Origin of the sequence: Corynebacterium senegalense, assembly GCF_900411315.1 — a bacterium.
In the GTDB taxonomy this organism is placed as follows: domain Bacteria; phylum Actinomycetota; class Actinomycetes; order Mycobacteriales; family Mycobacteriaceae; genus Corynebacterium; species Corynebacterium senegalense.
This window is the reverse complement of the sequence record NZ_LS990887.1, coordinates 1740647-1796407: the sequence shown is the minus strand read 5'-3', so window position 1 is coordinate 1796407 and position 55761 is coordinate 1740647. Positions and strand designations below refer to the sequence as shown.

Annotated in this window: 53 protein-coding genes, 1 tRNA gene and 2 pseudogenes (1 of these 56 running past the window's edge); 23 read left to right on the top strand and 33 right to left on the bottom strand. The window is 70.3% G+C overall.

Annotated features, from left to right (window positions below):
- Together DYZ02_RS08670 and galE are read left to right on the top strand one after the other, a co-directional pair.
- Positions 1 to 122: the 3' portion of a glycosyltransferase family 2 protein gene (locus DYZ02_RS08670; RefSeq protein WP_115685885.1), read on the top strand. The gene continues 1741 nt to the left of window position 1, outside the view; the window shows 122 of its 1863 coding nt (coding positions 1742–1863); its start codon lies off the left edge, out of view; its stop codon occupies positions 120 to 122.
- Positions 110 to 1117 (top strand): UDP-glucose 4-epimerase GalE, encoded by a 1008-nt coding sequence (galE, locus tag DYZ02_RS08665; protein WP_115685884.1) that lies wholly within the window; start codon positions 110 to 112, stop codon positions 1115 to 1117. Before DYZ02_RS08670 ends, galE begins: the two co-directional genes overlap by 13 nt.
- Here the strand turns inward: galE and DYZ02_RS08660 are convergent.
- Genes DYZ02_RS08660 through purS form a run of 5 tightly spaced genes read right to left on the bottom strand, consistent with a single transcriptional unit; the run spans position 1107 to position 6973 of the window.
- Positions 1107 to 2660: a right-handed parallel beta-helix repeat-containing protein gene (locus DYZ02_RS08660; protein ID WP_115685883.1), complete on the bottom strand. Its 1554-nt coding sequence runs from the start codon at positions 2658 to 2660 to the stop codon at positions 1107 to 1109. The two genes, galE and DYZ02_RS08660, sit on opposite strands and share 11 nt — an antisense overlap.
- A 15-nt stretch (positions 2661 to 2675) precedes the next feature.
- Entirely contained in the window at positions 2676 to 3710 is a 1035-nt protein-coding gene (locus tag DYZ02_RS08655) for a right-handed parallel beta-helix repeat-containing protein (RefSeq protein WP_115685882.1), read from the bottom strand.
- A gap of 59 nt (positions 3711 to 3769) precedes the next feature.
- Positions 3770 to 6046, bottom strand: a complete 2277-nt coding sequence (gene purL / locus DYZ02_RS08650) for a phosphoribosylformylglycinamidine synthase subunit PurL (protein WP_115686442.1) — start codon at positions 6044 to 6046, stop codon at positions 3770 to 3772.
- 16 nt (positions 6047 to 6062) lie between these two features.
- Positions 6063 to 6734: a phosphoribosylformylglycinamidine synthase subunit PurQ gene (gene purQ, locus DYZ02_RS08645; RefSeq protein ID WP_115685881.1), complete on the bottom strand. Its 672-nt coding sequence runs from the start codon at positions 6732 to 6734 to the stop codon at positions 6063 to 6065.
- Positions 6731 to 6973 carry a phosphoribosylformylglycinamidine synthase subunit PurS gene (gene purS / locus DYZ02_RS08640; RefSeq protein WP_115685880.1) on the bottom strand — a complete coding sequence of 81 codons (243 nt, stop codon included), beginning with the start codon at positions 6971 to 6973 and terminating at the stop codon, positions 6731 to 6733. Before purS ends, purQ begins: the two co-directional genes overlap by 4 nt.
- Before the next feature lie 264 nt (positions 6974 to 7237).
- On the opposite strand from purS, the gene DYZ02_RS08635 reads away from it, so the two are divergent.
- Positions 7238 to 9898: an ExeM/NucH family extracellular endonuclease gene (locus DYZ02_RS08635; protein WP_115685879.1), complete on the top strand. Its 2661-nt coding sequence runs from the start codon at positions 7238 to 7240 to the stop codon at positions 9896 to 9898.
- A gap of 22 nt (positions 9899 to 9920) precedes the next feature.
- Here DYZ02_RS08635 and DYZ02_RS08630 read toward each other — a convergent pair whose 3' ends face one another.
- The 5 genes from DYZ02_RS08630 to DYZ02_RS08610 form a co-directional block, all read right to left on the bottom strand.
- Positions 9921 to 10421: a glutathione peroxidase gene (locus tag DYZ02_RS08630; RefSeq protein WP_115685878.1), complete on the bottom strand. Its 501-nt coding sequence runs from the start codon at positions 10419 to 10421 to the stop codon at positions 9921 to 9923.
- 30 nt (positions 10422 to 10451) lie between these two features.
- Entirely contained in the window at positions 10452 to 11138 is a 687-nt protein-coding gene (locus DYZ02_RS08625) for a DUF2334 domain-containing protein (protein ID WP_115685877.1), read from the bottom strand.
- An 8-nt stretch (positions 11139 to 11146) separates the two neighbouring features.
- Positions 11147 to 12631, bottom strand: coding sequence for a cation:dicarboxylate symporter family transporter (locus DYZ02_RS08620; protein WP_115685876.1), 1485 nt, complete (start codon positions 12629 to 12631; stop codon positions 11147 to 11149).
- 105 nt (positions 12632 to 12736) lie between these two features.
- The gene (locus DYZ02_RS08615) at positions 12737 to 14869 is read right to left on the bottom strand and encodes a S9 family peptidase (RefSeq protein WP_115685875.1); all 2133 of its coding nucleotides are present in this window, start codon (positions 14867 to 14869) and stop codon (positions 12737 to 12739) included.
- Positions 14870 to 14895: 26 nt separating this feature from the next.
- A complete protein-coding gene (locus tag DYZ02_RS08610) occupies positions 14896 to 15792 on the bottom strand; it encodes a phosphoribosylaminoimidazolesuccinocarboxamide synthase (RefSeq protein WP_115686441.1) in 897 nt (298 codons plus the stop codon).
- 80 nt (positions 15793 to 15872) lie between these two features.
- Here DYZ02_RS08610 and DYZ02_RS08605 point away from each other — a divergent pair, with 80 nt between their 5' ends.
- Positions 15873 to 16568, top strand: a complete 696-nt coding sequence (locus DYZ02_RS08605; protein ID WP_115685874.1) for a hypothetical protein — start codon at positions 15873 to 15875, stop codon at positions 16566 to 16568.
- Here DYZ02_RS08605 and purB read toward each other — a convergent pair.
- On the bottom strand, positions 16565 to 18004 hold the full coding sequence (gene purB, locus DYZ02_RS08600) for an adenylosuccinate lyase (protein ID WP_425451014.1): 1440 nt from the start codon (positions 18002 to 18004) through the stop codon (positions 16565 to 16567). The two genes, DYZ02_RS08605 and purB, sit on opposite strands and share 4 nt — an antisense overlap.
- Positions 18005 to 18032: 28 nt before the next feature.
- A complete protein-coding gene (gene purD, locus DYZ02_RS08595; RefSeq protein ID WP_115685872.1) occupies positions 18033 to 19286 on the bottom strand; it encodes a phosphoribosylamine--glycine ligase in 1254 nt (417 codons plus the stop codon).
- A gap of 31 nt (positions 19287 to 19317) precedes the next feature.
- On the opposite strand from purD, the gene DYZ02_RS08590 reads away from it, so the two are divergent.
- Positions 19318 to 19740, top strand: a complete 423-nt coding sequence (locus DYZ02_RS08590; RefSeq protein ID WP_115685871.1) for an HIT family protein — start codon at positions 19318 to 19320, stop codon at positions 19738 to 19740.
- On the opposite strand, the gene DYZ02_RS08585 is transcribed toward DYZ02_RS08590, so the two are convergent.
- From DYZ02_RS08585 to DYZ02_RS08570, 4 genes are all read right to left on the bottom strand, one after another.
- Positions 19737 to 20480: a MerR family transcriptional regulator gene (locus tag DYZ02_RS08585; protein WP_115685870.1), complete on the bottom strand. Its 744-nt coding sequence runs from the start codon at positions 20478 to 20480 to the stop codon at positions 19737 to 19739. The two genes, DYZ02_RS08590 and DYZ02_RS08585, sit on opposite strands and share 4 nt — an antisense overlap.
- A gap of 34 nt (positions 20481 to 20514) precedes the next feature.
- Positions 20515 to 21915, bottom strand: coding sequence for a sensor histidine kinase (locus DYZ02_RS08580; protein ID WP_115685869.1), 1401 nt, complete (start codon positions 21913 to 21915; stop codon positions 20515 to 20517).
- Between the two features lie 20 nt (positions 21916 to 21935).
- On the bottom strand, positions 21936 to 22643 hold the full coding sequence (locus tag DYZ02_RS08575; protein ID WP_115685868.1) for a response regulator transcription factor: 708 nt from the start codon (positions 22641 to 22643) through the stop codon (positions 21936 to 21938).
- Positions 22644 to 22838: 195 nt separating this feature from the next.
- Positions 22839 to 22914 (bottom strand) — tRNA-Thr (locus DYZ02_RS08570).
- 80 nt (positions 22915 to 22994) lie between these two features.
- On the opposite strand from DYZ02_RS08570, the gene thrE reads away from it, so the two are divergent.
- From thrE to otsB, 5 genes are all read left to right on the top strand, one after another.
- Positions 22995 to 24482: a threonine/serine exporter ThrE gene (gene thrE / locus DYZ02_RS08565; protein WP_115685867.1), complete on the top strand. Its 1488-nt coding sequence runs from the start codon at positions 22995 to 22997 to the stop codon at positions 24480 to 24482.
- Positions 24483 to 24566: 84 nt separating this feature from the next.
- Positions 24567 to 24938 carry a histone gene (locus tag DYZ02_RS08560; RefSeq protein ID WP_115685866.1) on the top strand — a complete coding sequence of 124 codons (372 nt, stop codon included), beginning with the start codon at positions 24567 to 24569 and terminating at the stop codon, positions 24936 to 24938.
- Between the two features lie 11 nt (positions 24939 to 24949).
- Positions 24950 to 26254, top strand: coding sequence for an alpha,alpha-trehalose-phosphate synthase (UDP-forming) (locus DYZ02_RS08555; RefSeq protein WP_115685865.1), 1305 nt, complete (start codon positions 24950 to 24952; stop codon positions 26252 to 26254).
- Complete coding sequence (locus DYZ02_RS08550) at positions 26251 to 26712, top strand: hypothetical protein (RefSeq protein ID WP_245945737.1); 462 nt, start codon at positions 26251 to 26253, stop codon at positions 26710 to 26712. Before DYZ02_RS08555 ends, DYZ02_RS08550 begins: the two co-directional genes overlap by 4 nt.
- Positions 26709 to 27473, top strand: a complete 765-nt coding sequence (gene otsB / locus DYZ02_RS08545) for a trehalose-phosphatase (RefSeq protein ID WP_115685864.1) — start codon at positions 26709 to 26711, stop codon at positions 27471 to 27473. Before DYZ02_RS08550 ends, otsB begins: the two co-directional genes overlap by 4 nt.
- On the opposite strand, the gene DYZ02_RS08540 is transcribed toward otsB, so the two are convergent.
- Positions 27421 to 28494 carry a LacI family DNA-binding transcriptional regulator gene (locus tag DYZ02_RS08540; RefSeq protein ID WP_115685863.1) on the bottom strand — a complete coding sequence of 358 codons (1074 nt, stop codon included), beginning with the start codon at positions 28492 to 28494 and terminating at the stop codon, positions 27421 to 27423. The two genes, otsB and DYZ02_RS08540, sit on opposite strands and share 53 nt — an antisense overlap.
- A 94-nt stretch (positions 28495 to 28588) precedes the next feature.
- Here DYZ02_RS08540 and DYZ02_RS08535 point away from each other — a divergent pair, with 94 nt between their 5' ends.
- Genes DYZ02_RS08535 through DYZ02_RS08515 form a run of 5 tightly spaced genes read left to right on the top strand, consistent with a single transcriptional unit; the run spans position 28589 to position 33288 of the window.
- Entirely contained in the window at positions 28589 to 29464 is an 876-nt protein-coding gene (locus tag DYZ02_RS08535; RefSeq protein WP_115685862.1) for a metal ABC transporter solute-binding protein, Zn/Mn family, read from the top strand.
- Positions 29461 to 30150: a metal ABC transporter ATP-binding protein gene (locus tag DYZ02_RS08530; protein WP_115685861.1), complete on the top strand. Its 690-nt coding sequence runs from the start codon at positions 29461 to 29463 to the stop codon at positions 30148 to 30150. The genes DYZ02_RS08535 and DYZ02_RS08530 overlap by 4 nt, the downstream gene beginning before the upstream one ends.
- Positions 30150 to 31001, top strand: coding sequence for a metal ABC transporter permease (locus DYZ02_RS08525; protein ID WP_115686439.1), 852 nt, complete (start codon positions 30150 to 30152; stop codon positions 30999 to 31001). Before DYZ02_RS08530 ends, DYZ02_RS08525 begins: the two co-directional genes overlap by 1 nt.
- Before the next feature lie 3 nt (positions 31002 to 31004).
- Entirely contained in the window at positions 31005 to 31826 is an 822-nt protein-coding gene (locus tag DYZ02_RS08520; protein ID WP_115685860.1) for a CE1 family esterase, read from the top strand.
- A 37-nt stretch (positions 31827 to 31863) separates the two neighbouring features.
- The gene (locus DYZ02_RS08515) at positions 31864 to 33288 is read left to right on the top strand and encodes an HNH endonuclease signature motif containing protein (RefSeq protein WP_115685859.1); all 1425 of its coding nucleotides are present in this window, start codon (positions 31864 to 31866) and stop codon (positions 33286 to 33288) included.
- On the opposite strand, the gene rlmB is transcribed toward DYZ02_RS08515, so the two are convergent.
- The 5 genes from rlmB to DYZ02_RS08490 are packed head-to-tail and all read right to left on the bottom strand — an operon-like array spanning position 33285 to position 37473.
- Positions 33285 to 34229, bottom strand: coding sequence for a 23S rRNA (guanosine(2251)-2'-O)-methyltransferase RlmB (gene rlmB, locus DYZ02_RS08510; protein ID WP_115685858.1), 945 nt, complete (start codon positions 34227 to 34229; stop codon positions 33285 to 33287). The genes DYZ02_RS08515 and rlmB overlap by 4 nt on opposite strands.
- A gap of 15 nt (positions 34230 to 34244) precedes the next feature.
- The gene (gene cysS / locus DYZ02_RS08505; RefSeq protein ID WP_245945736.1) at positions 34245 to 35660 is read right to left on the bottom strand and encodes a cysteine--tRNA ligase; all 1416 of its coding nucleotides are present in this window, start codon (positions 35658 to 35660) and stop codon (positions 34245 to 34247) included.
- 5 nt (positions 35661 to 35665) lie between these two features.
- Positions 35666 to 36139: a 2-C-methyl-D-erythritol 2,4-cyclodiphosphate synthase gene (gene ispF, locus DYZ02_RS08500; RefSeq protein WP_115685856.1), complete on the bottom strand. Its 474-nt coding sequence runs from the start codon at positions 36137 to 36139 to the stop codon at positions 35666 to 35668.
- Between the two features lie 35 nt (positions 36140 to 36174).
- Positions 36175 to 36858: a 2-C-methyl-D-erythritol 4-phosphate cytidylyltransferase gene (gene ispD, locus DYZ02_RS08495; protein ID WP_115685855.1), complete on the bottom strand. Its 684-nt coding sequence runs from the start codon at positions 36856 to 36858 to the stop codon at positions 36175 to 36177.
- Positions 36859 to 36867: 9 nt separating this feature from the next.
- Positions 36868 to 37473 carry a CarD family transcriptional regulator gene (locus DYZ02_RS08490; protein WP_115685854.1) on the bottom strand — a complete coding sequence of 202 codons (606 nt, stop codon included), beginning with the start codon at positions 37471 to 37473 and terminating at the stop codon, positions 36868 to 36870.
- Between the two features lie 210 nt (positions 37474 to 37683).
- Between DYZ02_RS08490 and DYZ02_RS08485 the strand changes: the two genes are divergently transcribed.
- The 3 genes from DYZ02_RS08485 (at position 37684) to disA (ending at position 40822) form a co-directional block, all read left to right on the top strand.
- Positions 37684 to 38253, top strand: a complete 570-nt coding sequence (locus tag DYZ02_RS08485; RefSeq protein WP_115685853.1) for a hypothetical protein — start codon at positions 37684 to 37686, stop codon at positions 38251 to 38253.
- 122 nt (positions 38254 to 38375) lie between these two features.
- Complete coding sequence (gene radA / locus DYZ02_RS08480) at positions 38376 to 39752, top strand: DNA repair protein RadA (RefSeq protein ID WP_115685852.1); 1377 nt, start codon at positions 38376 to 38378, stop codon at positions 39750 to 39752.
- Between the two features lie 11 nt (positions 39753 to 39763).
- Positions 39764 to 40822, top strand: coding sequence for a DNA integrity scanning diadenylate cyclase DisA (gene disA / locus DYZ02_RS08475; RefSeq protein ID WP_115685851.1), 1059 nt, complete (start codon positions 39764 to 39766; stop codon positions 40820 to 40822).
- 12 nt (positions 40823 to 40834) lie between these two features.
- Here the strand turns inward: disA and DYZ02_RS11410 are convergent, their stop codons facing one another.
- Together DYZ02_RS11410 and DYZ02_RS08465 are read right to left on the bottom strand one after the other, a co-directional pair.
- Complete coding sequence (locus tag DYZ02_RS11410) at positions 40835 to 41557, bottom strand: hypothetical protein (protein WP_245945729.1); 723 nt, start codon at positions 41555 to 41557, stop codon at positions 40835 to 40837.
- Between the two features lie 10 nt (positions 41558 to 41567).
- Positions 41568 to 42182, bottom strand: a complete 615-nt coding sequence (locus DYZ02_RS08465) for a carbonic anhydrase (protein WP_115685850.1) — start codon at positions 42180 to 42182, stop codon at positions 41568 to 41570.
- Between DYZ02_RS08465 and DYZ02_RS08460 the strand changes: the two genes are divergently transcribed.
- Positions 42181 to 43068 carry an HhH-GPD family protein gene (locus DYZ02_RS08460; protein WP_115685849.1) on the top strand — a complete coding sequence of 296 codons (888 nt, stop codon included), beginning with the start codon at positions 42181 to 42183 and terminating at the stop codon, positions 43066 to 43068. The two genes, DYZ02_RS08465 and DYZ02_RS08460, sit on opposite strands and share 2 nt — an antisense overlap.
- Here the strand turns inward: DYZ02_RS08460 and DYZ02_RS08455 are convergent.
- A complete protein-coding gene (locus DYZ02_RS08455; protein ID WP_115686438.1) occupies positions 43047 to 43217 on the bottom strand; it encodes a DUF4236 domain-containing protein in 171 nt (56 codons plus the stop codon). The two genes, DYZ02_RS08460 and DYZ02_RS08455, sit on opposite strands and share 22 nt — an antisense overlap.
- Before the next feature lie 42 nt (positions 43218 to 43259).
- Between DYZ02_RS08455 and zupT the strand changes: the two genes are divergently transcribed.
- Together zupT and DYZ02_RS08445 are read left to right on the top strand one after the other, a co-directional pair.
- The gene (gene zupT / locus DYZ02_RS08450; RefSeq protein ID WP_115685848.1) at positions 43260 to 44039 is read left to right on the top strand and encodes a zinc transporter ZupT; all 780 of its coding nucleotides are present in this window, start codon (positions 43260 to 43262) and stop codon (positions 44037 to 44039) included.
- A 71-nt stretch (positions 44040 to 44110) separates the two neighbouring features.
- Complete coding sequence (locus tag DYZ02_RS08445; protein ID WP_115685847.1) at positions 44111 to 45442, top strand: lipase family protein; 1332 nt, start codon at positions 44111 to 44113, stop codon at positions 45440 to 45442.
- An 81-nt stretch (positions 45443 to 45523) separates the two neighbouring features.
- Here the strand turns inward: DYZ02_RS08445 and DYZ02_RS08440 are convergent, their stop codons facing one another.
- The 4 genes from DYZ02_RS08440 to lysS all read right to left on the bottom strand — a co-directional run bounded on the left by DYZ02_RS08440 (position 45524) and on the right by lysS (position 51865).
- Positions 45524 to 48274 (bottom strand): AAA family ATPase, encoded by a 2751-nt coding sequence (locus DYZ02_RS08440; RefSeq protein ID WP_115685846.1) that lies wholly within the window; start codon positions 48272 to 48274, stop codon positions 45524 to 45526.
- Positions 48275 to 48368: 94 nt separating this feature from the next.
- A complete protein-coding gene (locus tag DYZ02_RS08435) occupies positions 48369 to 49622 on the bottom strand; it encodes a glycosyltransferase family 87 protein (protein WP_181896939.1) in 1254 nt (417 codons plus the stop codon).
- Between the two features lie 233 nt (positions 49623 to 49855).
- Entirely contained in the window at positions 49856 to 50218 is a 363-nt protein-coding gene (locus DYZ02_RS08430) for an NINE protein (RefSeq protein WP_181896938.1), read from the bottom strand.
- A gap of 87 nt (positions 50219 to 50305) precedes the next feature.
- Positions 50306 to 51865: a lysine--tRNA ligase gene (gene lysS, locus DYZ02_RS08425; RefSeq protein ID WP_115685843.1), complete on the bottom strand. Its 1560-nt coding sequence runs from the start codon at positions 51863 to 51865 to the stop codon at positions 50306 to 50308.
- Positions 51866 to 51941: 76 nt separating this feature from the next.
- Here lysS and DYZ02_RS08420 point away from each other — a divergent pair, with 76 nt between their 5' ends.
- Both DYZ02_RS08420 and DYZ02_RS08415 read left to right on the top strand, forming a co-directional pair.
- A complete protein-coding gene (locus DYZ02_RS08420) occupies positions 51942 to 52136 on the top strand; it encodes a hypothetical protein (RefSeq protein WP_115685842.1) in 195 nt (64 codons plus the stop codon).
- A gap of 18 nt (positions 52137 to 52154) precedes the next feature.
- Positions 52155 to 52385: pseudogene (locus DYZ02_RS08415) on the top strand (CAP domain-containing protein); the annotation flags it as partial.
- An 8-nt stretch (positions 52386 to 52393) separates the two neighbouring features.
- Here the strand turns inward: DYZ02_RS08415 and DYZ02_RS08410 are convergent.
- The 4 genes and pseudogenes from DYZ02_RS08410 to DYZ02_RS11600 form a co-directional block, all read right to left on the bottom strand.
- Positions 52394 to 53608: a hypothetical protein gene (locus DYZ02_RS08410; protein WP_115685840.1), complete on the bottom strand. Its 1215-nt coding sequence runs from the start codon at positions 53606 to 53608 to the stop codon at positions 52394 to 52396.
- Positions 53609 to 53724: 116 nt separating this feature from the next.
- Positions 53725 to 54516: a pantoate--beta-alanine ligase gene (locus DYZ02_RS08405; protein WP_115685839.1), complete on the bottom strand. Its 792-nt coding sequence runs from the start codon at positions 54514 to 54516 to the stop codon at positions 53725 to 53727.
- A 3-nt stretch (positions 54517 to 54519) separates the two neighbouring features.
- The gene (locus DYZ02_RS08400; RefSeq protein ID WP_115685838.1) at positions 54520 to 55224 is read right to left on the bottom strand and encodes a 6PGD fold domain-containing protein; all 705 of its coding nucleotides are present in this window, start codon (positions 55222 to 55224) and stop codon (positions 54520 to 54522) included.
- A pseudogene (locus DYZ02_RS11600) lies at positions 55225 to 55761 on the bottom strand (hypothetical protein); the annotation flags it as partial. It abuts the gene before it with no gap.

Here is a 55761-nt window from a genome sequence, read left to right as displayed (position 1 = left end):
GCGCACGCTGGGCCGCGGTCGGGGGGCCGCTGCTCGTCGGTGTGCTCATGCTCGTGCTGTCGCTCGCGGCGAGCGCACTGTTCACCCTCGTCTTCTTCGGAGGTTACACATGGACCTTCTGACCCGCCCTGTGCTGGTCACGGGAGGAACCGGGTACATCGGTTCCCACACCGTCGTCGAGCTGCTGCGCCGCGGCACCCCGGTCGTCATCGTCGACGACCTGTCCAACAGCAGCGCGGACGTCCTGCCGGCCGTCACCGAACTCGGCGGTGCCACACCGATCCTCGAGATCGGTGACATCCGGGACCGCGCGTTTCTCGACGCCGTTCTCGCCCGGCATCAGCCGGGTGCGGCCATCCACTTCGCGGCGAAGAAGGCGGTCGGTGAGTCCGTCGAAATTCCCGCCACCTACCTCGACATCAACATCGGCGGCACCACCACACTGCTCGCCGCGCTGCACGACGCCGGGATCCATCACCTGGTGTTCTCCTCCTCCTGTTCCGTCCACGGGGAGAGCGACCCCACCCCGCTGCACGAGGAATCCCCCGTCGCCCCGGCCAACCCCTACGCCTTCACCAAGCTCACCGGCGAGCACATGCTCGAGCGTCTGGTCACCGCCGACCCGTCGTGGGCGACGGTGGCCCTGCGCTACTTCAACCCCATCGGCGCGCACCCGAGCGGTCTCCTCGGCGAGGCCGGGAAAGGCCGGCCGCGCAACATCATGCCCTGGCTTGTCGACGTCGCCGCCGGGCGTCAGCCCGACCTGGAGATCTTCGGCGACGACTGGCCCACCCCGGACGGCACATGCATCCGCGATTACCTCCACGTCGTCGACGTGGCCCGGGTGCACGTCCTCGCGCTGGAGCATCTGCGGGCCGGGGCCGCGCAGGTGTTCAACATCGGCACCGGGGTGGGAACCAGCGTCCGCGAGCTGCTGCGCGCCATGGAGGTGGCCTCCGGTCGGGAGATCCCCCACCGTATCGTCGGACGGCGGGAGGGGGACGTGTCCTCCCTGGTGGCGGACACCGCCCGGGTGCGGGCGGCCTGGGGGTGGGAGCCGGAGTTCACCGTGGCCGACATGTGCGCCGACACCTGGCGCTTCGACCTCACCCGCTGACGGCGCCGATCACCTCATTACCGGCGTCGACCGCGGTGCCCAGCAGATCCTGTTCCCCGCCGGCCCCCTCCACCGCCGGAGCGGTCTGCGGGTCGATGACGCGCAGCCCCCGCGGCAGGTCACCGGGGTCCACGAACTCCGACCATGCGGTGACGTTGCCGGCACTCTCCCGGAAGACCTCCCCCAGAGCGGTCTCCTCGAACACCACCTTCCCGTCCAGCTCGAGCAACCCGCCGGTGGACAGGAGCTGGTTCCTCCGGAACTCGGAGGTGCCCTGCATGTCGACAGACATGACGCGCAGGACCGGGGTGTCGACGGCGCGGGCGTCGAGGAGGTTGTGGTGGATGCGGGCGTCCACCACCGTCCCCATGAGCAGCAGCGCCGTCGTCCCCGGCTGGCCGGCGGTGATGACGGTGTTGTGGTGGACATGCACGTCGTGGACCCGCACCCCCGGATCGGCGGTGTCGAGGCCCCCGAGGATGGCGAAGGAGGCGGGGAAATGCGCCTGCCGGACATCGTGGACGGAGGCGTTGTAGCGGAATGTCACCCGCCCGGAGGGCAGCGCACCCGCGCGGGTGTAGAGGAGGTAACCGGCACCGTCGTTGTCGTGGGAGAGGTTGCGTTCCACGAGGACGTCTGTGCTGGAGATGTCCACCCCGAAACCACCGCCGTCGGTCCAACGGGTGCGGTTGTTGTGGGCGATGTTGTCGCGGATGGTGACGTCGCGGGAATCGTGGGTCCAGATGCCGATGGGCCCCTCGGGAGCGTCGGATTCCGCGCCGTTGTGGGCCGCGGTGTTGCCCTCCAGCAGGGCCCCCTCGACGGAGCCGGCGATGATACCACTGCCTGTGTTCGTCTCCTCCTCGGTCAGCCCGCGGGTGCCGGTCACCACCGAATCCAGGATGCGCAGGTCACGCAGCCCGACGTCGGGTGCCGCGGGACCGTATGTGAGGATTCCGTTGCGCACCGCGCCGGTGACGTGCACCTGGTCGATCGTCACGTCGGAGATGGTGCCCCCCGCCTCCGCGGTACCGACGGCGATGCCCTGGTAGGTGTCGTCGATACGCAGTTCGCGCAGGGTGATCCCCGCCTGCGCGCCACCACCCGGGCTGACGGTGACAAGCACACCATTCGTCCCGGCCATCGGGTCCGCGGCGGTGATGCGCACGCCGCTGACCTCGACGCCGGAGGTGTCGACGATGTCCACCCCGGCCTGCCCCTCGCCGATGATGCCGGGGAAGGACTCCTCGGCGGTGATGCGGACGGGGGACTCCGGGGCGCCGGCATCGTCGCTGGTGATGCGCAGGCTGCCCGTCAGCGGCCGCTCCCCGCCGAGCACCACCGTCTCTCCGGGGGCAAGGTCGTGGTCGGTGACCCGCGCGAGGCTGGCCCAGGCCTCGTCCGGGCTGCGACCGGAGGCGGTGTCGTCCCCGTCCGCAGAGACGTAGTAGGTGGCCGGGCCGGGGTCCGCGGGCGTGCTGCACCCCGCTGTGGCGAAGGCCAGCAGGAGGACGGCACTCGCGGCGGGACGGCAACGGGTCATCGGCAGGCCTTCCGGTCAGGGGTGGGCGTGCATCCGGACGTGATACACCGCATCCGAAGGCTGTTCACTGATGAGATTATCAACCACGCTCAGCCCCGACATCCCCCTTCCGGCGACAATCCCCTCCTGCCCCGGGGCCGGGTGCAGCCGATTGCCACGCACCACGACCTCGCCTATCGACGGCGCCACGGTGATCTCCCCGTGCCACCGCGTGCGCCGGGCATTGTCTGCCAGGTGGTTGCCGCGCACCTCCGCCCGTCCGCTGCGCAGGCCGGGCAGGTTCCACAGCAGGATGCCGGCACCGTCGTTGCCGGTGGCGGTGCAGTCCTCGATGAGGCAGTCGGCGCACCGCAGGTCGATACCCAGTCCACCGCCGTCGGCGGGACCGCCCGTCCGGTTGTCGCTGGCCACGCAGCGGCGGATGGCGACGTGGGTGCAGTCGTGGAGGAAGATCCCCTCCGGTCCTTCGCTGGCCCGGCACCCGGCACCGTTGCCACGGGCCAGGCAGTCGGCAACCTCCCCGCCGAGCACCGAGCCGAGGACAATGCCGGAGCCGGAGTGGTGGTCGGTCAGCGTCGGGTCACCGCGGGTGCCCTCCACCTGACAGTGGTGGACGCGGACGTCGGCCAGCCCGTGGTCGGGGGCGTCGGGCCCATAGGTGAGTATCCCCTGGAGCAGGCACCCGGTGACCAGGCAGTGGCTGATCTCCACGTTGCGGATCCCGCCCGGGACCTCGGAACCGACGGCGATGCCGTTGCGCGCACCGTGCACACTCAGCCCGTGCAGGCGCACACCCCGGCACCCGGTTTCCGTCACCCACACGAGCACCCCCTCGCCGGCGTCGGTGGCGGAAATATCGAGGTCGCGGACCTCCACGTGCCGCGGGTTTCGCAGCACGAGGACGGTGCCCTCCCCGCGCAGTGCGGCCCGGTCGACGACGGGCCGGATGACGGCGGGCTCCTCGGGGGTACCGCGGGCGTCGATAAGCATCGGACCGGCCTGCTCGCCGATCTCGAGCACCTCACCCGGGCCCAGGTGATGATGGGTCATGGGCCCAGCCTACACGCGCGACAGCCCCCGCCGGGGCGGGGGCTGTCGCGGGAGGCGGGCTACTCGACGACGGAGTTGGCACCCACAGCGTGACCGAAGAGGTCCGGCAGGGTGGCCTTCCAGGCGTCCTTGAGCTCGTCGATGTTGACGGTGGTGTCGCCGAAGGTCAGCTCGCGGCCCTCGGTGGTCTCACCGATGCGGACGGCCGGGACACCGAACTCCGCGGCACGCTCGAGCACCCCGTCGACGCGGTCGGCGGTGGTGGCCACCAGCACGCGGGATGCGGACTCGGAGAACAGCGCCACGAACTCGTCCTCGTGGACACCGGCGAGGTCGAGGGAGACGCCGCCGTCGTAACGGAACGCCATCTCGGCGACAGCCTGTGCCAGGCCACCCTCGGAGAGGTCGTGCGCGGCGGTGACCAGGTTGTTGCCCACGAAGAAGTCCGCCAGGCGCTCCTCGTCGGCGAGGTCGACCTGCGGGGGCAGGCCGCTGAGGCCGCCGCCGGTGATCTGCTGCCAGATGGAGCCGCCGAACTCGTCACGGGTCTCGCCCAGGAGGACGAGCACCTCCGGCTCGGAGACGGAGCCGAGGTCGTGGCCGATGGCGTCGTGGACGTCCTCGACGACGCCGAGGACACCGACGACCGGGGTCGGCAGGATCGGGGTGTCGCCGGTCTGGTTGTAGAAGGAGACGTTGCCGCCGGAGACCGGGATACCCAGCTCCTTGGCACCGTCGGCCAGGCCGTGGACGGCCTCACGGAACTGCCACATGACGTCCGGGTTCTCCGGGGAACCGAAGTTGAGGCAGTTGGTCACGGCCACCGGGCGGGCGCCGGTGACGGCGACGTTGCGGTAGGCCTCGGCCAGGGCCAGGCGGGCACCGGTGCGCGGGTCCAGCTTGGTGTAGCGGCCGGAGGCGTCGGCTGAGATGGCGACGCCGCGGTTATTCTCCTCGTTGATGCGCAGGACACCGGCGTCGGAGTACTTCGCCTTGACGGTGTTACCGCGGACGTAGCGGTCGTACTGCTCGGTGATGAAGTCACGGGAGCACAGCGCCGGGGAGGACACCATGTCGAACAGGGCCTGCTTCAGGTCCGCCGGCCGCTCGACCGGAGTTTCCTGCTGCAGCTCGTCCTGCCACTCCGGGCGGGCGAAGGGGCGCTCGTAGACGGGGCCCTCGTCGATGCTGGAGGGCGGCGCGTCGAGGACGAGCTCGCCGTTGTGGTAGACGACGTAGCGGTCCTTCTCGTCGGTGACCTCGCCGATCACGGCGGCGTTGACGTCCCACTTGGCGCAGATCTCCATGAAGCGGTCCACGTTGTCCGGGGTGACCACGGCGCACATGCGCTCCTGGGACTCGGAGGCGAGGATCTCCGCCGCGGACATGTTCTCCGCGCGCAGGGGCACGGCGTCGAGGTCGACGCGCATACCGCCGTCGCCGGCGGCCGCGAGCTCGGAGGTGGCGCAGGCCAGCCCGCCGCCGCCGAGGTCCTGGATGCCCACGACCACGCCCGCGGCGTAGAGCTCGAGGCAGCACTCGATGAGGACCTTCTCAGCGAAGGGGTCGCCGACCTGGACGGCGGGGAGCTTGCGCTCCTCGCCCTCCTCGAAGGTGGCCGAGCCGAGCACGGAGACACCGCCGATGCCGTCGAGGCCCGTGCGGGAGCCGAACAGGACGACCTTGTTGCCGGTGCCGGAGGCGAAGGCGAGCTTCAGGTCCTCCACCTTGAGGGTGCCCACGCACAGGGCATTGACCAGCGGGTTGCCCGCGTAGGCGGCGTCGAAGACCGTCTCGCCGCCGATGTTGGGCAGGCCGAGGGAGTTGCCGTAGCCGCCGATGCCGTGCACCACGCCGGGCAGGACGCGCTTGGTGTCCTCGGCGTCGGCCGGGCCGAAGCGCAGCTGGTCCATCACCGCGATCGGGCGGGCGCCCATCGCCATGATGTCCCGGACGATGCCGCCGACACCGGTGGCCGCGCCCTGGTAGGGCTCGACGAAGGAGGGGTGGTTGTGGCTTTCCACGCGGAAGGTCACGGCGTCGCCGCCCCCGATGTCCACCACGCCCGCGTTTTCGCCGATGCCGGCGAGGATCTTGGAGGCCATCTCCTCGGTCATCGTCTCGCCGAAGTAGCGCAGGTGCACCTTGGAGGACTTGTAGGAGCAGTGCTCGGACCACATGACGGAGTACACGGTCAGCTCCGCGTCCGTCGGGCGGCGCCCGAGGATGTCCCTGATCTTCTGGTACTCGTCGTCCTTCAGGCCGAGCTCGGCGTAGGGCTGCGCCTGGTCCGGGGTGGCCTTGGCGTTGTCAACGGTGTCGTTGTGCACAGTCACTTTTTCGGACACGTCTCTAGGCTCCGATCGAAGAGATGGCGGACAGGAACAGGCCGAGCCCGTCGGTGGACGGGCCGGTGAGCACCTCGATGGCGTGCTCGGGGTGCGGCATGAGGCCGACGACGCGGCCGGTCTCGTTGGTCACGCCCGCGATGGCGTTGACTGAGCCATTGAAGTTGTCGGTGTAGCGGAAGACGACCCGGCCTTCCTTCTCCAGCTCCTCGATGGTTTCCGGGGCGGCCTGGAAGCGGCCCTCACCGTGCTTGGCGGGAACGAGGATGCGCGAGCCTTCCTCGAACTGGTTTGTCCAGGCGGTCTCGGCGTTGGCCACCTCGAGGTAGGTGTCCACGCAGTGGAAGTTCAGGCCCTGGTTGCGGGTGAGCGCCCCGGGCAGCAGGCCGGCCTCGGTGAGGATCTGGAAGCCGTTGCAGATGCCCAGCACGGGCATACCGCGGCCGGCGGCCTCGACGACGGCCTTCGTCATGCGTGCCTGGGCCGCGATGGCCCCGGAGCGCAGGTAGTCGCCGTAGGAGAAGCCGCCGGGGACGACGACGGCGTCGACGCCGGTCAGGTCGTCGTCAGCGTGCCAGAGCTGCTTCGGCTGCGCGCCCGCGAGGCGGACGGCGCGTAAGGCGTCGACGTCGTCAAGCGTGCCCGGGAAGGTGATTACTCCGATGGTTGCGGTCATCGAATGACCTCTCGAACCACCTCGTAGTCCTCGATGACGGTGTTGGCGAGCAGCGTCGCGGCGACGCGCTCGAGCTCCTCGTCGGTGACGGTGTCGTCGACCTCGATCTCGAATCGTTTGCCCTGGCGGACGTCCTCGACGCCGCTCACGCCGATGCGGCCGAGGGCGCGCTGCACCGCCTGGCCTTGGGGGTCGAGGATTTCTGCCTTGGGCATGACATTTACAACGACACGTGCCATGAGAGTCCTTCTCTGGTTAGGCTCTGGTTAGGAGTCAAAGGGGGTCAAAGACAGCGCTCAGTATATAGGAGGGGCAGGTACTCCCCTATTTTCTTCCGGTTCAACCCCCCGCTCGGCGGCCCCCGGCGCGCCGCGTCGTGGCAGGGTGAACCGGACGTGAATTCTTTGCAACGAAGCGGGCACGCCCGCCTCCCCCGATCTAGCGTGTCCCGGGGAGCTCGGGCTCCCCTGTCACCCGTCCATGTTTCCGCCGAAGGGTTCCCCATGCCACGCACACCCCGCTGCCCACGCGCCTTCCGTCCCTCCGTGCCCGCCGCGCTCGCCATCGCGCTCGCCGCCGGCACCGTCACCGTCGTCACCGGCCCTGCCTCCGCCGCACCCGACGGTTCGCAGATCGTCGTCTCCGAGGTCTACGGCGGAGGCGGCAACTCCGGCTCCGTGTACTCCAACGACTTCGTCGAGCTCTACAACCCGACCTCCGCGGATGTCGACGTCACCGGGTGGCGCCTGGAGCAGCGCTCGGCCAACGACGGTCTGGGCAGGGCCGTCACGCTCTCCGGCGTGGTGCCGGCCGGATCCCACTTCCTCATCGCGGGCAAGGCGGGCGCCACCCCGAGCGCCGCGCTGCCCACGCCGGACCAGTCTGCCGACTTCGACTTCGGCGCCAAGGCGGCCATCGCCGCGCTTTTCGACGCCTCGGGCGCCCCCGTCGACCTCGTCGGGTGGGGCACCGCCGTGCGCTCCGAGACCGCCCCCGCCCCGGGCACCTCCAACGCCACCTCGATCCAGCGCGACGCCTCCGGCGCCGACACGGACAACAACGCCACCGACTTCGCCCCGGCGGCCCCGACCCCCGAGGCTTCCTCCGGCTCCGAAACGCCGGGTGATCCGGGTGGTCCCGAGCTTCCGGGTGAAACGGCCGTGACCCCGATCGCCGAGATCCAGGGCACCGGCGCGGCCTCGCCCCTGGTGGACACGACCGTCACTGCCGAGGGCGTGGTCACCGCCGTGTACGACGAGGGCGGCAAGAACGGCTTCTTCCTGCAGACAGCGGGCAGCGGCAAGCAGGCGGGCGCGGCCTCTGACGCCATCTTCGTCTACATGGGGTCCCGCACGGACTATCCGCAGCGCGGCGCGTCGGTGCGCGTCACCGGCACTGTCGGCGAGTACTACAACCAGACCCAGATCGCCGCGGCGGGCGTGACCGAGCTGGACGCCCCGCTGGAGACGCCCGTCGCGCTGGAGATCGAGGCCCTGCCCGCCGGCGGCGAGGCCCGCGAGCCCTACGAGGGCATGCTCGTGCGCCCCACCGGCGCCTACACGGTGACCGACAACTACTCGCTGAACACCACCGGCGACCTCGGCCTCGCCCCCGGCCCCCTCGCCCACCGCACCCCGACCGACGTCGTCGCGCCCGGCGCGGAGGCGCAGGCGCTCGCCGCGAAGAACGACGCGGAGGTGGTCTACCTCGACGACGGCCGCACCCGCAACTACTTCCGCACCGACAAGTCGACCCCGCTGCCGTACCTGCTCACCTCGGACCAGGGGGTCAAGGCGATCCGCACGGGCGACGCCGTCGACTTCCAGACCGACGTTGTCGTGGACTACTCCTTCGACCGCTGGCGCTTCCAGCCCCTCGAGCCGATCACCGGCAAGAACACGGCCGCGGAGCTGCCGATCACGTGGGAGGACTCCCGCGCGGCCAGCCTGGACGTGCCCGCGGGCGTGGCCGGCGACTACTCCATCGGCTTCTTCAACGTGCTCAACTACTTCACCTCGCTTGGCGAGGAGGAGGCCGGCTGCAAGGCCTTCACCGACATGAACGGCGCGCCGGTGGGCACCGACGACTGCACGGTGCGCGGCGCCTACTCGAAAGAGGCGTTGGCGGACCAGCAGGCGAAGATCGTCACCGCAATCAACCGCCTCGACACCGACGTGCTCGGCCTGTCCGAGATCGAGAACACGGCGACGGTGACGGGGGACGTGGCCAAGCGCGACGAGGCCCTGAGCTCGCTTGTCGACGCCCTCAACGCCGCAGCTGGCGAACAGCGCTGGGCCTACGTCGCCTCCCCCGCGACGCTGCCGGGCAGCGAGGACGTGATCCGCGTGGCCTTCATCTACAACCCGGCCACGGTCACGCCGGTGGGCGAGTCCCGCATCTTCGACGACGGCGCCTACACCGGCACCGCCCGCCAGCCGCTGGCCCAGGCCTTCGAGCCGACCGCCGGCGGCGACGACTTCGTCGCGGTGGTCAACCACTTCAAGTCCAAGGGCTCGGTGGCCCTCGGCGACGCCGACACGGGCGACGGCCAGGGCAACAACGCGAACCTGCGCGTCGCGCAGGCGAAGGCGCTGCTCACCCACCTCGGCGAGCAGTCCGACTGGGCGCAGCTGCCCACCTTCCTCGTCGGCGACTTCAACTCCTACACCCGCGAGGACTCCATGGCCGCGCTGGAGCAGGGCGGCTTCGGCATCGTCCACACCGAGAAGGATTTCGACCAGGCCTCCTACCAGTTCGGCGGCGAGCTCGGCTCCCTCGACCACGTCCTGGCCAACGCCGCCGCCCGGGGGATGGTGCGAGACTCCGCGGTGTGGAACATCAACGGCGACGAGTCCGCCGCCTTCGAGTACTCGCGCCGCAACTACAACGCCCACGACTTCTTCGGCGACGGCGCGGACCCGCTCTACGGCTACGGCAACCCGTTCCGCTCCTCGGACCACGACCCGGTCAAGGTCGGCTTCGACCTGAAGAAGGCCGACAACCCCGGCGGCACGGTCACGCCCGGGGGCTCCTCCGGCTCGTCCGTCTCGCCCCTCGGGATCCTCGCCGCGCTCCTCGCCGTCATCGCCGGCGTCGTGGCCGCCGCCTCGAGCGCCTTCCCCGGCATCGCCGGAGCGCTCCAGGGCCTGCTGAGCCGCGGCTAGGGCCGCGGGCGGCGCCCGCGGCTCAGGAGGTGGCGAGGGTGGCGTCGATAGCCGCTGTGACCTCGGGCTCCTGCGGCTCCGTCCGCGGGCGGATGCGGGCGGCCACCGCGCCGGAGGGGGTGATGAGGAACTTCTCGAAGTTCCACGCGACGTCCCCGGCCTCCCCGGCGGAGTCGGCGACCTTGGTCAGCTCCTTGTACAGCGGGTGCGCGCCGGGGCCGTTGACCTCCAGCTTGGACAGCAGGGGGAAGGTCGCGTTGAAGCGGGTGCAGACGAAGTCGCGGATCTCCTCGTCGGAGCCCGGTTCCTGGCCCTTGAACTGGTTGCACGGCGCCCCCACCACGGTCAGCCCGCGCTGGCCGTAGGTGTCCTGCAGGTTCTGCAGCCCCTCGTACTGCGGGGTCAGTCCGCACTGCGAGGCCGTGTTGACCAGAAGGACGGCGTTGTCGCCGGCGATCTCGTTGAGGGTGGTCTCGGTGCCGTCGTTGAGCGTGAGCGGGATGTTCCTGATGTTGTCCGTCATGGCGCCCAGCGTAGCGCCGCCGGGCGCGCTCTACCGGCCCGGAAGGAAGGCGCGGTAGTCGGCGGGCTGCGCGCCCTGCTCCGCGGCGCCGACCGCGGCGTCCAGGAAGTCGCGGCGCACCTTCTTCTGTCCCAGCTCGCGGCCGGAGACGGACAGTCGGATGGTGTTGCCCTTCGCCGCACCGCGCTCGGCGGCGCGGATGATGTTGCGGCGCCACCACTTCGCCGCGCCGAAGCCCTCGCCGACGGAGAGGTTGCGGCACCGGTGGAACTCGCCCGTTTCGACCAGATGCAGCCCCTTCGTGGAGGCGACCAGCTCGAACCCGAAGTCGCCCACGACGTCGAGGGTGCCCTCGGAGAGCTGCCAGCGGGGCGGGGCGAAGATGTCGAACTCGTAGCCGAGCGACTTCATCTGGCGCGTGGCCCCCTTCAGGCGCAGCCGCGCCTCGTGGGCGCCGAGGGTGGCGAACTCGGAGCGGCGCCCCTGGGCGGGCTGGTCGAAGCCGTTGAGGATGAGCGCGCGCCCGGCCTTTCGCTGCTCGTCGAGCCAGCGGCGCGTCTCCTTGTCCTTCGCGAGGTGCCACTTCTTGTCGATGTGCGGGGCGACGAGTAGGGAGACGGGGATGCCGTTGCGGTCGAGGTCGGAAACCAAAACGGCCACGTCATCGCGGGTGGCGTCGAAAATGGAGGACACCGAGACGAGGACGTGGCCGGGCATACGGGGGATTATCGCACAGTCGAGCCGGAGCCGCCCGGCGAAGACGGGTTGCGCCCGTCAGTGCCCTGGTAGGCGGACAGATCGACCTGCGGGGTGGGCTGCAGGTGGTCCGTTGCGGGGTTGTCCACCGAGGGGTTGGACATGTCCACGTGCGAGTCGATCTCGGTCGCCACGTAGGGGTCCTCGCCCGAGAGCACGCGGTTGACCTGCTGCTTGTCGACGGTCCCCGTCCACGTGCCGACGACCAGGGTCGCGATGGAGTTGCCGGCGAAGTTGGTCAGGGCGCGCGCCTCGGACATGAAACGGTCGATGCCGACGATGACGCCGACGCCGGAGAGCAGGTCGGGGCGGAATGCCTGGAGGCCGGCGGCGAGCGTCGCCAAGCCTGCCCCCGTGACCCCGGCGGCACCCTTGGAGGCGATGATCATGAACACGAGCAACGAGATCTGCTCGTTCATGCTCATCGGCATGCCCATGGAATCGGCGATGAAGATCGAGGCCATGGTGAGGTAGATCGCGGTGCCGTCGAGGTTGAAGGAGTAGCCGGTGGGCACGACGATGCCGACGGTGGACTTGTCCACGCCCAGGTGCTCCATCTTGCGCATGAGGTTCGGCAGCGCCGACTCGGAGGAGGAGGTGGCGAGGATGAGGAGGAACTCCCGGCCGAGGTACTTGAACAGGGAGAAGACGTTGACGCGCGCGACGGCGAAGAGGATGAGCCCGAGGATGCCGAAGACGAAGATGAAGCAGGTGAGGTAGAACGCGCCCATGAGCACGATCATCTGCACGACGGCCTGGATACCCGTCTTGCCCACCACGGCGGCGATGGCGCAAAACGCGCCGATGGGGGCGAGCCAGAGGATCCACCCGAGGATCTTGAAAGCGAGCTTCTGCAGGTGCGCGACGAACGTGAGGATCGGTTCGCCCTGCTTGCCCATCGACTGCACCGCGAAACCGACCAGGAGGCCGATGAGCAGCACCTGGAGGACGGAGCCCGAGGTGAAGGCGGAGAAGAAGGTGTCCGGGATGATGCTCTGCAGGAAGCCCACGATGCCCTGCGGCGCTTCGGCGGCCTGCTGCGCATACTTCTGACCGGCGTCCGTGCTCGCCCCGACGTCCAGGCCGCTGCCCGGCTTGATGAGGTTGCCCACCAGCAGGCCCACGGCGAGCGCCAGGGTGGACATTACGACGAAGTAGATCAGGGCCAGGCCGCCGGTCTTGCCCACGGTCGCCGCCGAGCGCACCGAGCCCACGCCGAGGACGATCGTGCAGAAGATCACCGCGGGGATGATCATCTTGATCAGAGAGACGAAGCTGTCACCGATCGGCTTGAGCTTCACGGCGAAACCGGGGGCGAGAAGGCCGAGCGCGACGCCGGCGACGACGGCGATGATGACGGCGATGTAGAGCCAGTGGGTGTTGTCGCGGCGGCGCTTCGGCTCCGCGATCATCGGGGTTTGGGCCGCTCCCGCGTAGGAGATCGGGTTGGACATGGGTACCTCGCTTGAGAAAGGGGGCGTAAAACTAGACAAGTTTTACGCCCCCTTGACGCAATCCAGATGCCTTTTACAGCAATTGGTGCCGCAACGTGTCCAACGTCACTCTTGGGCGGCCCCGCTATGTACTAGCACCCAGGCGTACTCGAAGGCGGTCTGCTTCCACCGGGCGTAGCGGCCCGACACCCCGCCGTGCCCGGCCTGCATTTCCGTCTTGAGCAGGATCTCGCCCCCCGTCGCCTTCTCGCGCAGCTTGGCCACCCACTTGGCGGGCTCGACGTAGAGCACGCGCGTGTCGTTCAGGCTGGTTACGGCCAGGATGTCGGGGTACGCCTTGGCCTCGACGTTCTCGTAGGGCGCGTAGCACGCTATGTAGTCGTAGACCTCGGGGTCGTGGTAGGGGTCGCCCCATTCCTCCCACTCGGTCACGGTCAGGGGCAGCTCGGGCATGAGGATGCTTGTCAGCGGGTCGACGAACGGCACGATCGCCTGGATACCCGCGAACTTCTCGGGCGCCAGGTTGGCCACCGCGCCCATGAGCAGGCCGCCGGCGGAGCCGCCCTCGGCGACGAGCTGGCCGTGGGTGGTGATGCCCTCGGCCACGAGCGCGTCGGCGCAGGCGATGAAGTCTGTGAAGGTGTTGACCTTCTCCAGACCCTTGCCGTGGTCGTACCACGCGCGGCCCATCTCCCCGCCGCCGCGCACGTGGGCGCACACCCACACCATCCCGCGGTCGAGCAGGGACAGCCGGGCGACCGAGAAGCCCGGGTCCATCGACGCCTCGTAGGAGCCGTAACCGTAGAGCAGCGCCGGGTGCGGGGTGCTCAGGTCCAGATCGGCCCGGCGCACCACGGACATGGGCACGCGGGTGCCGTCGGCGGCGGTGGCCCACATGCGGGTGGCCACGTAGTCGCCCGGCTCGTAGCCCCCGAGGACCTCCTGCTCCTTGAGCAGGGTGAGTTCCCGGGTGGCCACGGTGTAGTCGAACAGCTGCGTCGGCTGCGTGTAGGAGGAGTAGCTCAGGCGCACCACCGGCGCGTCCCACTCCGGGTTGCCGCCGAGGCCGACGGTGTAGAGCTCCTCGTCGAACTCCAGCTCCCGGAAATCTGAGACGCCGCCGTCGCCCACCTCGGCCACCGCGACCCTGCTGATCCCGCCGGAGCGGTAGGCGCAGAACCAGAAGTCGCGGTAGGTGTCCACGCCCTCGATGCGCACGGTGTCGTCGTGGGCCTTGAGTACCTCGAGCTCGCGCAGGGACACGCGCCCGCCCTCGCCCACACCGCACATGCCCACCTCGAAGTTCGGGCCGGTCGCGTTGTGCGTGACCACCCACACGCCGCGGCCGCCGACCTCCGCGAAGTCGACGTCGTACTCCACGCCCTGCTCGCGGGGCCAGAGGAGCTCGAACTCCGCCTCTGGGGTCTCCAGCGGCAGCACCCGCCACTCGCTGGTCAGCTTCGAGCCGGAGACGATGTAGAGGAACTTGTCGGACCGGTCGCCGCCCACGGAGACGTTGTAGCGCTCGTCGGTTTCCCCGTAGACCAGCACGTCCTGCTCGGTGGGCGTGCCGAGGGTGTGGCGCCACACCTGGTGGGGGCGCCAGGCGTCGTCGACGCGGGTGTAGAAGAGGTGCGTCTCGCCGGCCCAGGTGGCGCCGTAGAAGACGTCGTCAAGCGTGTCGTCGAGAAGCTCGCCGGTGGTGAGGTCCTTGACGCGCAGCGTGAAGCGCTCGTCGCCCGCCGTGTCGCAGGAGTAGGCGAGCAGGCGGCCCGAGGTGGTGACGCTGGAGGCCCCGAGGGAGAAGAAGTCGTGGCCCTCGGCGAGCTCGTTGAGGTCGAGCAGAACCTCTTCGCCGGGCAGGGCCGAGCCGTCCTCGGGAACCGTCGGCGGGGTCCACGGATGCGCGGGATCTGCGGCGACCCGGCAGCTCAGGCCGTAGTTCTTGCCCTCGATCATGCGGGCGTAGTACCACCAGTCGCCCTGGCGCTGCGGGACGGACATGTCCGTCTCCTTGATGCGCGACTTGATCTCGCCGTAGACGGCCTCCGTCAGCGGCGCGAAGCCCTCCGTCCGCTGCTCGGTCCAGGCGTTCTCCGCCTCGAGATAAGCGATGGTCTCAGGGGACTCTTTGTCGCGCAGCCACTCGTAGTCGTCCACGAATTCCCTGCCATGGAAGGAGCGGGTGACCGGGTGTTTCGGCGCCCGCGGGGCGTTGAGGCTCGGCTGATCAGTCATGCCAGCCGAGTTTACGCGCCGGGCCGTTAGGCCATGACCCCCGGCCAGTCGCCGAACTTCTTGCCGCTCAGGCGCTCGTAGGCCTCCACGTAGCGATCGCGGGTGGCCTCCACGACGGAGCCCGGCAGCTCCGGCGGCTGCAGGCCGCTCGCCGGGTCCCAGCCCGACTTCGGGCCGGTGAGCCAGTTGCGGACGTACTGCTTGTCAAAGCTGGGCTGCACCCGGCCCTCCTCGTAGGAGTCGGCCGGCCAGTAGCGCGATGAGTCCGGGGTGAGCACCTCGTCCGCGAGGACGAGCTCGCCGTTTTCATCGAGGCCGAACTCCAGCTTGGTGTCCGCCAGGATGATGCCGCGGGTCTCGGCGTAGTCGGCGGCGCGGGAGTAGACGCGCAGGGTGGCGTCGCGAAGCTTCTCCGCGAGCTCGGTGCCCAACTTGTTGGCCATGTAGGAAAACGAGACGTTCTCGTCGTGGTCGCCCTGCTCCGCCTTCGTGGCGGGGGTGAAGATGGGCTCGGGCAGCTTCGAGGCCTCGGCCAGCCCGGCCGGCAGCTCGACGCCGCACACCGCGCCCGTCTTGTCGTACTCCTTCTTGCCCGAGCCGGTGAGGTAGCCGCGCGCAACGCACTCGAACGCGACCATCTCCAGGCGCTTGACCACCTGCGCCCGTCCGAGGACCTCCTCGGGGATGCGCTCGTCGTCGATCGGGCCCGCGAGGTGGTTCGGGACGTCGGACAGCAGGTCGAAGAAGAACATCGACGTGGCCGTGAGCACCCGACCCTTGTCCGGGATCTCCGGGTCGAGCGAGAAGTCGAACGCGGAAATCCGGTCGGTGGCCACCATCAGCAGGGTGTCGGCATCCACCTCGTAGATTTCGCGGACCTTGCCGCCGGAAAGGTGGTCGTAGTCAGAGAGCTCTGGACGCATGACGCCCAAGTGTAGTCCCGCGACGCCAGACGGGAAATCGCTGCGCAGAGCCGCGGGTCCGGTGGCTTAGAGTAAGTGCCATGCACGTGCCCCACCGTCTTGCCTCCGCCACTCGCCCGCTGGCCGCCGCGCTGGTCACCGCGCTGCCGCTCGCCCTGGCGGCGTGCGGCTCCGTCGACCCCGCCGACAATCAGCCCGTCACCGAGCTGCGCAACCAGCCGGAGGGCTTCACCCCCACCGACGACGGCGAAACCCTGAGCTTCGACGAGCCCGCGAAGATCGTCACCACCAACTACTCCACCGGCGTCCCCGTCTACTGGGAGGTCACGGTGCACGAGCCCGAGACGCTGAGCCTCGCCCAGGTGAAGGAGAACATCGGCAGGGACCCGCAGAGCATTGGCGACGCCCCGCCCGAGCGCGTCAAGCAGTTCTTCTGCTTCCCGGTCACCTTCACGCCCCTCGGCAGCGCTCTCGGGCGGGCCGACGCCCCCGTCTCCGTCGAGCTGCCCACCCTCACCCCCGTGGACGACTACGGCACGAACGCGAACTTCGTGGGCGTCGGCGACGAGCGCTACTGCGGCCTCGACCGGGGCGAGGAGGTGCCCGCCTACACCGGCGACATGCGCATCGGGCAGACCTACACCACCGCCGTGGTGTCCTGGGAGGGGCAGCGCGACCCCGGCATCGTGGGCACCGGCGTGCGCCTGAACACCCTGCCCAGCCCGCGCAACCCCGCGCAGCCGGCGCAGGCGGTCACGTGGACCGAGGACGACTAGAGGATCTCGCCGGGCGTGTAGGCGGCGGCGTCGGGGTGGGCGTCGACAAGCGTCTGAATGCGCGCGAGCACGCCGTCGACCTGGGACTCCGCGGCGCCGATGAAGGCGTGGCGGTCAGCCAGCGCGGCGTCGAGGGCGGCGCGGTCCAGCGGCAGGCGCTCGTCGCCGGCGAGGCGCTCGATGAGGTTCTGCTCCGCACCGTTCTCGCGCATGTCCAACGCCATCGCGACGGCGTTTTCCTTGATCACCTCGTGCGCGGTTTCGCGGCCCACGCCCGCGCGCACCGCCGCCATGAGGATGCGGGTGGTGGCCAAGAACGGCAGGTAGCGGTCCAGCTCGCGGTTGATCATGGCCGGGAAGGCGCCGAACTCGTCCAGCACCGTCAGGAAAGTCTCCAGCTGGCCGTCGATGGCGAAGAACGCGTCCGGCAGCGCAACGCGGCGCACCACGGAACAAAACACGTCGCCCTCGTTCCACTGCTGGCCGGAGAGGTCGGCGACCATGGTGAGGTAGCCGCGCAGGATGGCCTGGAAGCCGCCGACGCGCTCGCAGGAGCGCGCGTTCATCTTGTGGGGCATGGCGGACGAGCCGACCTGGCCCTCCTTGAAGCCCTCGGTGACCGTCTCGTTGCCGGCCATGAGCCGGATGGTGGTGGCGAGCGACGACGGCCCGGCGCCCAGCTGGACGAGGGCGGAGATGGCGTCGAAGTCGAGGCTGCGCGGGTAGACCTGGCCCACCGAGTCGAAGGTGCGGGTGAAGCCGAGGTGGCGGGCAATCTGGCTCTCGAGCTCGCGGAGCTTGGCCTCGTCGCCGCCCATGAGGTCGAGCATGTCCTGGGCGGTGCCCATCGGGCCCTTGATGCCGCGCAGCGGATAGCCGCTGAGAAGCGTCTCAATGCGCTCGACGGCGAGCAGGATCTCGTCCGCCGCGGAGGCGAAGCGCTTGCCCAGGGTGGTGGCCTGCGCCGCGACGTTGTGGGAGCGGCCGGCCATGACCAGCGACTTGTACTGCTCCGCACGGTTGCCCACCGCCTTGAGCAGGGCAATCGCCTTGTCGCGCGTCAGTTCCAGGGCACGGACGATCTGCAGCTGCTCGACGTTTTCGGTCAGGTCGCGGCTGGTCATCCCCTTGTGGATGTGCTCGTGGCCGGCGAGCGCGTTGAACTCCTCGATGCGGGCCTTCACGTCGTGCCGGGTGACCTTCTCGCGCTCGGCGATCGAGGCCAGGTCCACCCGGTCGAGGACCTTCTCGTAGGCCGCGATGGCCTCGTCCGGAATGTCCACGCCGAGGCCCTGCTGGGCCTTCATCACGGCGACCCAGAGCTGGCGCTCCAGGACGATCTTGTGCTCGGCGCTCCACAGCCTGGCCATCTCGGGCGAGGCGTAGCGGTTGGACAGGACGTTCGCGTTCATCGGTTTTTCAGCCACGGGTGTCATTATCGCACGCGGCGCTGACCAGCGGAACTTAGCTGTCCACGCGGATGTCGCCCTCGATCGCCTTGCGCGCGATGTCGCGGCGGTAGAAGGACCCCTGCAGGGTTATCTTCCCGATAGCCTCGTACGCCTTATCGACGGCCTCCTCCAGCGTTGCCCCCTTGCCCATAGCGTTGAGCACGCGCCCGCCGGAGGAGACGAGCACACCGTCCTGCAGTGCGGTGCCGGCGTGGAGGACGCGGGCCGGGTCGTCGAGGCCCTCGCCGGTGATCGCGTCGCCGGTGCGCGGCGCGGCCGGGTAGTCCTCCGCGGCGAGCACGACGGTGGCGGCGTAGCCGTCCTCCCACTCGAGCGGGGCTAGCTCGGCGAGGGTGCCGGTGGCGACGGCGCTCAGGGCGTCGACAAGCGGCGTTATCAGCAGCGAGAGCACGGGCTGGGTCTCGGGGTCGCCGAAGCGGGCGTTGAACTCGACCACCGCCGGGCCCTCCGGCCCCCAGGCGGCGCCGACGTAGAGGATGCCCTGGTAGGGGATGCCGCGGGCGACCATCTCGCGGGCGACGGGCTCGGCGATCTCGGCCACGATGCGCTCGACGCCGTTGTCGGGCAGCCACGGCAGCGGCGTGTAGGCGCCCATGCCGCCGGTGTTGGGCCCGGCGTCGTTGTCGTGGGCGCGCTTGTGGTCCTGGGCGGGGAGCAGCGGCACGACGGTCTCGCCGTCGACGAGGCAGAACAGCGAGACCTCCGGGCCCTCGAGGAAGGACTCTAGCAATACGGGGTTGCCGGCCTCGATCACGGCGCGGGCGTGCGCCGCGGCGGCGGCGCGGTCCTGGGTGACCACGACGCCCTTGCCGCCGGCCAGCCCGTCATCCTTGACCACGTAGTTCGGGCCGTATCCGTTGAGGGCCTCCTCGATCTCCGCCAGCTCCGTCACGCGCGTCGCCGAAGCGGTGAGCACGCCCGCCGCGGCCATAACCTCCTTGGCGAAGGCCTTGGAGCCCTCGAGCTGCGCGGCGGCCTTGGTCGGGCCGAAGACATCGATGCCAGCCTCGGCGAGCGCGTCGGCGGCCCCCGCGACCAGCGGCACCTCCGGGCCGATGACCACAAGCTCCGCGGCGACCTCGCGGGCGAGCGAGACGATCGCCTCCGGCGAGGCCACGTCCACCGGGTGGATCTCGGCGAGCGACGCCATGCCGGCGTTGCCTGGCGCGACGTGCAACTCGTTGCCCTTCAACCCAGCTAGAAGGGCGTGTTCACGGCCGCCCGAACCGATAACAAGGATGCGCATGGCCCCTAACTTACCGGTAGCCTGGGCGGGCATGAGCACCGTATTCACCAAGATCCTGAACGGGGAACTGCCCGGCCGCTTCATCTACCGCGACGAGACGGTGGCGGCGTTTCTCTCCATCGAGCCGATCGCCTACGGCCACACCCTCGTTGTGCCCGTCGAGGAGGTGGACAAGTGGACCGACCTCTCCCCCGCCCTGTGGACCCACATGAACGAGGTGGCCAAGGAGATCGGGCAAGCGCTTATCGACGCCTTCGGTTCCCAGCGCGCCGGCTACCTCATCGCAGGCTTCGAGGTGCCCCACGCGCACATCCACGTCTTCCCCGCCAACGACATGTCCGGCTACAACCTGGCCAACGTCACGCCCGCCGACCAGACAGACCAGGCGAAGATGGACGAGGCCGCGGAGCTGCTGCGCGAGCGGCTGGGCACCAACGAGGCTGGCCGCCGCTAATCCCACGCGGGCTGGGCAAGGTCAACGCCCTCCCGCTCCGCCCGCTTTTCGACGAGCCGCAGCAGGTAGTCCTGCTCCCCCGCGTACGCGGCGTGGAAGCGCTCGTCTTCGACGTACATCCGGGCCAGAATGAGCTGGCGCGCCGCGGTGACGGGGTACCAGGCGCCGAGCGCCTCGCGGTGGCGCAGGACCAGGGCGTCCGCCTCCTCGGAGCCGGGCGCGACGCCGCTCTCGCGGGCGCGGGTCAGCGCGGCCGCGAACTCCTCCTGTTCCTCTTGGAATGCCCGGATGTCCCCGCCGCCCATCGCGGCGAGATTGTTCTGCGATCGGGCCCACTCCCTCGTGCCGCCCCACCTCTCCTCGGCCTCGCGCTGGTACTCGCCCATGTGCTCGCCGAGGTACGTGCTCAACTTGTCCATGTTTGCCTCCTTGATGAGTTGATCCACTGTCCGCACCTGGTTTTTCAGCAGCCGCGCCTTTTCCTGCAGGGCGCGGCGGTGGCGCCGCAGCGCTGCGGTGAGGAGCTCGGCCGGTGGGGCGTCGAGAAGCGGTGCGATCTCCGCGAGGGGGATCCCCGCCGTCTGGAACAGGGCGATGGAGGCCCCGCGCTTGAGGTCGTCGTCCGAGTAGACGCGGTAGGCCCCCTCGCGGCGCGGGACGAGAAGCCCCATCGCGTCCCAGTGCCGCAACGCTTTCGGCGAGACCCCGATGGCCTCCGCTGCTTCGCTGATCAGGTGCATGGTGGACAGTGGACCGCCTGCCGCAGGGGAAAAGTCAAGCCCGCGGGGAGTTTTCGTGGAGCATCGGCAGGGAGATGGTGAACGTGGACCCTTGGCCCGGCGCGGTCTTGACCGAGATCGCGCCACCGTGCTGCTCCACCAGAGACTTCGTGATGGCCAGCCCCAGGCCGGAACCTCCGCCGCTGGCGCGGTTGCGGGAGACGTCGGCGCGGTAGAAGCGCTCGAAGATGTGCTCGGCGTCCTTCGGCTCCATGCCCACCCCGTCGTCGGCGATGTCGATGAAGACCTTGTCCAGGTTCTCGCGCAGGGTGATCCTCACCTTCGCCTCCGGGCCGCCGTGCTTGAAGGCGTTGGTGATCAGGTTCAGCATGACCTGGTGCAGGCGGTCGGGGTCGCCCTCCACGGTGGGGACCTTGAGGGTGTCGTTCGTGATTGTCACGGAGCGCTCGGGGAAAGCCGCGCGCGCCGAGTCCGCCGCCGAGGCGCACAGCTCGAGCATGTCCACGGTGCGGGTCTGCAGCTGTGCGCCCTCCGCGCGGGTGAGCGAGAGGAGGTCCTCCACCAGCAGCTTCATCCGCCCCGACTCCTGGTCGATCTTGCTCAGCACCATGTCGGCGTCCGGCGCCATCCCCTTGTGGTAGAGCTCGGCGTAGCCGCGGATGCTGGTCAGGGGCGTGCGCAGCTCGTGGGAGGCGTCGCCGACGAAGCGGCGCATCTGCTCCTCCTTCGCGCGCGACTCCTCCAGCGATTCCTGCAGCTGCCCCACCATCGTGTTCACCGCGTAGGACAGCTTGCCCACCTCGGTCTCCCTCGGCCAGGAGGGGACGCGCCGGGAGATGTCGCCGTCGGCGATGGCCAGGGCGGTGTTCTCGACGTCGCGAAGCGGGGCGAGCGCCCGGCGGACCAGGTAGTTGCCCGCGAAGGCGATGAAGAACACGGCCAGCCCGCAGATACCCGCCTCCGTGATGGCCAGGGAGGCCAGCATGCGGCGCTCCGAGTCGAGGGACTTGGCCACGTACTGGATGCTGCCGTCGGGGTTGTAGCGCGCCAGCGCCCGGTAGGAGCGCTCCGGCTCAACGTTCTTGCTCGACGTGATCGTCTGCGGCTCCTGCCCCTTCAGCTGCGAGTAGTCGGGCGGGCTCGCAGGGGTGAAGTAGCTGATGGTCTTGTCCAGGCTCGGGTAGTAGATCGCCTGCGTGAACTCGCTCGGCGCGCCCGTGTTGGGCCAGGGCGAGACCTGCGCCGCCCACGTGTCCAGCCCGGCGCGCAGCTGGTCGTCCGCGCGCTGGTAGAGCAGCCCCCGCATGAGGAGGTACACCGCGGTGAAGCTCATCGCCATCGCCAGCACGGACACGACGAGGACGACGCCGACGAGGCTCTTCTGCAGGGGAATCCGGCTCGCGGAATCCCGCAGGGACAGGGGACGGTAAATCATCGGGCCCGGCTTCCGCGCGCCTACTGGCGCGGTGTGCGCAGCACGTAGCCCACGCCGCGCACGGTGTGGATCAGCGGGACGTCGCCGGTGTCGATCTTGCGGCGCAGGTAGGAGATGTAGGACTCAACCACGTTGCCGTCCCCGCCGAAGTCGTAGTGCCACACGTTGTCCAGGATCTTCGCCTTGGAGAGCACCACCTCGGCGTTGAGCATGAGGTAGCGCAGCAGGTTGAACTCGGTCGGCGAGAGGTCGATGATCTCGCCGCCCTTGGTCACCTCGTGCGTGTCGTCGTTGAGGGTCAGATCCGCGTAGCGCAGGGTGGCGTCGTTCTCACCCTCGTCCGTGACGTTGCCGCGGCGCAGGATCACCCGCAGGCGGGTGATGACCTCCTCCAGGGAGAACGGTTTGGTCACGTAGTCATCCGCGCCGATGGTCAGGCCGTGGATCCGGTCCTCCACAGCGTCCTTCGCGGTGAGGAACAGCACCGGGCCGTCGAGGCCCTCGCCGCGCAGCTTGCCCAGCAGCTCGAAGCCGTCCATGCCCGGCATCATGACATCGAGGATGTAGGCGTCCGGGCGGAACTCGCGGGCCAGCTTCAGGCCGTCCTGCCCGGACTCGGCGCTCTCCACCTCGAATCCCTGGAACTTGAGAGAAACGGTGATGAGTTCGACGATGTTCGGCTCGTCATCGACGACGAGGACCTTCACGCCCTGGTTGTTGTCTGCCATGTGGGGGCTCCCTTTCCAAAAGTGTCTGAATGAAATTAAACACGCGAAATCTGAACATTCACTGAATGGAGACTGGATTCGAGGTTTCTCTTTTGGGGAAGTTGGCTAGGTGCGGGGCGTCGCCGCGCGGCTCGGCGGGGGCTCGCCCGGGGGCTGCCTTACGCGGCGCCACGGGCACCAGAGGAGGAAGAAAAGTGGAGCTGGAGACGAGACTTGAACTCGCAACCTACGCATTACAAGTGCGTTGCGCTACCGATTGCGCCACTCCAGCAGTGAGCAGAAGTGTACACGGCGACCCCCTCGGCGCGTGAACCGGAACCAGCCTATAGGGTTTGCGGTGTGGCAGCAGGGATGAGTGCAGGGTTGGGCAGGGTCCGGGACGTGTTCCGCCAGAGTTCGCGCAACGTCGCGACCATTGACGAGGCGCGCACCTCGCCGCCGCCGTCGGTCCTCGCGCCCATCGACCTGACCGATCCCGCCCAGGTCGCCGCGGTCATGCACATCGCCGCGCGGATCGGCTCGATCCTCATCACCAACGGGACGACGAGCTCGGACGTCAAGGCCCACATCCACACGGTCACCTCCTCCTACGGGCTGCACTACTGCCACGTGGACATCACGGTGAACACGATGACCATCCACACGATCATCGGGGTGGAGCGCCGTCAGCCGGTGAGCGTGTTCCGCGTGGTGGACGACTTCTCGTACAACTACCACAAGCTGCAGGAGGCGGACCGGCTGATCCGCTCGATCCGCTCGGGCGCGACGCCGCCGGAGATGGCGGAGAAGATCCTCGACGACATCGAGCGCGAGTACATCCCGCACCGCAACCTGCGCTTCCTCGGCGGCTGGGCCGTCATGGGCGCGGCCGTGGGCATCCTCCTCGGCGGGGACCTCTTCATGGCGTTCATCGGCGGGCTGACGGCCTTCCTCATCATGGTGATGAGCAAGATCCTCTCGCGCAACGACCTGCCCTACTTCTTCCACTGCGCGATCGGCGGGCTCCTCGCCACCGTGCCCGCCGTGATCTTCTACCGCTTCACCGCGGCGCTCGACTACACGATCGTGCCCAGCCAGGTCATCTCCACGGGCCTGGTGGTCCTGCTCGCGGGCCTCACGCTGGTGCAGTCGCTTCTCGACGGCATCACCGGCTCCCCGGTGACCGCCTCCGCCCGGTTCTTCCAGACGATGCTGTTCACCGGGGGCATCGTGGCCGGGGTGGCGATGGGCATCACCGTGTCCGACCTGCTGGGCGTCGGCCTGCCCCCGCTGGAGACGATGCTGGGCACGCCGTCGTTCAGCTCGGCCCTGGTCCGCATCGCCGGCAGCACCGTCGCGGCCGCGGCGTTCGCCGTGACGTGCTTCGCGGAGCGCCCCGCGATCGTGGTGTCGGCGGCGACGGGCTTCGCCGGCTCGGTGATCTACTACGTCTTCCTCCTCCCGCTCGGCGCGGGGCGCCTGCTGGCCACCTTCGCCTGCGCCTTCATCGTGGGCCTGCTCGGCGGCCTGATTTCGCGCCGTTTCCTGATCAACCCCGTCATCACCGCCGTGGCGGGCGTGACGCCCTTCCTCCCCGGCTCGGGCATCTACCGCGGCATGTACGCGATGCTCAACGAGCAGATGGTGGTGGGCCTGACCAACCTGTCCCTGGCCGTGGGCACCTGCGTCGCCCTGGCCAGCGGCGTGGTCCTGGGCGAGTGGCTGGCGCGCCGGATCCGCCGCCCGCAGATCTTCAACCCCTACGGCGCCTTCCGGCGCGCAGGGCGCGTCACCTTCCAGCAGATTCGCCGCGCGGAGCAGGCGGCCCGCGGGCGGCGGCGGCGCAAGCCCACTGCCTAGCGGCGGGGGCGGGGCCTGTACGTTTGGCGTAGGATTGAAAGGCCAGTGATAGGCCTACCCGTGCTTGCAGAAGGAGACGCTTCAGTGCCACCCAAGATCACCGATTCTCGCCCCTCCCCCGAAGCCCTCCACGCGGTTGAGGAGCAGACTGCCTCTGGCGCTCGGCGGATCGTGGCCACCTACGCGGAGGACTTCTTCGACGGCGTCACCCTGATGTCCATGCTCGGTGTGGAGCCGCGGGGCTTCGTTTACAAGAAGTTCGCCGAGGAGCAGGAGGCCGCCGCTGCCGCGGCCTCCGCCGGCACCGCCAAGAAGGCCACCAAGAAGAAGGCGACGACGAAGAAGGCCACCAAGAAGAAGGCGACCAAGAAGGCCGCGAAGAAGGCCACCAAGAAGACGACGAAGAAGGCCGCGAAGAAGACGGCCACGAAGTCAACCTCGGCCGGCCAGTCCTAGGAGCTGCACTTATGTCGGGCGCCAACCGCTTCGTCGTCGTTGCCAACCGCCTCCCCGTGGACCGCGCCGCGGACGGATCGGGGTGGGAGGCCTCCCCCGGGGGGCTCGTGGCGGCGCTCGCGCCGGTGCTGCGCGCCCACAGCGGTTGCTGGGTGGGCTGGCCTGGCGAGGCCGACACCGAAGTGGAGCCCTTCGAGTTCGACGGGATCCAGCTGCGCCCGGTCCGCCTCGACCAGAACGACTTCGAGAACTTCTACGAGGGATTTTCCAACTCCTCGCTCTGGCCGCTCTACCACGACCTGATCGTCCCGCCGCGCTACGAGACCGAGTGGTGGGAGTCCTACCGCGACGTCAACCGCCGCTTCGCCGAGGCCGCCGCCGCGGCCGCGGAGGAAGGCGCCGTCGTGTGGGTGCAGGACTACCAGCTCCAGCTCGTGCCCGGCCTGCTGCGCGAGATGCGCCCCGACCTGACCATCGGGTTCTTCCTCCACATCCCCTTCCCCGCCCCCGACATTTTCCGCCAGCTGCCGTGGCGCGAGGAGGTCACCGCGGGTCTCGAGGGTTGCGACCTGATCGGCTTCCAGCGCGCGGAGGATGAGGAAAACTTCCGCGCGCTCGTCGGCGAGGACGGCCCGCGCACCGGCACGTTCCCCATCTCCATCGACCCGTCCTCCGTGGTCCGGGGCGGCGAGGGGGACGTCGAGAAGCTGCGGGCGAGCCTGGGCAACCCCGCAACGCTGCTGCTCGGCGTCGACCGGCTCGACTACACCAAGGGGATCCTCCAGCGGCTCCTCGCCCTCGAGTCCCTGCTCGAGCAGGGCAAGCTTGACGACGTCACCTTCGTCCAGCTGGCCACCCCCTCGCGCGAGAGGATCGACCACTACCGGCAGACGCGCCGCGAGGTGGAGGAGGCCGTCGGCCGGATCAACGGCCAGTACGGCCGCGTGGGCCGCCCCGTGGTGCACTACATCCACCGGCCCGTCCCGAAGGAGATGCTCGGCGTGTTCTACGCCGCGGCCGACGTCATGCTCGTCACCCCATACAAGGACGGGATGAACCTGGTGGCCAAGGAGTACGTCTCCTGCCACCCCGAGGGCGACGGGGCGCTGGTGCTCTCCGAGTTCGCCGGTGCGGCGGTGGAGCTCGACCGCGCGTACCTGTGCAACCCCTTCGACCTCCCCTCCGTGGAGGAGGCGATCCTCGCCGCCGTCGAGGCCGACCCGGAGGACCGGGAGCAGCGCATGCGGGCGATGCACGCCTGGCTGCAGGACCACGACGTGGACCGCTGGGCGAAGTCTTTCCTGGAGGCGCTGTGAGCGCGCGCCTCGCGGCCGGGTTCGCCGCCACCGCCCTGGGCGCGGTGTGCGCCGGGTGCTCCGGCGGCGCGGCGCCGCAGGACGAGACGGGGCTGACGGGCCCGACGTGGCAGATCGTCGCCCTCTACACCGACCCGGCCACCCCCGGGGAGCTGCCCGCCGACGCGGCGGGCAAGGCGTCGCTGGCCTTCGGCGACCGCTCGATGACCGGCCAGACCGGGTGCGCGGCGGTGAAGGCCACCACGACCACGGAGGGCGAGGTGCTGCGCCTCGCCGACGTCGAGATCAGCGACATCGGCGAGTGCGACGGGGGTTCGCGCTACGTCCACGACAGGCTCGTTGGCCTGCTCACCCCGGGCGCCGGCTTCGAGGTGCGCCGCCTCGGCGAGGGCGAAGCGGTGCTGACGAAGACGGACGCCGGCGTCGAGCCGCCGTCGATCCGGGTGATGTCCCTGTGACCTCGCTTGACGACGCCCTCGCCCGCCTCGCCGCGGCCGACAGCCTCCTGGTCTGCCTCGACTTCGACGGCACGATCTCCGAGATCGTCAGCGACCCCGCCGCCGCCCGCGCCAACCCCGCCGCCCTGGCGGCCATCGAGGAGCTCTCAGCGCTCCCGGCCACCGAGGTGGCCGTGCTCAGCGGCCGCCACCTCGAGGGCCTGCGCGGCGTGCTCCCCCTCGGCGACCCGGTCGTGCTCGTCGGCTCCCACGGTGCCGAGCCGACCCAGGGCGGACCCGCGCTGAGCAGCGCCGACGAGGCCTACCTGGCGCGCATCCAGGCCGAACTCGAGGGCATCGCCGCGACGGCGCCCCCCGCCTTCGTGGAGATCAAGCCCTACCAGCGCGTCATGCACGTCGCGGCGCTCGCCGACGAGGACCCGCAGCGCGCCGCCGCCCTGCTCGAGCGGGCACGCCTCGTCGACCCGGAGGGCCGCCCCGTCACCGAGGGCCGCAACGTGCTCGAGTTCTCCGCCCTCGACGTGAACAAGGGGACGTGGCTGGCCGGCCACAAGACGGCCTTCGCGGCGACCCTCTTCGCCGGCGACGACACCACCGACGAGGACGCGATCGCCCAGCTCGGCCCGGAAGATGTGGGCATCAAGGTCGGCGCAAAGCCCTCCGCCGCCGGGCTGCGCCTGCCCACCGTCGACGCCATGGCGGGCTTCCTCACAGATCTAGCGGCCGCGCGCGCGGAGCGGAGACCGTCCGCCCGGCGATGAACTCCGTGGGCAGGATCGTGCGCGGGGCGGCGGGGGTGGCGTCGATAAGCGAGCCCAGCACCCGCCCCACCTCGCGGCCCTTCTCGGTGTTCGGCTGGTTGACGGTGGTCAGACCCAGGTAGCGGGCGGCGGCGATGCCGTCGAAACCCGTCACGGACAGCTCCGCGGGGACGAGGGGGCCGAACGCGTCGAGCACGCCGAGGGCCATCGAGTCCGTCGTGCACAGCACCGCCGTCAGGTCGGGGTGGGTGCCCAGCAGCTCCCGCGCCCCGTCCGCCGCGGACGCCAGATCGTTGAAGTGGCGGTTGACGATGGGCGCCTCGCCCACGCCCGCGTCGCGGAACACCTCCAGCGCCCCGCGCACGCGGTTGCGCTGCACGTGCATGTCCGAGGCCTCCACCTCGCCGGGCGTGACGGCGCCGTCGCGGGGGGCGCTGAAGAGGCGCTTGGTGAGGATGCCGATGCGGCGGTGGCCGGCGTCGACAAGCGCCCGCGCCGCGGGCTGGATCGCGGCGAAATCGTCGATACCCACGTAGGGCACCCCGCGCAGCGTGGCGGGCTGGTCGCACACCACCACCGGCAACCCGCGCTGGCGGGCCGCGCGCAGGTGCGGGTCGCCCGCCGGGACCGAGTAGACCACGAAGCCGTCCACGATCGCCCCGGTGGCCAGCCCGGCGTTCGCGCCCGAGCCCTCCCCCGGCCCCACGGGCAAGAGGGTGAGCGAGACGTCGTTGCCGGTGGCCAGGCCCGCCAGAAAATCCACGGAGGCCTGGTCCTCGAAGGCGTAGGAGAGCCGCTCCGTGAGGATCACCCCGACCGCCCCGGCGCGGCTCGTGCGCAGCGAGCGGGCCGTCGGGTTGGGGCCCGCGTAACCGCGCTCGCGCGCCGTGGCGAGGATGAGCTGACGCAGCTCGGGCGAGAGCTGGTCCGGGCGGTTGTACGCGTTGGAGACCGTGGTGCGGGAGACGCCGAGCTCGGCGGCGATGGAGGCCAGGGTTGCCCTGGGAGCGGGGCGGGGCATGGCTCCATCGTATTGCCCGGCGCCGAAGGCGGGCGCAGCGCACCGTGCGCACCAATTATTGAAACATGTTTTCAACAGTGCTTGGATAGAGAGCATGCCTAGATTCACTTCCCTGCGCGCCGCCGCGGGCGCTCTCACCGCGACCGTCACCGCCCTCGGACTCGCCGCCTGCTCTCCCGGGGCCACCGACAGCTCCTCCGCCTCCTCCACCGCGCCCGCCGAGGGCGCGCCCGAGACCGTCGCCACCACGCAGGTGTGGGCGGACGTGGCCAGCTCCGTGCTGAACCGCGAGGTCGAGGCCGTCATCTCCAACGCCTCCACCGACCCCCACGACTACGAGCCCACCGCGGCCGACCACGCCAAGATCAACTCCGCCGACCTCGTCGTAGCCAACGGCGGAGCCTACGACGCCGCCCTCTACTCCACCGCGGACCACTCCAAGACCATCTCCGCCCTGCCGCTGGCCGAGGGCGCCGGCCACGCCCACGAGGGCAACGAGCACGTCTGGTACTCCCCCGCCACCGTCAGCGAGGTGGGCCGCAAGATGGCCGAGTCCGCCGGCGGGGACTCCAACACGGACGCCCTCGACGCCTCCATGTCCCAGATCTCCGAGTCTCTGACAAAGCTGCCCACCGCGCGCGTGGCCCAGGTCCACCCGATCGCCGACGCGCTGATCGAGGAGTCCCCGCTCGAGCTGGTCACCCCCGACGCCTACCGCGACGCCACCCTGAGCGAGACGGAGCCCTCCACCGCCGCCGTCGCCGAGTTCATCGACGCGCTGCGCGCCGGCGAGATCGACCTGCTCATCTCCAACCCGCAGAGCCCCAACGCCTCCGCGCAGCGCATCGTCGACGAGGCCAAGGCGAACAACATCCCGGTAGTCGAGATCTACGAGACCCCGCCGAACGGCGAGAACTTCCTCGACTACTTCGCCCGCGTCGTCGGGGAGATCGGCCAGGCCCTTCAGTGATAGCGCGGCTTAGCGACGCAACCGTCGAGCCGCTCTGGAGCAACGTCAACCTCGAGCTGGCCTCCGGCGAAATGGTGGCCATCCTCGGGCCGAACGGCTCCGGCAAGTCCACCCTTTTGAACTGCCTGGCGGGCATCCGCCGCCCGGAGCGCGGGCGCGCGGAGATCCAGGGGCGCCTCGGCTACATCCCGCAGCAGCGCATGTTCCCCCGCGACCTGCCCATGCGGGCACGCGACCTCGTCTCCCTCTCGCTGGGCCACGGGGTGCTCACGGGTCGGCGGGGGCGGCGGGCGGACGTCGATAAGCTGCTCGAATCCGTTGGTGCCGGCCACCTCGCTGACCGCCGCGTGGGCACCCTCTCCGGCGGGCAGCAGCAGCTGGTGAGGCAGGCGCAGGCGATGGCGAACGATCCCGAGATCCTCCTCGCCGACGAGCCCTTCCTCTCGCTGGACGTCTCCCACCAGCGCGAGACCGTGGAGCGCTTCGCACGCTCGGGGGCGGCCGTGCTCATGGTCACCCACTCGATCGACCCGGTGATCGACGTCGTCGACCGCATCCTCTACATCGGCCCGCGCGGGCACGTGCTTGGTAGCGTTGACGAGGTGTTGCGTTCCTCCGTGCTCAGCGAGCTCTACGGCTCCGCCGTCGACGTGGTCACCGTCCGCGGGAAGACGGTGATCGTGTGATCGGCCTCCTCACGGGGGCGTTCGAGCAGACCCGCTACCTGCTCGGCTTCGACTTCGTCCTGTCCTCCCTCGCCGCCGCCGCCCTGCTGGGCGTGCTCTCCGGCGTCATCGCGCCGCTGGTGATCCTGCGGGAGATGTCCTTCGGCGTCCACGCCACCTCCGAGCTCGCCCTCATGGGCGCCGCCATCGCCCTGTTCTTCGGCGTGAGCCTGAGCCTCGGTGCGGTGGCCGGCTCCGTCTCGGCCGCCCTGCTGCTTGTGCTGTTCGGGCTGCGCGGGGGCAACGACGCCGCCGTCGGCGTGGTGATGAGCTTCGGCATGGGCGTCTCCGTGCTGTTCCTCTACCTCTACCCCGGCAACTCGACCACGGCGCTGGCGCTGTTGACCGGGCAGATCGTCGGCGTGACCGGGGCAGGGGTGCGCTCGCTCGCGGTGGCCACGGTGCTGGTCGTGGCGATCGTGGCGCTGCTGTGGCGCCCCCTCCTCTTCGCCTCTGCGGACCCCGAGGTCGCCGCCGCCGCGGGAGTGCGCGTGCGCCTGGTCTCGCTCGCCTTCGCTGTACTCCTCGGCCTGGCGGCGGCCCAGACGGTGCAGATCGTCGGCGCGCTCCTTGTGATGTCGCTGCTCATCGCCCCGGGCGCCAGCTCGGTCGCCATTACCGCGAACCCGCTCGCGGCCGTCGCGTGGTCGGTGCTCTTCGCCGAGCTCGCCGCCGTCGGCGGGCTGCTGCTCTCGCTGGCCCCCGGGCTGCCGGTCAGCGTCATGGTCTCCTTCATCTCCTTCGCCATCTACCTGGTCTGCAGGCTCGTGGGCTGGCGCAGGGCGCGGCGCATCCCCGCGGTTAGGGTATAGGGAATGAACACCGCCCGCCGCTCACTCGTCCACGACGGCAGGAAGCGGACCTGGGTCGAGGTCACCGACGGCGACTTCGACACCCTGCTCCTCTTCCTGCACGGCTCCCTCCAGTCCGCCAACGTCGCCCGCAACTTCACGGCCAACACCTTCGACGCGCTCGCCGCGCGCGGCTGCGCCGTGGTCTACCCGGACGGCGTGGAGCGCCACTTCAACGACCTGCGCCGCGACTTCGCCGAGTCCGCCCGCACCCTCGGCATCGACGACGTCGGCTTCCTGACCGCGCTCGTCTCGCTCTACGACGCGCCGCGCGTCATCGGCTGCGGCTTCTCCAACGGCGGGCAGATGCTCATCCGCATGCTTTTCGACGCCCCCGGTACCCTCCACGGCGTCGGCCTGTTCGGCGCTGCCCTCCCCGCCCCCGAGAACGCGCTCGTGGACCTCGCCCGGGCACCCTGGGTGCCCACCCCCGTGCTCGCCATGCAGGGCACCGCCGACCCCATCGTCCCCTACTCCGGGGGCGTCGCGGGGCTCGGGCCGAGCAACCGCGGGCTCACCCGGTCCGCGCTGGACTCCGCCGCCTTCTTCGCCACTCTGAACCACGCCGCGCGGCACTCGGCGTCGGAGCCGCGCGAGGGGGTGCGGGTGGACGCGTGGTCGGGCGGCGACGCGCCCGTCGAGCTCTGGTCCCTCGAGGGCGTCGGCCACGTCGTGCCCGCCCCGAAGAAGCTCGACGCACGCCTCGGCCCGGGCACGGACAAGGTGGTCGGCGCCGAGGTCGCTGCCCGGTTCTTCGGGTTGACAGATCGAACAGGTTTGCTATAGTCTTTCGTGTCAGGGGCCACATTCGAGGGGGCGAACCATGGAAAGGCTTGACGAGATCAACGCGACGCTGCGGCGCGCGTTCTCCGAGCTCGAGGAGATATTCTCGGATCCCGCCAGCCTCACCTTCGCCACCGTGCGCGAGCACGTCGAACAGCTCGAGGGGATCGTCCACGCCAAGGCGCTTATCGACGCCTCCTTCGCGCACCTGTGCGAGCGCGACGACGCCGGCCGCCACGTCGGGTCGCGCTACCCCTCCGCCTACCTCACCGAGAAGCTGGGGATCTCCCGGGCGGAGGCGCACAACCGCCTCGCGCGCGGGCGCGACCTTTTCGCGCCGCCGGAGCCCGAGCCCGGTGCTGAGGCGGGTGGTGACGCGGACGCTGCTGGCTCGGACGCCGAGCGGGAGAAGAAGGACCAGCGCAGGGCGCGGAAGGGATCGGCACGCGTCGCGGCGGAGAAGCAGCGAATAATCAACCACGAGCTCCGCGCCCTCCTCCCCGCCGCGACACCGGGCCGCGCGGAGCTGCTCGCGGACGCGCTGCGGGCCGCCGCCACCCGCAGCCCGGAGGACCTGCGGCGCTGGGTGCGCCGCCGCGTGGAGCAGGCCAACGCCCGGGCCCCGCGGCGCCCGAACCCGCGGGACCCGCTCGGGCCGTACCGGAACCGCTGCGCGAGAATCGGGCTGCAGCGCACCGACGGCACCTGCGACATCACCATCACCGCCCCTGCGGGCGAGGCGGCGCTGATCAAGGCGCTGCTCGACGCCGGCCTCCACCCGGGGTCCAACCTGCCCGAAGGCGAGGCCGAGAAGGACTCACGCACCCCTGGGCAGCGCCGCTTCGACCAGCTCGCGGCCATCTTCCACCACTACGAGGCGACCGGCGGAGCGGGCGGACGCTCCCGAGGGGCAGCCTCCGTGGTCCTCGCGGTCACCCCCGAGGACCTCGCGCGCGCCGGCTACGCCACACGACTCACCACGAACATCGGCATCGATCTCGACTGCTACGACATCCTCCGCCTCGGCCTGTGTGGCAGCGACTTCGTGGTTCAGCTCGACCCGGTGAGCGAAATGCCGCTGGCGATCGGCCGCACCCGGCTGGCGAACCTCGCCCAGCGCCTGGCCCTGTTCGCCGCCCAGGGCGTGTGCGCCTGGGAGGGCTGCACCACCCCCTTCTCCGAGCTGGAAATACACCACCTCGACGCCTTCGCGGCCGGCGGAGCGACCTCCATCGACAACCTCATCGGCCTGTGCCGGCAGCACCACCGCTGCAACAACGACCGGAAGGATTTCGGCGGCGGCCTCAACCACATGGCGCGCGACCCAGGGACGGGGCGCGTGGGCGTGGCCCACCCCGACGGAACGATCCGCTTCAACACCACCGAGGACGCCGAGCGCGCCCCCGGCCGCCGGCTGCGCCACCGGGAGCGCACGAGAGCCGGAAGCCCCGCCGCCCCCGTTTAGCTGCGCGCCACCCGGCGCTGGCGCGCGAACTCGCTGAGCACCACACCCGCCGCCACCGAGGCGTTGAGGGATTCCACCCACGCCTCGGTGGGGATCGACATGATCACGTCGCAGTTCTCGCGCACCAGGCGCGAAATGCCCTTGCCCTCCGAGCCGACGACGATGACCACCGGGTCCGTCGCCCCGTCGAAGGTGTCCAGGGTGTGCTCCCCGCCCGCGTCGAGGCCGACGACCATGTAGCCGTTGTCCTTGAACTCCTTCACCGTGCGGGTGATGTTCGTGGCCTTCGCCACCGGCAGCCGCGCCGCCGTGCCCGCCGAGGTGCGCCACGCCACGCCCGTCACCTGGGCCGAGCGGCGCTCCGGGATGATCACGCCGTGGCCGCCGAACGCGGCCGCGGAGCGGATCACCGCGCCGAGGTTGCGCGGGTCGGTGATGTTGTCCAGGATGACGAACATCCCCGTCTCCCCGCGGTCCTTGACCCCCGCGATGAGGTCGAAGACGTCCGCGTACTTGTAGGGCTGGATGCGCAGGCCGATGCCCTGGTGCAGGCCGTTGCCCGTCATGTTGTCCAGGTCCCGGCGGGGCACCTCGTGGACCGGCAGGCCCTTCGAGTTCGCCAGGGTGACGGCCTCGCTGAGGCGGTCGTCGTGGCCCGTGCCCTGCGCCACGTACAGCGCCTCGGCGGGCACCTTCGCATGCAGGCACTCGATGACCGGGTTGCGGCCCACCACGAGGTCGACGCCCTCGCGCTCGTGGCGCCCCGAGTTACGCCGCTCGCGCTCCAGCTTGCGCTTGTGCGCGGAATGGTAGACGCGGTCCTCCGCCTTCGGGGTGGCGCCCTTGCCCTTCAGGCCGCGGCGGCGCTGGCCGCCCGAGCCCTTCGTGGCGCCCTTCTTGCTGGTCTTCTGCTTGTCGGGGCGCTGGTACGGTTTTGCCATAGCTTTACGGTCTTCCTAGTTCTCGGGTTGCGGCGTCGTCAGTGCCCACTGCGGGCCGTCGGGGGTGTCGGTGACCTCGATGCCCGCCGCCGCCAGGCGGTCACGCACCTCGTCGGCGACGGCCCAGTCCTTTTCGGCGCGGGCCTGGGTGCGGCGCTCGAGCTCCGCGCGCACCAGCACGTCGAGGGCAGCCTCCGCCGCCCCGCTTGCCGACGCCCCCTCCGACCACTCCCCCGGATCCACGCCGAGCACCGCCGCCATGGCGCGCACGCCCGCCGCGATCTCCCGGGCGGTGCCGGCGTCCCCGGCGGCGAGGGCCTTGTTGCCCTCGCGCACGGCGTTGTGGATCTCGGCGAGGGCCCGGGGCACCCCGAAGTCGTCGTGAAGCGCGGCGGCGAATCCCTCGGTCCACGTGGACGGCTCGGGCGTGCCGGCGCGGGCGACGAAGTCCTCGATGCGCCGGTAGCCCGCCGCCGCCTCTTGCAGCGCCTCGGGGGAGTACTCGAGCACGCTGCGGTAGTGCGCGGAGCCGAGGTAGTAGCGCAGCTCGACGGGGCGCACCGCCTCGAGCATGTTGTCGATGGACAGCACGTTGCCGAGCGATTTCGACATCTTCTCGCCCGCCATGGTTACCCAGTGGTTGTGCATCCAGTAGCGGGCGAAGCCGTCGCCGACGGCGTGGGACTGGGCCTGCTCGTTCTCGTGGTGGGGGAACTGCAGGTCGAGCCCGCCGCCGTGGATGTCGAACTCGGAGCCCAGGTACCAGGTGGACATCGCCGAGCACTCGAGGTGCCAGCCCGGCCGGCCCTCGCCCCACGGGGTGGGCCAGCTCGGCTCGCCGGGCTTCGCGGCCTTCCACAGGGCGAAGTCGTGGGCGCCGCGCTTGCCGCGGTTGTCGGGCTCGCCCTGCTCCATCTCCTCGACGCGGTTGCCGGACAGGGAGCCGTAGTCGGAACCGGCCGCGCGCACCCAGGCGTCGACGTCGAAGTAGACGGAGCCCTCCGCGGCGTAGGCGAAGCCGCGGTCGATCAGGCGCGACATGTAGTCCACCATCTGCGTCACGTGGCCCGTGGCGCGCGGCTCGACCGACGGCGGCAGCACGCCGAGCGCGTTGTAGGCGCGGGTGAACTCGCGCTCGTAGGTGGACACCCACTCCCACCAGGGGCGGCCGTGCTCGGCGGCCTTGGTGAGGATCTTGTCGTCGATGTCGGTCACGTTGCGCACGAAGGCGACGTCGTAACCCTGGGCGACGAACCAGCGGCGCACGATGTCGAAGGCCACGCCGGAGCGCAGGTGCCCGATGTGCGGCGCCGACTGGGGCGTCGCCCCGCACAGGTAGATCGAGACGCGGCCCTCGCGCAGCGGCTCGAAGCCGCGCAGCGAACGGGTTGCAGTGTCGAAGATGCGCTGGGAGGTGTTGGCCGAATTCACACGCATCAGCTTAGTTCAACCAGCGCGGTGGCAATGGCTGCCCTGCCCTCCCCCGAGCCCGTGAAGCCCATGTGGTCGGTCGTGGTGGCCGACACCGACACCGGCGCCCCAAGCGCCTGCGAGAGCACGCGCTCCGCCTCCTCGCGCACCGGACCCATCTTGGGCGTCTGGGCGATCAGCTGGGCGGAGACGTTGACGAGGCGGACCCTGTTGACGTCGAGAAGCTCCCGGAGCTCGGTGAGCAGGCGAACCCCCGTGACCCCGTCGTACTCGGGGCGGCCCACCCCGACGAAGGAGCCGAGGTCGCCGAGCCCCGCGGCGGAGAGGACCGCGTCGACGATCGCGTGGCTGACCACGTCGCCGTCGGAGTGACCCTCGCACCCGTCGGCGCCCTCGTGCAGGATCCCCGCGATCCAGCATTCCTTGCCTGCCTCTACCTGGTGCGCGTCGAAGGCGCTGCCCACGCGAATGTTGCTCATGGCACCTACCGTACTTGCACCGGCCGCACTTGCACCTACCGTGCCTGGATGACCGCCTCCGCCAGCAGCATGTCGGACGGGGTGGTGATCTTGAACGCCAGCGGGTCGCCCTCCACCGTGGCCACGGGCACCCCGAACCACTCCATGAGGCTGGCGTCGTCGGTGGCCACGAAGTCGGGGCGGGCCTCGAAGTAGGCCTCGTTGGCGCGGCGCAGAGTGGCGAGGTCGAAAGCCTGCGGCGTCTGCACCGCACGCAGCCGGGCGCGGGAGGGGGTGGACACCACGCGGCCGTTTTCGACCTCCTTGATGGTGTCGGCGACGGGAACCACCGGCACCGCAGCCGGGGCCCCGGCGGCGACCGCCCCCGCCACGCGGGCGATCATCGCCGGGGGCGTGAGGGCGCGGGCGGCGTCGTGGATGAGCACGACCGCGTCGCGCTCCCCGATGACGCCCAGCCCGTTGAAGATGGAGTCGGCCCGCTCCGCGCCGCCGTGCGCGAACCGCACCTCCCGGCCCGGCAGCGCCTCCCGCGCCGCGCCCTCCATGTCGGGGCTGACCAGGACCACGACCTCGTCGACCACCCCGGAGTCCTCCAGGCCCGCGACCGCGCGCTCCAGGAGAGTGCGCCCGCCGAGCTCGACGTAGGCCTTCGGCAGGTCCGCGCCGAGGCGGGTTCCCCGGCCCGCGGCGGCGACGATCGCTACTACGCGGCGGCGCACCCGTGCCCTCTACTTCTCGGTGTCGTTCTCGTCGGCCTCGTCGTCGAAGCTGAGGTCGTCGAGGTCCACGTCGTCGTCCTCGTCGAGGTCCGCCCGCGGGTCCACGGCGATCCCCGCGGCGACCTGGGCCTCGATGATCTTCGCGATCTCGGCCTCCATCTCGTCGGCCTTCTTCTCGTCCACCGGCTCCGCCAGCGCGAGCTCGCCGACCAGCACCTGGCGCGCCTTGCCCAGCATGCGCTTCTCACCCGCCGACAGGCCCTTGCCCTGGTCACGGCGCCACAGGTCGCGCACGACCTCGGCCACCTTGTTGATGTCGCCCGAGGCCAGGCGCTCCTGGTTCGCCTTGTAGCGCCGCGACCAGTTGCCGGCCTCCTCCACGTCGGTCTCGCGCAGCACCGAGAACACCTTTTGCAGGCCCTCCTCGTTGACCACGTCGCGCACGCCGACGAGCTCGGTGTTCTTCACGGGCACGCGGACCTCGAGGTCGGACTGGAGAATCTTCAGCACGAGGAAGTCGAGCTTCTCCCCGCCCATCTCGCGCTGCTCAATGTCGGCGATGCGCGCGGCGCCGTGGTGCGGGTAGACGACGACTTCTCCGACTTTAAATTCCATGGACTCTCCAGACTCTCCTTAGCCGTGGGCGTTGCCACCTTTACAACCTCCCCACATTAGCACCCCCGCCCCCAGCGCGCGGCGGCCGAAAGGTTTACCCCCGAATGACCCCTCGGCCCCTGTAGCGCACCCCACTCGCCGAGCCCGAAACTGGGAAAAACACACGCCCACGGGCTATGGTGAACGGAGATAAAAACGTGAACGAAAAGTATGGAGGACACTCACGTGAAGTCCCTGAAGCCGGCCGCCGCCGTCTCCGCCATCGCCGCGTCCGCTCTGCTGCTCGCAGGCTGCTCCGCGGGCCAGATCACCCAGACCTCTGACCAGGTCGCGGCCGTCGACGGCGCCGGCGCCGCCAGCGACAACCAGGAAGTTGCCGTTCAGGACGTCACCGTGGTGCTGGACGACAACGGCCAGGCCGCCCTCAAGTTCACCGCGATCAACCAGAACGACAACCGCAAGCCGCACACCCTGCAGTCCGCCACGGTCAACGGAACCCCGGTCCAGCTGGGCGGCCCGACCGAGATCCCGGCCCAGTGCACCCTCGTCGGCGATTCCGCCGCGTCCCTGAGCACCATCCCGCAGGCTGAGGGCGACTGCATCCAGTACGTCCCGACCACCGTGGTGAACAACGACTTCGCTTTCGGCGGCAACGTCGACGTCTCTTTCCGCTTCGACGCCGGCAACGTCGACGTCACGGCCACGGTTTCCGCGCCGACCCTGCCCTCCGGCGAGTCCCACCGCAACGCGGGCGAGGACCAGGCGCACGCCGCCCACTAGGCACCCGCTTTTCGACGCCACCGGCCGCCGCACCCCGTGCGGCGGCTTTCGCGTTTCTCCGCCTTCCCGCAGCTCAGGGGCTTACCGGCGGGCGTGTCGGGGCCGTGCCCTAAAGTGAGCGCATGGCCAAAAAACAGCGCACCCTGCACACCTGCTCCGAGTGCGGCTACTCCTCTCCGAAGTGGCTCGGCCGCTGCCCCGAGTGCGGTTCCTGGGGCACGTTGCAGGAGCAGACCCCGCTGGCCTCGGCCGCATCCGCCAGCGGGCCGGTCTCCCTCACCGCGCTCACGCCCTCCGCCCCGGCGGCCCCGATCACGAGCATCGACGCCGCCGCCACCCGCACCACCCCCTCCGGCATCGGGGAGCTCGACCGGGTGCTGGGCAGCGGCGTCGTCCCGGGCTCCGTGGTCCTCATGGCGGGCGAGCCGGGCGTCGGTAAGTCCACGCTGCTGCTCGAGGTCGCCTCGCGCTGGGCGAAGCTCGGCGACCGCACCGCCCTCTACGTCACCGCCGAGGAATCCGCCGGACAGGTCCGCACCCGCGCGGAGCGCACCGGGGCCCTGCACGACTCGCTCTACCTCGCCGCCGAGTCCAACCTCGACGTCGTCTTCGGCCACGTCGAGCAGCTCAAGCCCTCGCTGATGATCGTGGACTCCGTGCAGACCATGCACGCCCCCGGCGTCGAGGGCGTGCCGGGCGGAGTCGCGCAGTCGCGCGCCGTCACCGCCGCCCTGACCACCCTGGCCAAGACGACGAACCTGCCCATCCTCCTCGTCGGGCACGTGACCAAGGACGGAAACGTCGCCGGACCGCGCGTGCTGGAGCACCTCGTCGACGTCGTGCTCAACTTCGAGGGCGACCGCCAATCCAGCCTGCGGCTGCTGCGCGGCATCAAGAACCGCTTCGGCGCCACCGACGAGGTCGGCTGCTTCGAGCAGACTTCCGAGGGCATCCGCGAGGTCCCCGACCCCTCCGGACTGTTCCTTTCCCACCGCGGCCGCACGCCCGACGGCTCGGCGGTGACCGTGGCGATGGACGGCGTGCGCCCCATGCTGGCCGAGGTGCAGGCCCTGACCGTGGACCCCGTGAACAAGAGCCCGCGGCGCGTGGTCACGGGACTCGACTCCAACCGGGTGCCCATGGTCCTCGCCGTGTTGCAGGCCCGCTGCGGGGAGCGCACCAACGACAAGGACGCCTACGTGGCCACCGTCGGCGGCGTGCGCATCACCGAGACCGCCACCGACCTCGCCGTCGCCCTGGCCACCTGGTCCAGCCTGCACGAGCAGCCCCTTCCCCCGAAGACGGTCGCCGTGGGTGAGGTGGGCCTGGCCGGGGAGCTGCGCCGCGTGCCCAACCTGGGCCGCCGCCTACAGGAGGCGGCGCGGCTGGGCTACACCCGCGCGATCGTCCCGGTGGGCGAGGAGGTCCGCGTCGAGGGGATGCGCATCTCGCGGGCCGCCACCCTGAGCGAGGCGATCGAGGCCGCCGGCGGGCGTTAGGATGTGACGCTATGACCGACAACGCCCCGGCGGACAACCAGCTCCGCGAGACCCTCCAGCGGCTCGCCCCCGGCACGCCGCTGCGCGACGGACTCGAGCGCATCCAGCGCGGACACACCGGCGGCCTCATCGTCATCGGAGACGGCCCCGAGGTCATCGAGCTCTGCGACGGCGGTATCTCCTTCGACGTCCCCTTCCAGCCCACCCTCCTGCGCGAGTTGTGCAAGATGGACGGCGCCGTCATCCTCTCCGCCGACGGGACCCGCATCCTGCGCGCCAACGTGCAGCTCGTGCCGTCGCCCTCCTACCCGACCGGCGAGTCCGGCACGCGCCACCGCGCCGCCGAGCGCACCGCCCTGCAGACCGGGGTCCCCGTCGTCTCCGTCTCGGCGTCGATGAACACCCTCACCCTCTACGCGGAGGGGCAGCGCCACCTCATGGAGGAGCCGACGGTGCTCATGCAGCGCGCCAACCAGGCCCTGTCCACCGTCGAGCGCTACCGCTCCCGGCTCGACCTGGCCAACCAGCGCCTCTTCGTCGCGGAGATGAACAACTACGCCACCGTCAGCGACGTGCTCAACGTGCTGCAGCGCCAGATCATGCTGGAGCGCGCCGCCGATGACATGGACGAAAACATCGTGGAGCTCGGCGTGGACGCGCGCCAGCTCACGCTCCAGCTCTCGGAGCTGCGCGGCTCTGCGGACGAGATCGACATGCTGGTGCGCGACTACATCGCCGCCGCCACCATCCCGGACGACGACTCCGTCGCCGAGTCGATGGCGGCGCTCGCGGCGCTGCCCGATTCGCAGCTGCTCAACGCCGCCACCCTGGCCCGGGCGCTGGGGCTGCCGGCGACGGAGGAGAACCTCATGCAGGACGTCGTGCCCCGCGGCTACCGGGCGCTGTCGCGCATCCCGCGGGTGCAGAAGTTCCTCATGGACCGCGTCGTCTCGGCCTTCGGGGAGCTGCCGAACCTGGTCAACGCGGAGCTCGACGACATCGCGGCCGCCGAGAACGTCTCGCCCCTGTGGGCGCGGCACATCTACGACGGCCTGCGGCGCTTCGCCTGAGCGGGCGCCCGGCTACGGGCGCAGGGTGAAGTCGGCCGGGGCCGAGGCGTGGTCGCCGATCACGGCGTGGAGGTAGTAGGAGCCGGCCGGGACCTCCTGGCGGTCGGAGCAGCGGCCCGGCTGGGAATCCTTGCGCGACCAGATGGCCTCGAAGTCGCGGGCCTTGGCGGGCGCGAAGGTCTCCTCCCCGGTGACAACCGCGGGGTGGCAGTCGGTGTCGGACCAGATGCGCTCGTTGGAGGCCATGTCGTAAACCTCGAAACGCAGCTGCTGGGCGTTGAGGTCCACCACGCAGTCGGCGGCGGTCGGGTTCTCCACGCTCATGTAGAAGGTGGGCTGCTCCCCGGCCGCGTAGCTGGGCTCGCTGGTGCGGGCCGTGATGCTCAGGTCCTTCAGCTCGCAGGTCTTCTTGCCCGCCGCGGCGTTGGTGGAGCTCGCGGCGGTCGTCGGCTGCGTGGACGAAGGCGAGCCCGAGGTCGTCGGGGAAGCCGAGGCGGACGAGGTGGTCGAGTCGCTGGGCGCGGGCACCGTCGGTTCCGTCGTGATGTTCTCCGTCGCCGGCGCGGTGGTGGTCTCGGAGCTTCCCGAGCCGGAGCGCGCCGCGGCCGTCAGGCCCCACACGACGAGGACGATGAGCAGCAGGAGGATCGCGAGCGCGGCGACGCGGCGGCGCATGTAGATCTCGGGCGGCAGCGGCCTGCGGTCGTTCCTGGGGTCTGGGGATGGGTACGTCACGACCTCAACCTTAGCGGCCGAGATGCTCCGAAACGGTCTCGACGCGGCCGTCTTCGAGGCGGTAGCGGGCGGCCACAATGCCGAGCGTGCCCTCCTTCACGCCCGCCTGGAGCGCGGGGATGCGGTCGACGAGGTGCTCGGCGGTGATGCCGGCGTGGGCCTTCTCCACCTCGGAGCGCTCCGCCCGCCCGTGGGCCTTGGCCTCGATGACGCTGGGGGCGATCTTCTCCACGAAGACGCGCTGCAGGCCGAGAGGCACCTCCGCCTCGTCGACGGCCTTGATCGCCGCCCCGATCGCGCCGCAGGCCTCGTGGCTGAGCACGATGACCAGCTTCACCCCGAGGGTCTCGACGGCGAAGTCGAGGGAACCGGAGACGGCGGCGTCGACGCAGCCGCCGGCTGTGCGGATGACGAAGATGTCGCCGAGGCCGGCGTCGAAAAGCATCTCGACGGGCACGCGCGAATCGGAGCAGGAGAGGATGGCCGCCACGGGGGCCTGCCCGCCGCGCAGCTCCTCGCGGCGGTTGCGGTCGGAGTTGGGCCGTTCCACGGAGTCGTCGGCGAAGCGGGCGTTGCCCGCGAGGAGCTGGTCCCACACGGCGGCGGGTGTCGTTGCTTCAATCATGGACACTATTGTGGCACCTATTGTGATTCGACAGGAACAGGTGATCGGTTACTTCCGCGCCCACGCCCGCCCGCTGCCGTGGCGCGAGCCCGGCACCACCCCGTGGGGAGTGCTGCTCAGCGAGGTCATGAGCCACCAGACGCCGGTGGCCCGGGTGGCCCCGGTGTGGCGCGAGTGGATCGGGCGCTGGCCCACCCCGGCCGCCTTCGCCGCGGCCTCCCCCGACGAGGTGCTGCGGGCGTGGGGGTCGCTGGGCTATCCGCGGCGGGCGCTGCGGCTTGTGGAGTGCGCCCGGGTGATCCTCGAGAAGCATGGCGGCGCCGTGCCCTCGGACGTGGACGAGCTGCTGGCCCTGCCCGGCATCGGCGACTACACCGCGCGCGCCGTGGCCTGCTTCGCCTTCGGCGCGAACGTCGCGGTGGTGGACACGAACGTGCGCCGCGTCTACGCCCGCGCGGTCGAGGCAACCTTCCTGGCCACCCCGCGCAAGGGCGAGCTAGCCGACGTAGCCGCGCTGCTTCCCGCCGAGGACGGCCCCGTCTTTTCCGCCGGGCTGATGGAGCTCGGGGCGCTGGTGTGCACCGCGGCGAACCCGCGCTGCGGCGAGTGCCCCCTGGAGAGCGACTGCGCGTGGGTCGCCGCCGGCAGGCCCGCCCCGACCGCGGAGGAGCTCAAGCGCAAGAAGGTGCAGAAATTCGCGGGCACGGACCGGCAGGTCCGCGGCAAGATCATGAAGCTGCTGCGCGAGTCGCCCGGCCCCGTCGACGCCTCAGCGATCGACGTCCTGTGGCCCGACAAGGCCCAGCTCTCCCGCGCCCTCTATTCGCTTCTCGACGACAACCTCGCCGAGCAGGACGAGTCCGGCTACTTCCACCTGCCCCGGTAGGCCATGCCGCCGGGCAGGTTGACCCACACCCCGCCGCGAGAGTTCAGGGTCACGGGCCCCACCTTCGTCGACACGGACGCGCCCGACTTGGAGATGTTCAGCCAGGAGTTCTTGCCCAGCTTCTTCTTGTCGCGGTAGAGGATGCCCATGGCGGACAAGTCTAGCGCGGTGGGCGGCTAGAGTGTTCCGGTATGGATGCTCTGGCGGGATACGGCTGGGAGGCCGTCGCGGTCGCCTTCGGGATCACCCTGCTCGCCGGGCTGTCCACCGGCTTCGGCGGGCTGATCGTTGCGCTGCAGGCCGCCCCCTCGAACCGGTTCCTGGCCGGGGCGCTGGGCTTTTCCACCGGGGTGATGGTCTACATCTCGCTGGTGGAGATGCTGCCGCAGGGCATCGAGGAGGTCGGCGAGGCCGCGGGCGTGGCGGCGTTTTTCGCCGGGGTGGCGCTCATCGCCGTGATCGACCGCCTGGTGCCGGAGGAGGTCAACCCGCACGAGGAGCACGACTCCCCGGGCGCCTCCAGGCTGGCCAAGGCGGGCCTGATGACGGGCGCGGCCATCGCCCTGCACAACTTCCCGGAGGGCTTCGCCACCTTCATGGCGGGGCTCGCCGACCCGGTGGTGGCCGCCCCGATCGCGCTGGCGATCGCCATCCACAACATCCCCGAGGGCATCGCGGTGGCGGCCCCGCTGCGCGAGGCGACGGGCCGCAGGTGGCGCGCCGCCGGCTGGGCGACGCTGTCCGGCCTGGCGGAGCCGCTCGGCGCCGCCGTCGGGTTCCTGCTGCTCCTGCCCTTCATCGGCCCGTCGACGCTCGGCCTGTCCTACGCGGCGGTGGCGGGCATCATGGTGTTCATCAGCTTCGACAAGCTGCTGCCCAGCGCGATCCACACCGGGCACCACCACCACTCGGTCTACGGAGTCATGGCGGGCATGGCGGTGATGGCGCTCAGCCTCGCGATGATGCACTAGAGAGAGCGGCCCGGAGAATAAATATCCGAAACATAAACATTTTGCTTTGCTTACCTTAGTAGGCTTCGAGCATGTCGACTCGAAACCGCCTCGCCTCGCTCCTCGCCACCGTCGTGCTCGGCCTGAGCACCGCCCCCGCCACCGCCCAAAGTTCAAGCCCCCAGCAGCTTCTCGACGGCCTCCGCCACGCCGCCACGACCCCCGCCGGCAACCCGGTCGCCGGCTACGACCCTTTCTACGACGACCCCGTTGCCGATCTCGGCGCCCCCGGCACCCTCCTGCGCACCCAGCCGGCGCCGCACCTGCTCAACGTCCTCGGACCCGACTTCCCCGGCTACGCCAAGAAAATCCTCTACACCTCCACCACCGTCCACGGCGACGCGGTGGCCACCTCCGGCTTCGTCATCGAGCCCGCCAACCCCTGGCGCGGCGCCGGCCCCACCCCGACCGTCATCTTCGCCCCCGGCACCCGCGGGTCGGGCGACGCCTGCGCCCCCTCGCGCGGGCCGGGGCTGACGGCCCAGCTCCAGCTCGCCGGCCCCGCGCTGGGCATCAACTACGAGCTGGCCAGCTACCACGCCGCTGCCCTGCTGGGCATGCGTGTCGTCGTGGTGGACTACATCGGGCTTGGACCCCCCGGGCCCCACACCTACGTCCTCCACGACGAGGAGGGCCATGCGGTCATCGACGCCGCACGCGCCGTCGTCCCCGCCGGCGACCCGGTCGCCTTCTCCGGCTACTCCCAGGGCGGCGGAGCCGCCGCGGCGGCCGCCGAGCTGCAGCCCACCTACGCCCCCGAGCTCAACCTGCGCGGTACCATCGCCGGCGCGCCGCCCGCGGATCTCTTCGCCACGATGCAGGGCGTCGACCACTCGGCCATCGCGGCGGTCCTGGGCTACGCCTTAAACGGCTGGGCGGACCGCTACCCGCAGCTCAGCACCGTCGTGGGCGAATACCTCAACGACCGCGGACGGAACTTCCTGGACTCCACCGCCTCCTCCTGCATCCCCGACGGCGCGCTGCGGTGGGCACTCACCGATTCGCGCACGCTGACCAGCACCGGCGAGTCGCTCGCCGAGATCGCCGCGCGGGAGCCGGAGATCAAGGCGCTTTTCGACGCCCAAAAACTCGGCCGCCGCTCCCCCGCCTCCCCCATCATGGTCACCACCGGCGGCAACGACGACCTCGTGCCCACGCCCCAGGCCATCCAGCTCGCCCGCGACTACTGCACGGCGGGGGTTCCTGCCTCCCTGATGAACGAGAACGTCCCGGCCTTCTACCCGCCGCTGAAGATCGGCGCCAACCACGCCGCGGGGATCTTCACGCAGGCGGTCCCATCGATGCAGTGGCTGACCGACCGCTTCAACGGGGTGCCGGCTGCCTCGAACTGCGGCCAGTTCTAGCCGCGCAACAAAAGCGCCGCCCGGGCCCCTGACGTGGGGTTCCCGGGCGGCGCTTTTCGCGTTCACCCTACATCGGCTGGGTTACAGCGGCTGGCTTGCCCCGGCCGGGGGCGGTGTGGCTCCGCCGTCCTCCTCGCCGCCGTCGGCGGTTTCGGCGGGCGCGTCGGGGACCACGGTCTCCGGCTGCGCGGGGCTGTCTTCGACGTCGCGGACCTCGACGTCGTCAAGCTGCTCGTCGAAGGTGTCGGCGGGAAGCGGACGCGGGCGCGGGGTAAAGGTGAACGTCGCGCCCTCGGCGGCCTTGCCGCGCGCGGCGCGGGCCGCCTCGACGTCGCCGTCCCAGTTCTCCACGTCGACGGTGATGATCTCACCGGCGCCGATCTCGCCGTAGAGGATCTTCTCCGACAGAACGTCCTCGATCTCGCGCTGGATGGTGCGGCGCAGCGGGCGGGCACCCAGCACCGCGTCGAAGCCGCGCACGGCGAGCAGGTTCTTCGCCTTGTCCGTCAGCTCGATGCCCATGTCCTGGGCGGCGAGGTTCTTGTCCACGCGCCCGATGAGCAGGTCGACCATCGCGACGATCTCGTCCTGCGTGAGCTGGCGGAAGACGACGATCTCGTCGATGCGGTTGAGGAACTCGGGGCGGAAGTGCTTCTTCAGCTCGTCGTGGACCTTGTTCTTCATCCGGTCGTACTGAGCGTCGGCGTCGGTGGCGGTGTTGCCGGTGAAGCCGAGGCCCACTGCCTTGGAGATGTCACCCGTGCCGAGGTTGGAGGTGAAGATCAGCACGGTGTTCTTGAAGTCCACCATGCGGCCCTGCCCGTCTGTGACGTGGCCCTCCTCCAGCACCTGGAGCAGCGTGTTGTAGATCTCCTTGTGCGCCTTCTCGATCTCGTCGAAGAGCACCACGGAGAACGGCTTGCGGCGCACCTTCTCGGTGAGCTGGCCGCCCTCCTCGTAGCCGACGTATCCGGGGGGAGCACCGAAGAGGCGGGAGGCGGTGAAGCGGTCGTGGAACTCGCCCATGTCGATCTGGATGAGGGAATCCTCGTCGCCGAAGAGGAACTCGGCGAGCGCCTTCGACAGCTCGGTCTTACCCACGCCCGAGGGGCCGGCGAAGATGAAGGAGCCGGAGGGGCGCTTCGGGTCCTTCAGGCCAGCGCGCGTGCGGCGGATGGAGCGGGACACGGCGCGCACGGCCTCGTCCTGGCCGATGATGCGCTTGTGCAGCTCCTCCTCCATGTTGAGCAGGCGGGAGGACTCGGACTCGGTGAGCTTGAACACGGGGATGCCGGTCCAGTTGGCCAGCACGTCCGCGATCTGCTCCTCGCCCACCTCGGCGATCTCCTCGAGGTCGCCGTCGCGCCACTGCTTCTCCTTCTCGGAGCGCTCCTCGCCGAGCTTGCGCTCGGTGTCGCGCAGGCCGGCGGCCTTCTCGAAGTCCTGGGCGTCGATGGCCGCTTCCTTCTCCTTGCGCACCTCGGCGATGCGCTCGTCGACCTCGCGAAGGCCCTCGGGGGCGGTCATGCGCTTAATGCGCATGCGGGCGCCAGCCTCGTCGAGCAGGTCGACGGCCTTGTCCGGCAGGAAGCGGTCATTGATGTAGCGGTCCGAGAGGTTCGCCGCAGCCGCGAGTGCGTCGTCGGTGTAGGAGACGCGGTGGTGCGCCTCGTAGCGGTCGCGCAGGCCCTTGAGGATGGTGACGGTGTCCTCGACGGAGGGCTCGTCGACCTGGACGGGCTGGAAGCGGCGCTCCAGGGCGGCGTCCTTCTCGATGTGCTTGCGGTACTCGTCCAGCGTGGTCGCACCGATGGTCTGGAGCTCGCCGCGGGCAAGCTTCGGCTTGAGCAGCGAGGCGGCGTCGATCGCGCCCTCGGCCGCGCCCGCGCCGACAAGCGTGTGGATCTCGTCGATGAACAGGATGATGTCGCCGCGCTGGTTGATCTCCTTGAGCACCTTCTTCAGGCGCTCCTCGAAGTCACCGCGGTAACGCGAACCCGCCACGAGCGAGCCCAGGTCCAGCGAGTAAACCTGCTTGTCCTTGAGCGTCTCCGGCACCTTGCCGTTGGCAATGTCGAGGGCGAGACCCTCCACCACGGCGGTCTTGCCCACGCCGGGCTCGCCGATCAGCACCGGGTTGTTCTTCGTGCGGCGGGAGAGCACCTGCATGATGCGCTCGATCTCCTTCTCGCGCCCCACGACGGGGTCGAGCTTGCCCTCGCGCGCGGCGGCCGTGAGGTTGCGGCCGAACTGGTCGAGCACGAGCGAGTTGGAGCGCTCGCCCTGCTGCCCGCCCCCGCGGGGGCCGGACCCGCCCATGGCGCCACCGCCGGCGCCCGCCCCGGCGAAGCCGCCGCCCTGCTGCGGGGACTCCGGGTTCTGGCCCTCGCCGCCCTCGTAGCCGGAGAGGAGCTGGATAACCTGCTGGCGCACGCGCGGCAGGTCGGCGCCGAGCTTGATCAGCACCTGCGCCGCCACGCCGTCACCCTCGCGGATGAGGCCGAGGAGGAGGAACTCCGTGCCGATGTACTTGTGGCCCATCTGCAGGCCCTCGCGCAGAGAAAGCTCGAGGACCTTCTTGGCGCGCGGGGTGAACGGGATGTGGCCGGTCACCGGTTGGCTGCCGTGGCCGATGATCTCCTCGACCTCGCGGCGCACGTCGTCGAGGTTGATGCCCATCGACTCCAGGGCCTTGGCGGCGACGCCCTCGCCCTCCTTAATCAGGCCGAGCAGGATGTGCTCGGTGCCCATGTAATTGTGGTTGAGCGCGCGCGCCTCTTCCTGGGCGAGGACGATGACGCGGCGGGCCCTGTCGGTAAACCGTTCGAACACGACTTCCCCTTTCGCTAAAAGTTGTCACCCACCATAACGCGCGGGTACGACATCCCATCCCGCTTTTCCAGCCGCCCGCCCGCGCGCAGCCGAGTCACCCCTGCTCAGCGGCGGTGTTCACCGGTAGCGAACGCCCCTGCCGCAACCCCCACACCGCGAGAACGACCGGGACGAGCACCCAGCCCACAGTGGGCCCGAAGCTGTCCGGCCAGGCGCCCAGCACCCCGTTGACGAAGAGCCCCGACATCCCGCCGAGAGTGAGCAGCAGGGCGACCCACATACTCACCCGGCGCATCGGCCCGTGCGGGCGCACGACGGTCATCGACATGGGGATCAGCCACATCGCGTAGTAGCCCTGCAGCAGCCCGCCGCCGACGAACACCCCGGCGAAGAGGGCGCCCAGGGTGCAGAAGGCCCACGCGGCGCGGTCTCGGTGGCGCAGCCGGAACAGCGCGGCGACGGCCACCGCCACCACGGCCAGCACGAGCACGACCGCGGCGGTCTGCGCCGCCGGGCCGAAGCCCAGCTGCTCGAGCACCGCCCGCAGGGACCCGTTGTCGTAGGAGCGCGGCTGCGCCAGGTAGGGCACGAGGCGCTCGCGCCACCACTGCGGCTCGGCGGTCGTTGCCCATCCGAGGCCGAACAGCCCGGCGTAGGCGGCCGCGGCGACCAGCAGGACCGGCCACTGCCAGAGCAGCACCGGCACCGCTACGAGGACGACGAACTGCGGCTTGATGGTCACCGCGTAGGCCATGAGGACGCCGGCGAGGTACGTCTCCCCGCGCGCGAATTGCCGCAGCGCCGGCCCGTCGAGTGCCACGCTGGCCCATACGAAGAGGACCATGACCAGCAGCAGGAAGCCGTTGATGTTCGTGTACTGGATGGTGGACACGACGGGCTCCGGCGCGTTGAAGAACACGGCCACCGCGAGCAGCGTCAGCGGTGCGGCCCAGCGGCGCGTGAGCAGGCGGGCTGTGATCCACATCGCGAGGACCACCGACAGCGCGGTCGCCGCGATCATCGCCCAGCGCGCCGTCGAGAACGAGCCGAACATCGCCAGCGGCGCGAGCACAACGTTGGCGCCCGGCGAGTAGAGGTAGTGCGGGTCCAGCGTGGAGTAGTCCTCGTTGTACACCGGCACGCCGTGGACGTAGCGCTGCACCGCAAACCAGATCGGCTCGAAGTCGGTGCCGCGGTTCTCTCCCGGGGCGACGAGCACCGCGCGGATCACCCCGACGACGGCGGCGAACCACAGGGCCTGACTCGCTAATCGACGCCCCCCTTCCGGCCAGGCGTCAGCGGGTGCGACGGAGCCAAAAAACTTTGTGTGGAGGCGGGACGCCGGCACGCTACCCGACCTCCGCCTGGCCCGGGTGCGCACGGTGCGCTGCATCGTTGAGCGAAAGAAACATCCCGGCAACACTACCATTCGCCGGTGGGGAGGCTGGGAGCGCCGTCAAGCGGAACGCACGTGGCGGGATGTGCGACTGTGCGCCACGTTTTGCGTCACGAGCCTTCCTTCCCCGCGTTTTCTCAGTTCGCGGGAAGGGCCCATGCAAAACCTGGCACGGACGGCCACGCCTAGGTGAGGGGCACTCCCCTGCCGTCGCGGTCGTAACCGCCCGCGCCGAAGAGCACAAGAAACACCTCAGCTATGCACCAGAGAAGAAGCGCCATCAGAACGAAAGCCATCTCTATACGAAAAACCATCGCGAAAAGACCCACGAAACACAGAACCAGTTTGGCAGCCCCTCGATTGGTCTGATGGAGGTAAAAGTTACCTGCCCCGTACACCCCGAAGAAGTAGAACAACAGCGCCGCGACGATCCTGCTCTTGGGGGCAACCGCGTACGGCTCCTGAGGTACTCTCCAACGGCCCTCCCGGATAGGCAGGCCGTCGCGGTCGTACTCCTCATGGTAGAAATCAGGATAAGTTGTCTCCACGTGCTGTTCCTTTTGACGAGCGTGAGTGCAAGATGCGCGCAAACTTACCAGGCCCACGGGCACCGTGAGCGAAACTCCAGGTTTAATTTAGGTTAGCTGGTTCGCCTCGGGCTTGACCAGCGGGAACAGGACGGTCTCGCGGATGCCCAGGCCGGTCAGGGCCATGAGGAGGCGGTCGATGCCCATGCCGGTTCCGGCTGTCGGGGGCATGCCCTGCTCCATCGCGGCGAGGAAGTCCTCGTCGAGAACCATCGCCTCGTCGTCGCCGTGGGCGGCCAGGCGGGCCTGGTCCTCGAAGCGGGCGCGCTGGATCACCGGGTCGACGAGCTCGGAGTAGCCGGTGGCGAGCTCGAAGCCGCGCACGTAGAGGTCCCACTTCTCGGTCACGCCGCGCTTCTCGCGGTGGTCGCGGGTCAGCGGGGAGGTCTCGACGGGGAAGTTGGTCACGAACGTCGGCTCGTAGAGCTGGTCGGAGCACAGGTGCTCCCAGATCTCCTCGACGAGCTTGCCGTGCAGCCAGCCCTCGCCCTCGGGGACCTTCAGGCCAATCTCCGCGGCGATCGCCTTGAGCTCCTCGACCGAGGAGTCGACGGTGACCTCCGGCTGGCCGGGGTGCTTGCGCTGCAGCGCCTCGTTAAGGGAGGGGTACATCTCCAGCACCTTCCACTCGCCTCCGAGGTCGTAGCTGGTGCCGTCGGCAAGCGTGACCGTCGTGGAGCCGAAGACCTCCTGCGCCGCGAACTGGACGAGCCCCTTGGTCATCTCGGCGCAGTCCTTGTACGTGCCCCACGCCTGGTAGGTCTCGAGCATGGTGAACTCGGGCGAGTGGGAGGAGTCGACGCCCTCGTTGCGGAAGTTGCGGTTGATCTCGAAGACGCGCTCGATGCCGCCGACGACGCAGCGCTTCAGGTAGAGCTCGGGCGCGATGCGCAGGTAAAGGTCGATGTCGAGGGCGTTGGAGCGGGTGACGAAGGGGCGCGCCGCGGCACCGCCGTGGAGCGTCTGCAGCATCGGGGTCTCGACCTCGACGAAGTCCAGGCCGGTGAGGTACTTGCGCACCGCCGCGATGACCTTGATGCGGGTCATGGCGTTGTCGCGGGCCGCCTCGCGCATGATGAGGTCGGTGTAGCGGTTGCGCACCCGCTGCTCCTCGTTCATGTCGGCGAAGGCCACCGGCAGCGGGCGCAGGGCCTTGGACGCCATGTGCCAGGACTGCGCCATGACGGAGAGCTCGCCGCGGCGCGAGGCGATGACGCGGCCGCGGACGGAGACGATGTCGCCCAGGTCGACATCCTCCTTCCAGCTGGTCAGGGCCTCCTCGCCGACCTCCGCGAGAGAGAGCATGACCTGCAGCTGGGTCCCGTTGCCTTCTTGCAGTGTGGCGAAGCAGAGCTTGCCGGTGTCGCGCTTGAACATGATGCGCCCGGCGACGGCCACCACGTCCTGCGTCTCCTGCCCGGCCTCGAGCACTGTGGCACCCTCGGGGGCGGTTTCGCCCTCGGCGGCGACGGCGTAGCGGGCGCGGACGTCGCTGAGCGAATCGGTGCGGTCGACCACGACGGGGTAGGCCTCGCGGCCGGAATCGATAAGCTTCTGGCGCTTCGCGCGACGGTACTGCTGCTGCTCTGAAAGGTCCTGGGTAGTCACGCCCACCTAGAGTAGTCGGTGCGCTCGGGTTGCAGGAACCGGGAGTGCTCACCCCGTCCGACAGCCGAGGACCACCATGCCCCCTGCCCTGCCCGCCCTGCCACCGTTCCCTCTGCCCGCGGACCTGCTCGCCCGGCTCATGTCGCTCGCCGCGCCGATCATGCTGTTTCTCTCCGGCATCCCCGGCCTGCCCGCCATCCCGGGCATCGACGCCGGCAACTCGGGGCTCGTGCCGGGCGTCGTTGCCCCCGCGCCCGCCGTCGGCCAGTAGCAGCTTCTCGACGCCACCAACCGCGCCCGCGCCGAGCACGGTCTGCGCCCCGTCGAGCTCCACCCCGGCCTCGGCGCGGTGGCGCAGGAGTGTGCCAACATCCAGGTGGCGAAGGGCCCCGGCGCGACCCTGGAGCACCGGCCAGATTTCACGGCCGGCTACCCGGCTGGCTGGAAGACCGCGGGCGAGATCCTGGCCTTCTACCCGGACGGGTCGAAGGTGGTGGTGGAGAACTTCGCCGGCTTCTAGCCGTGCAGCTAGCCGCAAAGCGGCAGCGCGAGCCTGTCCTCCTCGGCGTTGTCGCCGTTGATGAGGATGCGGTAGTCGGCGTGGTCGACCGGCGCCATCACGAACGCCGGCGGGGTGGCCCCGGGGACCTGGAACGAGTTGATCATGCAGGCCCCGGACCCAAGGGGCACCGCCTTATCGACGCCCGGCAGACCGCTGTTGCGCTCCGTCGCCGAGGTGTACTTGGCCACGCTCACCCCGGTCTCGGCGTCCGCGCAGCGGATCTTCGCCTCCTGGCCCGGTTGCGGGGTGGAGGACTCGCAGCGCAGCCCCTTCCAGCCCTTGCCTCCCTGACGCTCGGAGACGAGATCCGGGTAGGTCTGCTGGATCTCGGCCTCGGCGCCCTCCCAGGCGTCACCGCGGCTGATGCTCCACCACCACAGCGCCGCCAGCGCCAGCAGGAGCAGCGCCAGCACCGCGATGACCCACGGCCACGGACCGGACGGGGACTTCTCTTCCCGCGGCGTGTCCCGCGCCTTCCGGGAAGGAGGGGCGGGCAGAATCGCGCGGCGCCGGGACGCGGAACCCTCCACCGGCTCGCCTGCCAGCGCGCGGAGGTAGTTCGCGCAGGTCCCGGTGCGCTCGACCACCTTGGGGTCAATGGGCTGGCCGGTGAGGTCGGAGACCAGCTCGATGAACCTCACCCTGTTGTGCAGCGCCGAGGCCCCCGCGGCTTGCGGGGTCGGGCCGACGGAGGACATCTTCACGGGCGCGGAGGCACACCCGGGCTGCGCCAGCATGTGCTCCAGGGTGATCGAGCGGGAGACGAAACTGGAGGTGCCGGCGGCGGCGTAGGCGTCGATGGCCTCTGCGGCGGGGGTGAGCAGGTTCAGCACCTCGGCCGCGTTGAAGTGCCCCTCGGTGGCGAAGCGCTCGCGCGCCACCTCCCCCAGCGGGGTGCCGGCGGCGGCCTCGCGGACGACGAAGAGCCTCCCCTCGCCGGTGACCCCGCACGCCAGGGGCGCGAACACACCGGGCAGCCGGGTCGCCCCGAGGTGGGCCGCCTGCTTGTTCACCTCGTGGACAGCCGCGGGCGCGAGCGGGATATTGAATTCCTCGACCTCCACGGCGGTCCCGTCTGTCGCCGCGGCGCGGTACAGAGCGGAGGTCTCGGTGCGGCCGACGCCTTCGACGTTGCTGTAGCCGGCCTCGTTGACGGCGGCGGCGAGGGAATGGTCGACCACGGGTGTACCTCAGTTCGGGATCGTTTCGTTCCCGCCGCGGGCAGGCCGGGGACGGCAGCGCAATGACGCACTAGATCTTATCGGACACCCCGGCCCCCACGGCCCCCACGGCCCGCTCAGGCCTCGAGGTTGCTGAACCCGATGCCGACGGGCACCCCAACATTGTCCACCAGCCGCACCCCGCCAAGCTCCACCGCGCCCAGCAGGCGGGCGTCGCCCTCGCTGGGCGCGGGGCCGAAGGCGAGGTTGCGCAGCTCCAGGTAGGCGGGCTCCACGCCGGCGGCGGCGAGCACGCCTCGCGCCGTCTCCAGCACCACCTCGCCGCCGCGCTCCGCGGCGTGGGCTCCGGCGGTCAGCGCCGCGGGCAGCGCCAGGGCTGCCTCGCGCAGCTCCGGCGGCACGGCCGCGTTGCGCAGCGACATCGCCAGCCCGTCCGCGGTGCGCACGGTGGGAACGCTGTGCAGCTTCACCTCCACGCGCAGCGCCGAGACCGCCCTCTGCAGGGCGACGAGCAGCTCGAAGTCCTTCTCGCCCAGCACCAGGTCCGTGGCGTGCGCGGCGTTGACGGCGGCGATGAGCGCGCCCATCCGGGACGCCGTCTCGGCGGGGTCCTCCAGGTGGTCCAGGTCCGTCGACACCGCCACGCCCTCGCCGAGGCGGCCGTGGTAGACGACGTCCACCTGCTCGCGGGCGAAGACGTCGGGCACCTCCTCGCCCGCGTAGGTCACCATCACCACCGCGCCGAGCAGCGAGCGCGCCGCCCGGATCAGCTGGACGTGCCCGGCGTGGACGCCCTCGCCGAGGGGAACCACGACGACCGACTTGCCCACCTTCCGGAACGCCCGGCCGTACGTCGCCAAGCGTGCGGGGTCCGTCACCACGACCGCCGCCCCAGGTTCAAATGCCACTTCTTAACCCTGCCTTCCCATGTCTTGCTTCGAAATCGCCCACAGCTCCGCCTCGAGGTGTCCGCTGCACTCGGCTTGCCGACGCTCCGCGTCGGCAAACAGGCGCGCAACACTCGGCTCCCCAATCGCGGCCCACGCCCGCTCGAGCTGCGCCACCGGCAGGGCCGCGGGCTCCGCCTCGGGGAGAAAGTGCGCGGCGAGCACCTCCGTGTCGGGCAGGACCTCCCCGAGCATGTCGAACGCCGCCCGGCGCAGCACCGCCTCCTGCTCCCGCAGCCGCAGCGCGGCGAGCAGCGCCGCGCGCTTCGCGTCCTCGATCGGGAAGCTCATGCCCCCGATCTCGCTGAGGAGCAGCCCGATCACCGTCTCCCCCACCTCGTCGGCGGCGGAGGTCACCCAGGCGTCGCCGAAGAAGTTGTGGGCCGCCATGACAATCGCGCCCTCGAGCTCGGCGTCGTCGAGCAGCTGCACGCCCTCGCCGAGGCAGGTGTGCACGAACATCTGCCGGCGCCGCACGAAGGGCACCAGCGCAGAGACCCGCTCGCGCACCCAGTCAGGGTCCGCCGAGTCGAGCAGGACGAGATCGGCGCGCTCGATGTCGTGGGGCTCGGCCAGCTCGAACAGGTGGTGGCCGACCCGCTCGAGGCGCGCCGCGAACCGGCTGGTGCGCAGCGGCCCGACCGAGCAGATGCGCAGACGCGGGGCCATCTAGCCGCGGTCCTCCCCGGCACCCTTGCTGCGCGCGAGCAGCTCCGCGACGGACAGCGCGCCGCTGCCACGCTCGTCGCGACGGCGGCGGCCTCCGCGCTGCTCGGGCGCCGGCGGGGCAGCGGGTTTCTCTGTGGGCTTGTCCGCGGGCTCCTCCACAGGCTTGTCAACCGGCTTCGGCGCGGCGCTGTCCGCCGGGTTCGCAGTGTGCGCGGTGGGCTCGGCGTGCCGGGCGGCTTCGGTGGATGCAGTGGGTGCGGTGTGCCCGGTGTGCCCGGTGTGCTCGGCGCGCTCGGCGCCCGCCGACTCCTCGGCGCGCCGCTCACTGATCAGCTGCGACAGCGGGTTGTGCTGCGCGGAGCGGGCACTCGGCTGCGTGCCCAGGCGACCGGCGATGGCCTCGGAGGTCGGGGCGCCGGAGGGGCGGGCCTGCCGGCGCTTCGGTTCGGCGGCGTCGCGCACGGGCGGCAGCTTCGTCGTGTCTGCGGAGGAGGGGCCGGGCTGCGCTTTCCCTCTGACGCCGCCGACGAGGAGCTC

Coding starts and splice junctions, on each gene's coding strand:
- disA (WP_115685851.1), top strand. CDS start 39,764: ATGACCGACAACGCCCCGGCGGACAACCAGCTCCGCGAGACCCTCCAG.
- DYZ02_RS08515 (WP_115685859.1), top strand. CDS start 31,864: ATGGAAAGGCTTGACGAGATCAACGCGACGCTGCGGCGCGCGTTCTCC.
- DYZ02_RS08455 (WP_115686438.1), bottom strand. CDS start 43,217: ATGGGCATCCTCTACCGCGACAAGAAGAAGCTGGGCAAGAACTCCTGG.
- DYZ02_RS08585 (WP_115685870.1), bottom strand. CDS start 20,480: ATGCACCTGATCAGCGAAGCAGCGGAGGCCATCGGGGTCTCGCCGAAA.
- zupT (WP_115685848.1), top strand. CDS start 43,260: ATGGATGCTCTGGCGGGATACGGCTGGGAGGCCGTCGCGGTCGCCTTC.
- DYZ02_RS08580 (WP_115685869.1), bottom strand. CDS start 21,915: ATGATTTACCGTCCCCTGTCCCTGCGGGATTCCGCGAGCCGGATTCCC.
- DYZ02_RS08625 (WP_115685877.1), bottom strand. CDS start 11,138: ATGCCCGGCCACGTCCTCGTCTCGGTGTCCTCCATTTTCGACGCCACC.
- DYZ02_RS08445 (WP_115685847.1), top strand. CDS start 44,111: ATGTCGACTCGAAACCGCCTCGCCTCGCTCCTCGCCACCGTCGTGCTC.
- DYZ02_RS08615 (WP_115685875.1), bottom strand. CDS start 14,869: ATGACTGATCAGCCGAGCCTCAACGCCCCGCGGGCGCCGAAACACCCG.
- DYZ02_RS08620 (WP_115685876.1), bottom strand. CDS start 12,631: ATGTCCAACCCGATCTCCTACGCGGGAGCGGCCCAAACCCCGATGATC.
- DYZ02_RS08630 (WP_115685878.1), bottom strand. CDS start 10,421: ATGACGGACAACATCAGGAACATCCCGCTCACGCTCAACGACGGCACC.
- DYZ02_RS08460 (WP_115685849.1), top strand. CDS start 42,181: ATGGACACTATTGTGGCACCTATTGTGATTCGACAGGAACAGGTGATC.
- DYZ02_RS08575 (WP_115685868.1), bottom strand. CDS start 22,643: ATGGCAGACAACAACCAGGGCGTGAAGGTCCTCGTCGTCGATGACGAG.
- DYZ02_RS08610 (WP_115686441.1), bottom strand. CDS start 15,792: ATGCGTCCAGAGCTCTCTGACTACGACCACCTTTCCGGCGGCAAGGTC.
- DYZ02_RS08490 (WP_115685854.1), bottom strand. CDS start 37,473: ATGGAATTTAAAGTCGGAGAAGTCGTCGTCTACCCGCACCACGGCGCC.
- purQ (WP_115685881.1), bottom strand. CDS start 6,734: ATGACCGCAACCATCGGAGTAATCACCTTCCCGGGCACGCTTGACGAC.
- DYZ02_RS08590 (WP_115685871.1), top strand. CDS start 19,318: ATGAGCACCGTATTCACCAAGATCCTGAACGGGGAACTGCCCGGCCGC.
- DYZ02_RS08555 (WP_115685865.1), top strand. CDS start 24,950: ATGTCGGGCGCCAACCGCTTCGTCGTCGTTGCCAACCGCCTCCCCGTG.
- DYZ02_RS08605 (WP_115685874.1), top strand. CDS start 15,873: ATGCACGTGCCCCACCGTCTTGCCTCCGCCACTCGCCCGCTGGCCGCC.
- thrE (WP_115685867.1), top strand. CDS start 22,995: ATGAGTGCAGGGTTGGGCAGGGTCCGGGACGTGTTCCGCCAGAGTTCG.
- DYZ02_RS08660 (WP_115685883.1), bottom strand. CDS start 2,660: ATGACCCGTTGCCGTCCCGCCGCGAGTGCCGTCCTCCTGCTGGCCTTC.
- purB (WP_425451014.1), bottom strand. CDS start 18,004: ATGACACCCGTGGCTGAAAAACCGATGAACGCGAACGTCCTGTCCAAC.
- galE (WP_115685884.1), top strand. CDS start 110: ATGGACCTTCTGACCCGCCCTGTGCTGGTCACGGGAGGAACCGGGTAC.
- radA (WP_115685852.1), top strand. CDS start 38,376: ATGGCCAAAAAACAGCGCACCCTGCACACCTGCTCCGAGTGCGGCTAC.
- DYZ02_RS08540 (WP_115685863.1), bottom strand. CDS start 28,494: ATGCCCCGCCCCGCTCCCAGGGCAACCCTGGCCTCCATCGCCGCCGAG.
- DYZ02_RS08485 (WP_115685853.1), top strand. CDS start 37,684: ATGGAGGACACTCACGTGAAGTCCCTGAAGCCGGCCGCCGCCGTCTCC.
- DYZ02_RS08465 (WP_115685850.1), bottom strand. CDS start 42,182: ATGATTGAAGCAACGACACCCGCCGCCGTGTGGGACCAGCTCCTCGCG.
- purD (WP_115685872.1), bottom strand. CDS start 19,286: ATGCGCATCCTTGTTATCGGTTCGGGCGGCCGTGAACACGCCCTTCTA.
- ispF (WP_115685856.1), bottom strand. CDS start 36,139: ATGAGCAACATTCGCGTGGGCAGCGCCTTCGACGCGCACCAGGTAGAG.
- DYZ02_RS08520 (WP_115685860.1), top strand. CDS start 31,005: ATGAACACCGCCCGCCGCTCACTCGTCCACGACGGCAGGAAGCGGACC.
- DYZ02_RS08635 (WP_115685879.1), top strand. CDS start 7,238: ATGCCACGCACACCCCGCTGCCCACGCGCCTTCCGTCCCTCCGTGCCC.
- DYZ02_RS08655 (WP_115685882.1), bottom strand. CDS start 3,710: ATGACCCATCATCACCTGGGCCCGGGTGAGGTGCTCGAGATCGGCGAG.
- purS (WP_115685880.1), bottom strand. CDS start 6,973: ATGGCACGTGTCGTTGTAAATGTCATGCCCAAGGCAGAAATCCTCGAC.
- rlmB (WP_115685858.1), bottom strand. CDS start 34,229: ATGGCAAAACCGTACCAGCGCCCCGACAAGCAGAAGACCAGCAAGAAG.
- DYZ02_RS08400 (WP_115685838.1), bottom strand. CDS start 55,224: ATGGCCCCGCGTCTGCGCATCTGCTCGGTCGGGCCGCTGCGCACCAGC.
- DYZ02_RS08420 (WP_115685842.1), top strand. CDS start 51,942: ATGCCCCCTGCCCTGCCCGCCCTGCCACCGTTCCCTCTGCCCGCGGAC.
- DYZ02_RS08535 (WP_115685862.1), top strand. CDS start 28,589: ATGCCTAGATTCACTTCCCTGCGCGCCGCCGCGGGCGCTCTCACCGCG.